40 protein-coding genes and 1 other RNA gene are annotated in these 56,278 nt (G+C 34.7%); 24 read left to right on the forward strand and 17 right to left on the reverse strand.

Annotated features, from left to right (window positions below):
- Positions 1-65: 65 nt before the first annotated feature.
- On the forward strand, positions 66-494 hold the full coding sequence (locus B0A64_RS19960) for a protease complex subunit PrcB family protein (protein ID WP_089481249.1): 429 nt from the start codon (positions 66-68) through the stop codon (positions 492-494).
- A gap of 110 nt (positions 495-604) precedes the next feature.
- Here B0A64_RS19960 and B0A64_RS19965 read toward each other — a convergent pair whose 3' ends face one another.
- Together B0A64_RS19965 and B0A64_RS19970 are read right to left on the reverse strand one after the other, a co-directional pair.
- A complete protein-coding gene (locus B0A64_RS19965) occupies positions 605-1,102 on the reverse strand; it encodes a hypothetical protein (protein WP_089481250.1) in 498 nt (165 codons plus the stop codon).
- Between the two features lie 158 nt (positions 1,103-1,260).
- Positions 1,261-2,085: a UDP-2,3-diacylglucosamine diphosphatase gene (locus B0A64_RS19970; protein ID WP_089481251.1), complete on the reverse strand. Its 825-nt coding sequence runs from the start codon at positions 2,083-2,085 to the stop codon at positions 1,261-1,263.
- Positions 2,086-2,273: 188 nt separating this feature from the next.
- On the opposite strand from B0A64_RS19970, the gene aroC reads away from it, so the two are divergent.
- The 3 genes from aroC to B0A64_RS19985 all read left to right on the forward strand — a co-directional run bounded on the left by aroC (position 2,274) and on the right by B0A64_RS19985 (position 7,001).
- Complete coding sequence (aroC, locus tag B0A64_RS19975) at positions 2,274-3,332, forward strand: chorismate synthase (RefSeq protein WP_041518357.1); 1,059 nt, start codon at positions 2,274-2,276, stop codon at positions 3,330-3,332.
- Positions 3,333-3,384: 52 nt separating this feature from the next.
- Positions 3,385-4,668 carry a dicarboxylate/amino acid:cation symporter gene (locus B0A64_RS19980; RefSeq protein WP_089481252.1) on the forward strand — a complete coding sequence of 428 codons (1,284 nt, stop codon included), beginning with the start codon at positions 3,385-3,387 and terminating at the stop codon, positions 4,666-4,668.
- A 143-nt stretch (positions 4,669-4,811) separates the two neighbouring features.
- Positions 4,812-7,001, forward strand: a complete 2,190-nt coding sequence (locus tag B0A64_RS19985; RefSeq protein WP_244285456.1) for a response regulator — start codon at positions 4,812-4,814, stop codon at positions 6,999-7,001.
- A gap of 96 nt (positions 7,002-7,097) precedes the next feature.
- On the opposite strand, the gene B0A64_RS19990 is transcribed toward B0A64_RS19985, so the two are convergent.
- Positions 7,098-8,354 (reverse strand): DEAD/DEAH box helicase, encoded by a 1,257-nt coding sequence (locus tag B0A64_RS19990; protein WP_089481254.1) that lies wholly within the window; start codon positions 8,352-8,354, stop codon positions 7,098-7,100.
- A 134-nt stretch (positions 8,355-8,488) separates the two neighbouring features.
- Positions 8,489-9,526, reverse strand: a complete 1,038-nt coding sequence (locus tag B0A64_RS19995) for a formimidoylglutamase (protein WP_089481255.1) — start codon at positions 9,524-9,526, stop codon at positions 8,489-8,491.
- Between the two features lie 97 nt (positions 9,527-9,623).
- Between B0A64_RS19995 and B0A64_RS20000 the strand changes: the two genes are divergently transcribed.
- Positions 9,624-10,502 carry a hypothetical protein gene (locus tag B0A64_RS20000; RefSeq protein ID WP_089481256.1) on the forward strand — a complete coding sequence of 293 codons (879 nt, stop codon included), beginning with the start codon at positions 9,624-9,626 and terminating at the stop codon, positions 10,500-10,502.
- An 890-nt stretch (positions 10,503-11,392) separates the two neighbouring features.
- On the opposite strand, the gene hutI is transcribed toward B0A64_RS20000, so the two are convergent.
- Together hutI and B0A64_RS20010 are read right to left on the reverse strand one after the other, a co-directional pair.
- Positions 11,393-12,631: an imidazolonepropionase gene (hutI, locus tag B0A64_RS20005; protein ID WP_089481257.1), complete on the reverse strand. Its 1,239-nt coding sequence runs from the start codon at positions 12,629-12,631 to the stop codon at positions 11,393-11,395.
- A gap of 184 nt (positions 12,632-12,815) precedes the next feature.
- The gene (locus B0A64_RS20010) at positions 12,816-13,868 is read right to left on the reverse strand and encodes a glutaminyl-peptide cyclotransferase (RefSeq protein ID WP_089481258.1); all 1,053 of its coding nucleotides are present in this window, start codon (positions 13,866-13,868) and stop codon (positions 12,816-12,818) included.
- Positions 13,869-13,956: 88 nt separating this feature from the next.
- Between B0A64_RS20010 and ffs the strand changes: the two genes are divergently transcribed.
- Positions 13,957-14,054, forward strand: an RNA gene (gene ffs, locus B0A64_RS20015) — signal recognition particle sRNA small type.
- 179 nt (positions 14,055-14,233) lie between these two features.
- Positions 14,234-15,037: an SDR family oxidoreductase gene (locus B0A64_RS20020; RefSeq protein WP_089481259.1), complete on the forward strand. Its 804-nt coding sequence runs from the start codon at positions 14,234-14,236 to the stop codon at positions 15,035-15,037.
- Between the two features lie 26 nt (positions 15,038-15,063).
- Here B0A64_RS20020 and B0A64_RS20025 read toward each other — a convergent pair whose 3' ends face one another.
- On the reverse strand, positions 15,064-16,371 hold the full coding sequence (locus B0A64_RS20025) for a GAF domain-containing sensor histidine kinase (protein WP_089481260.1): 1,308 nt from the start codon (positions 16,369-16,371) through the stop codon (positions 15,064-15,066).
- A 273-nt stretch (positions 16,372-16,644) separates the two neighbouring features.
- Between B0A64_RS20025 and fsa the strand changes: the two genes are divergently transcribed.
- Both fsa and B0A64_RS20035 read left to right on the forward strand, forming a co-directional pair.
- A complete protein-coding gene (fsa, locus tag B0A64_RS20030; RefSeq protein ID WP_089481261.1) occupies positions 16,645-17,301 on the forward strand; it encodes a fructose-6-phosphate aldolase in 657 nt (218 codons plus the stop codon).
- A 90-nt stretch (positions 17,302-17,391) separates the two neighbouring features.
- On the forward strand, positions 17,392-17,889 hold the full coding sequence (locus B0A64_RS20035) for a hypothetical protein (protein WP_089481283.1): 498 nt from the start codon (positions 17,392-17,394) through the stop codon (positions 17,887-17,889).
- A gap of 150 nt (positions 17,890-18,039) precedes the next feature.
- Here B0A64_RS20035 and B0A64_RS20040 read toward each other — a convergent pair whose 3' ends face one another.
- From B0A64_RS20040 to B0A64_RS20050, 3 genes are all read right to left on the reverse strand, one after another.
- Entirely contained in the window at positions 18,040-19,494 is a 1,455-nt protein-coding gene (locus B0A64_RS20040; RefSeq protein ID WP_089481262.1) for an MFS transporter, read from the reverse strand.
- Between the two features lie 177 nt (positions 19,495-19,671).
- Positions 19,672-20,373, reverse strand: coding sequence for a LytR/AlgR family response regulator transcription factor (locus B0A64_RS20045; protein WP_089481263.1), 702 nt, complete (start codon positions 20,371-20,373; stop codon positions 19,672-19,674).
- The gene (locus B0A64_RS20050) at positions 20,363-21,415 is read right to left on the reverse strand and encodes a sensor histidine kinase (RefSeq protein WP_089481264.1); all 1,053 of its coding nucleotides are present in this window, start codon (positions 21,413-21,415) and stop codon (positions 20,363-20,365) included. Before B0A64_RS20050 ends, B0A64_RS20045 begins: the two co-directional genes overlap by 11 nt.
- A gap of 443 nt (positions 21,416-21,858) precedes the next feature.
- Here B0A64_RS20050 and B0A64_RS20055 point away from each other — a divergent pair, with 443 nt between their 5' ends.
- From B0A64_RS20055 to B0A64_RS20085, 7 genes are all read left to right on the forward strand, one after another.
- Entirely contained in the window at positions 21,859-24,894 is a 3,036-nt protein-coding gene (locus B0A64_RS20055) for a SusC/RagA family TonB-linked outer membrane protein (protein WP_089481265.1), read from the forward strand.
- Positions 24,895-24,906: 12 nt separating this feature from the next.
- A complete protein-coding gene (locus tag B0A64_RS20060) occupies positions 24,907-26,490 on the forward strand; it encodes a RagB/SusD family nutrient uptake outer membrane protein (protein ID WP_089481266.1) in 1,584 nt (527 codons plus the stop codon).
- A 113-nt stretch (positions 26,491-26,603) separates the two neighbouring features.
- On the forward strand, positions 26,604-28,541 hold the full coding sequence (gene nagB, locus B0A64_RS20065; RefSeq protein ID WP_089481267.1) for a glucosamine-6-phosphate deaminase: 1,938 nt from the start codon (positions 26,604-26,606) through the stop codon (positions 28,539-28,541).
- A 155-nt stretch (positions 28,542-28,696) separates the two neighbouring features.
- Positions 28,697-30,763, forward strand: a complete 2,067-nt coding sequence (locus B0A64_RS20070; protein ID WP_089481268.1) for a beta-N-acetylhexosaminidase — start codon at positions 28,697-28,699, stop codon at positions 30,761-30,763.
- A gap of 488 nt (positions 30,764-31,251) precedes the next feature.
- Positions 31,252-35,988: a T9SS-translocated chitinase ChiA gene (chiA, locus tag B0A64_RS20075; RefSeq protein WP_089481269.1), complete on the forward strand. Its 4,737-nt coding sequence runs from the start codon at positions 31,252-31,254 to the stop codon at positions 35,986-35,988.
- Between the two features lie 743 nt (positions 35,989-36,731).
- Positions 36,732-37,505, forward strand: a complete 774-nt coding sequence (locus B0A64_RS20080) for a TlpA family protein disulfide reductase (protein ID WP_089481270.1) — start codon at positions 36,732-36,734, stop codon at positions 37,503-37,505.
- A 236-nt stretch (positions 37,506-37,741) separates the two neighbouring features.
- Entirely contained in the window at positions 37,742-39,361 is a 1,620-nt protein-coding gene (locus tag B0A64_RS20085; protein ID WP_089481271.1) for an ABC-F family ATP-binding cassette domain-containing protein, read from the forward strand.
- 61 nt (positions 39,362-39,422) lie between these two features.
- Here B0A64_RS20085 and B0A64_RS25280 read toward each other — a convergent pair whose 3' ends face one another.
- On the reverse strand, positions 39,423-39,596 hold the full coding sequence (locus tag B0A64_RS25280; protein WP_165606662.1) for a hypothetical protein: 174 nt from the start codon (positions 39,594-39,596) through the stop codon (positions 39,423-39,425).
- An 80-nt stretch (positions 39,597-39,676) separates the two neighbouring features.
- Between B0A64_RS25280 and B0A64_RS25285 the strand changes: the two genes are divergently transcribed.
- Positions 39,677-39,838, forward strand: coding sequence for a hypothetical protein (locus B0A64_RS25285; RefSeq protein WP_165769855.1), 162 nt, complete (start codon positions 39,677-39,679; stop codon positions 39,836-39,838).
- 535 nt (positions 39,839-40,373) lie between these two features.
- On the opposite strand, the gene B0A64_RS20090 is transcribed toward B0A64_RS25285, so the two are convergent.
- Entirely contained in the window at positions 40,374-41,552 is a 1,179-nt protein-coding gene (locus B0A64_RS20090; RefSeq protein WP_089481272.1) for a YCF48-related protein, read from the reverse strand.
- Positions 41,553-41,910: 358 nt separating this feature from the next.
- Here B0A64_RS20090 and pyrR point away from each other — a divergent pair, with 358 nt between their 5' ends.
- The 7 genes from pyrR (at position 41,911) to B0A64_RS20125 (ending at position 47,096) form a co-directional block, all read left to right on the forward strand.
- Positions 41,911-42,450, forward strand: a complete 540-nt coding sequence (pyrR, locus tag B0A64_RS20095) for a bifunctional pyr operon transcriptional regulator/uracil phosphoribosyltransferase PyrR (protein ID WP_078005278.1) — start codon at positions 41,911-41,913, stop codon at positions 42,448-42,450.
- Positions 42,451-42,555: 105 nt separating this feature from the next.
- The gene (locus B0A64_RS20100) at positions 42,556-43,197 is read left to right on the forward strand and encodes a DUF6891 domain-containing protein (protein ID WP_089481273.1); all 642 of its coding nucleotides are present in this window, start codon (positions 42,556-42,558) and stop codon (positions 43,195-43,197) included.
- Between the two features lie 84 nt (positions 43,198-43,281).
- Positions 43,282-44,208: an aspartate carbamoyltransferase catalytic subunit gene (locus B0A64_RS20105; protein WP_065449375.1), complete on the forward strand. Its 927-nt coding sequence runs from the start codon at positions 43,282-43,284 to the stop codon at positions 44,206-44,208.
- Positions 44,209-44,357: 149 nt separating this feature from the next.
- Positions 44,358-44,690 carry a ribonuclease Z gene (locus B0A64_RS20110; protein ID WP_089481274.1) on the forward strand — a complete coding sequence of 111 codons (333 nt, stop codon included), beginning with the start codon at positions 44,358-44,360 and terminating at the stop codon, positions 44,688-44,690.
- Positions 44,691-44,779: 89 nt separating this feature from the next.
- A complete protein-coding gene (locus B0A64_RS20115; protein WP_089481275.1) occupies positions 44,780-45,685 on the forward strand; it encodes a ribonuclease Z in 906 nt (301 codons plus the stop codon).
- Between the two features lie 91 nt (positions 45,686-45,776).
- Entirely contained in the window at positions 45,777-46,421 is a 645-nt protein-coding gene (pdxH, locus tag B0A64_RS20120) for a pyridoxamine 5'-phosphate oxidase (protein WP_089481276.1), read from the forward strand.
- A 171-nt stretch (positions 46,422-46,592) separates the two neighbouring features.
- Positions 46,593-47,096, forward strand: a complete 504-nt coding sequence (locus tag B0A64_RS20125) for a CAP domain-containing protein (protein WP_089481277.1) — start codon at positions 46,593-46,595, stop codon at positions 47,094-47,096.
- Between the two features lie 122 nt (positions 47,097-47,218).
- Here the strand turns inward: B0A64_RS20125 and B0A64_RS20130 are convergent, their stop codons facing one another.
- From B0A64_RS20130 to B0A64_RS20150, 5 genes are all read right to left on the reverse strand, one after another.
- Positions 47,219-49,156, reverse strand: a complete 1,938-nt coding sequence (locus B0A64_RS20130) for an OmpA family protein (RefSeq protein ID WP_089481278.1) — start codon at positions 49,154-49,156, stop codon at positions 47,219-47,221.
- Between the two features lie 12 nt (positions 49,157-49,168).
- A complete protein-coding gene (locus tag B0A64_RS20135; protein WP_089481279.1) occupies positions 49,169-50,086 on the reverse strand; it encodes a PorP/SprF family type IX secretion system membrane protein in 918 nt (305 codons plus the stop codon).
- A 33-nt stretch (positions 50,087-50,119) separates the two neighbouring features.
- A complete protein-coding gene (locus B0A64_RS25810; RefSeq protein WP_455423334.1) occupies positions 50,120-51,241 on the reverse strand; it encodes a gliding motility-associated C-terminal domain-containing protein in 1,122 nt (373 codons plus the stop codon).
- Positions 51,242-52,397: 1,156 nt separating this feature from the next.
- A complete protein-coding gene (locus tag B0A64_RS20145) occupies positions 52,398-55,574 on the reverse strand; it encodes a vWA domain-containing protein (RefSeq protein ID WP_089481281.1) in 3,177 nt (1,058 codons plus the stop codon).
- The gene (locus tag B0A64_RS20150) at positions 55,522-56,073 is read right to left on the reverse strand and encodes a hypothetical protein (protein WP_089481282.1); all 552 of its coding nucleotides are present in this window, start codon (positions 56,071-56,073) and stop codon (positions 55,522-55,524) included. The genes B0A64_RS20145 and B0A64_RS20150 overlap by 53 nt, the downstream gene beginning before the upstream one ends.
- Positions 56,074-56,278 lie beyond the last annotated feature (205 nt).

A 56,278-nucleotide genomic window follows, 5' to 3' on the forward strand; every position in this document is an offset into this window, starting at 1 on the left:
TTCTATGTGTTTATTTTTTTAAATTACATCCAACGGGGTAAAACATAATTTAAAAATACGCGTAAATGAAAAAAGTAATTTCGGTTTTAATAGTTTTTGTTTTGATTTCTTGTGGAGCAAAAAAAACAGCAGATTCAGGTTCTAAAATTTTATATGAAGTTTTGACAGAACAATCTGATGGTGGTGGGAATATTAAATTTTTTGAAATTTTGACGGAACCAAATGAAATCAAAATGTTAGAAAATGACCCTCTTTTGGCGGCCAAAATGAAACACGATGATATTAATAATTCCAATTATATTATCCTGAATATGGGGGAGAAAAATACCGGAGGTTATTCTATTGGAGTTGAAAAAGTAGAAGAAACAGATAAAAATATTATCATTACCGTAAAAGAAAATAATCCTGCTCCGGATGCAATGGTCCTGCAGGTTATTACTTATCCTTATACAGTGGTAAAAATACATTCGAAAAAGGAAATCATAATAAAATAAGGTTTTTGCTATAGCAGTAAGAGGAGTGAAAATCGTATTTGGCTGAACAAAAAAAAATCCTGTCGTTTGAAATGACAGGATTTCTTTTTACAATTATTTTTTACTTTTATTTAGAATCTAAATTTAACTCCTAGACCTACATCGAATCCAAAGTTGTCATCGTCATAGTATCCGGAACCAATTTCTGGTCTTGCATCTAATGATAGTGTAATTGGTGCTTTGTCAAAGGTATACTCGATACCAATATCTCCGGCAGCAAAAACATAAGTTCCGCTATCGTTAAATTTATTATTGTTTGTATAATAATCGTGATCCCATGCAGCGATACCAGCTCCAACACCGGCATACCAGTTAAAACCACCGTCGATGTTCCAAACCCATTGGTAAAGTCCAACTGCTTTTATAGCATCAACGTCACTACTGTTTCTCCATCCTAAATCAAACTCAAGTCTGTTTTTTTGACTTAATCCTCTTTGGTATGAGATTTCTCCACCAAAACCGTTATTGTCGCCTAAGCGTATTCCAAGTGCATTTTTTGCAATTTCTTGTGATTGAGCCGTAAACGCTAATCCTAATAGCATAATGGCAGATAAAATGATTTTTTTCATAAAAGGGGTTATTAATTTTTTTCAAATGTACAGTTACACACAATCTTCAAACGTATATTATTTTTGAAAATTGTTATATAATTCACATTTCATAAATAACCACGGGATATAAAAAGTAAAATTTCCCTTATAATTAGCGCGTTTAGCGATGCTGGAATTTATTTTTTCAGAATAATAGAAGAGATTAATTGAGAACTTAAAATATCTTCCATTTCAAAAAGATTTTCTTCTTCGGTAAAATTACTTTCTGCGTACGAGTATAATTTCCAACGTTTTTTATGGTATTCTAATGCCGTAAGGTTTTCGACCCAATCGCCGGAATTTAAATATAAGGTAGATCCGTGTTTGTTCTCTTTGGTAATAATTTTAGGTTCATGAATATGTCCGCAAATTACATAATCGTAGTTTTTTTCGATAGCTAAATCTGTTGCAGTAGTTTCGAAGTCAGAAATAAACTTAACCGCTTTTTTTACGCTTGCTTTTATTTTTTTAGAAAAAGAATAAGGCTCGCGTCCTAATTTTGCCAGGCACCAATTGACAAAGCGATTCATTAAAATTAAGTAATCATATCCTAATCCGCCTAGTTTTGCGATCCATTTAGAGTGTTGTACAGAAGCATCAAAAACATCTCCGTGAAAAATCCACGCTTTTTTATCGTCTAATTCTAATACTAATTTGTCGACCAAAGAAAAATTCCCCATGTTCATATCACTAAACTTTCGAAGGATTTCATCGTGATTTCCAGTGATATAATACACTTTTGTACCCTTAGAAGCCATTCCTATTACTTTTTGAATGACTCTTAAATGTGCTTTTGGAAAGTATGATTTTCTAAATTGCCAAGCATCAATAATATCACCATTTAAGACTAATGTTTTAGGTTTAATGCTTGATAGATAGTTGTTTAGTTCTTTAGCGTGACTTCCGTAAGTTCCCAAATGGACATCTGAAAGGATGACCAATTCGACATTTCGTTTTTTCAATTTTTCTTTTTTTGAAGTTTAACAAATAAAAGCAACTCTCGTCAGATTTGTTTTATCAAAAGGTTATCAATTTGGGTACAATTTTAATAAATTGTGATTTTTAAACTACTTAACCTTTACTTAATAATACTAATTTTAAATTTTTTAATTTAATTCATAAAACTTACATTTGCTCAAAACAAATTACAATGGCAGGAAATAGCTACGGCACCCTATATAAAGTTACTACATTTGGAGAATCTCATGGTGAAGCTTTGGGCGGAATCATTGATGGTTGTCCATCAGGAATAGAACTTGATCTGGAAGCAATTGAAGTTGAAATGTCTCGCAGAAAACCAGGACAATCAGCAATTGTAACGCAACGTAAAGAACCGGATGCGGTTCAGTTTTTATCCGGAATTTTTGAAGGTAAAACAACTGGAACCCCAATAGGTTTTATTATCCCGAATACGAATCAAAAATCTGACGATTACTCGCATATAAAAGACAATTACAGACCAAGCCATGCTGATTATGTATACGATCAGAAATATGGGTTTCGTGATTATCGCGGTGGAGGAAGAAGTTCTGCGCGTGAAACAGCAAGCAGGGTAGTGGCTGGTGCAATTGCAAAGCAAATGTTACCGGAAATTAAAATTAATGCTTACGTTTCTTCAGTTGGTCCAATACATTTAGATACGCCGTATCAGGATTTGGATTTTTCGAAAATAGAAAGTAATCCTGTTCGTTGCCCTGACGAAAAGTCGGCAGCGATTATGGAAGAATATATCCGCGATATTCGCAAACAGGGTGATACCGTTGGCGGTATTGTTTCCTGTGTAATACAAAACGTTCCCGTAGGTTTAGGAGAACCTGTTTTTGATAAGTTACATGCCGAATTAGGAAAAGCGATGCTTTCTATAAATGCAGTAAAAGGTTTTGAATACGGAAGCGGATTTTCCGGTTCTGAAATGAAAGGAAGCCAACATAATGATTTATACAATCCTGACGGAACAACAAAAACAAATCTTTCAGGAGGAATTCAGGGTGGAATCAGCAACGGAATGGATATCTATTTTAGGGTAGCTTTTAAGCCTGTTGCGACGATCATGCAAACTCAGGATTCATTAGATAATAAAGGAAACATTACACCAATGACCGGAAAAGGACGTCATGATCCCTGTGTTGTTCCGCGTGCTGTGCCTATTGTCGAGGCAATGGCAGCAATAGTTTTGGCTGATTTTTATTTGATCAACAAAACGTACTAATAAAGATTAAGACAGTGAGGGTCTTAGTATTTTAATCTAAAAAAACAAATTAATGCAAGAAGTTACAGAAACTAAAAAAAAATCATTCCTTAAAGGGTTAACAGGGCAAATTGTAATTGCAATGGTGCTTGGAGCAACTCTGGGAATTATTATCCATAATTCGATTTCAGAGGAAGCGGCACTATCGTTTAGCAATAAAATAAAAATGCTTGCGACTATTTTTATCAGATTGGTGCAAATGATTATTGCCCCTTTGGTATTTACTACTCTGGTAGTAGGAATTGCAAAATTAGGAGATATAAAAACGGTGGGCAGAGTAGGAGGAAAAGCTCTTGGATGGTTTTTTACGGCTTCTTTTATTTCTTTATTAATTGGATTGTTTTATGTAAATATTTTACAGCCGGGTGTTGGGTTAAAATTAGACCATGTAGATATGGCTGCTGCATCTGAAGTAACCGCTAAAACAAAAATATTATCTGTTGAGAATTTTGTAGAACATATTGTTCCTAAAAGTATTTTTGAGGCAATGGCTACCAACGAAATTTTACAGATTGTAATATTTTCTATCTTTTTTGGTTTAGCAGCTGCTTCATTAGGCAGTACTGTAAAACCCATTATAAATGCTTTTGACAAAGCTTCGCATATTGTTTTAAAAATGGTAAACTACGTAATGAACTTTGCTCCAATAGGAGTTTTTGGTGCCATTGCAGGTGTATTTGCTATAAGAGATGCAGAAGAATTAATTATAACCTATTTTAAATTTTTCGGATCATTTCTGGTCGGAATCAGTACATTATGGGTAGTCTTGATTGCTGTAGGGTATATTTTCCTGAAAGGAAGAATGACAGAGTTGTTAAAACGTATTGTAGGGCCATTGGCAATCGCTTTTGGAACAACAAGCAGCGAAGCTGTTTTTCCTAAATTAACAGAAGAATTAGAAGATTTTGGGGTAAAAGACAAAATTGTAGCTTTTATGTTGCCGCTTGGTTATTCGTTTAATCTTGACGGAAGTATGATGTACATGACTTTTGCAAGTATTTTTATCGCTCAGTTTTATGGTGTTCATTTAGATTTAGGAACACAAATGGCAATGCTTTTGGTTTTAATGTTAACCAGTAAAGGTATTGCAGGTGTGCCAAGAGCAAGTTTGGTAATTGTTGCCGCTACTTGCGGAATGTTTAAAATTCCCGTAGAAGGAATTGCGTTAATCCTGCCAATAGATCACTTTTGTGATATGTTCAGAAGTGCTACAAATGTTTTAGGAAATGCTTTGGCAACATCGGTTGTAGGAAAATGGGAAGATGATAAAGAGGGAGCAGAAACATCTGTAGAGTAAGTTTAATGTATTTTTTGCTGGAAAATATCTTAAATTTTTAGCAATATCTATATAAATAAAGAAAAGCTGTATTTTTATATGAAATACAGCTTTTTTTTATTTTTAAGTGTATATTTGATAAAACTAGCCGATTCATGCCCCAAATGCGGATTTTTTTATTACTATTATTTTGCCTGAATTGTTATGCCAATTCAGCAATTGCGCAATCTGAAACCATTTCGGAGGATAAGATCGCTTTACTCGTAAAAAAAGCCTGGAAAGATTATAAGGAATCTAATTTCGAAAAGTCACTAATTAATTCCAGAATAGCTTTGAATTATGCTACAGCTGCCAAAAATAATTTTTTGATTGCAAAATCGTATAAAATTATTGCAGGCAATTATAGTGAATTGTCAGAGTTTGATAAAGCAATTTTTTTTTACAACAAAGGATTGTTCTACGCTAATAAAACAGATAACGATTCTATAAAATACAGTCTTCACAATAATTTAGGAAATATCTACTGCTTCGAGAAAAAGCAATTTGATAAAGGAATAAAATTTTATAAAAAATCAATTGCTTACAGTTTAAAGATTAATAGTATGAGCCAGGTTTATTTTACGAACGTAAATATAGCCTGGGCCTATTTTGATGTTGGCGCATACAAAAAAGGATACCCTTATCTGAAATTTGTAAATATCAACAAAAATAAATACGGTTTTGAGTCTACAGAGATTGTTGTTAACATGCTTAACGCAATGTATTTGAGTAACCATAACGAATTTGATGCGGCAAATGCTTTTTTTATTAAAGCGATCGAAGCAGGTAAAAGTGGCTCCGAAAAATCAGATCTCTCCTATACACATTTAGAATACTCGAAATTTTTATCAAAAAATAAAAAGTACAAACAGGCTTACGAAAATCTGGCGGCATACAATAAAATTACCGAAGAACTATACAACCAGGAAAAGCTCAAGAAAGCGTCCAGTGCCGGTTTTAATCTTGAGCTGGATGAGTATAAACGACAAATTGATAAAATCGAGAGCGAAAAAGATTCGCAATATCAAAGTCTTAAAAAATCCAGAATAATTGTCATCTTGTTTGTGCTGATTTCGTTTATTCTTCTTTTGCTGATTATTACTTTGATTAAAAATATCAGATTCAAGAAGAAACACAATTTAGAGCTTCTGGAAGCAAAAGAAATTGCCGAAGATGCCTCATTACTCAAAACGCAATTTATATCGACTATAAGCCACGAATTACGTACTCCGCTGTATGGTGTTGTGGGGATTACAAATATGCTGCTCGAGGAACATAAAGAATTGTCGAGAAGTCAGCATTTAAGTTCTTTAAAATTCTCGGCAAGGTATCTATTATCCCTGGTCAATGATATTCTTCAAATTAATAAAATCGAAGAGAATAAAGTGATTTTAGAAAATCTGACTTTTAATGTTTCGGACGAAATTACGATGATCAAAAATTCTCTTTCTTTTTTATCTCAAAAAAATAACAATAAAATTTCTGTCTCGATCAGTCCCGGGATTCCGGAATATCTAATTGGCGATAAATTAAGGCTGGCTCAGATCCTGATGAATTTGGTTAGTAATGCATTAAAATTTACTAAAGACGGTGAAGTCGAAATTATTGTAAAACTAAACAGAACAGAAGGTAAAATATACTTTCTGGATTTTCTTATAAAAGATAACGGAGTAGGGATTGCGATTGTAGATCAGGGTAAAATTTTCGAAAAGTTTGTTCAGGTTGGCAGAAAAGATGAAGATTATCAGGGAACAGGATTAGGTTTAAGCATCGTTAAGCGATTGTTAGGTCTTTTTGGCAGTACAATTATGCTGGAAAGTACTATTGGCGAAGGAACCTCATTTTCGTTTGTAATTCCTTTTGAGTATGACCCGGAGAAGACCAGAAAAATTATAGATGAAATTGAAGTCGATCTGACTTCGAATGAAGTTTATAAAATTTTAATTGTCGAAGATAATCTCATAAATCAATTGGTTACGAAAAAGATAATCGAAAAAAATAATTATATCTGTAAAGTAGTTGATGATGGTTTTGCTGCTTTGGAAATGTTGGAAAGGGAAGATTTTGATCTTATTTTGATGGATATAAATATGCCGTTGATGAACGGGTTTGAAACTACCAAAAGAATTCGTTTAAAGGATATAAAAACACCTATTGTAGCTCTTACTGCTTTTGATAAAGACGAAATAACAGACGAAGCAATTTCTTCAGGGATAAATGATATAATTATTAAACCCTTTGAACCTGTTAAGTTGTTTAAGATTATAAGTTATTTAATAAATGAAGCAAAAAACGAGAAAAGTGTAAAAGTATAAACACGAATTTCACAAACTAAGTTAAGGATAAAAATCCGTGTCAATTTGTGCAATTCGTGTTTAGTTTTTTATACTATTTGGTTCTATACAGTAGGTTTAGTACCAGCGTTTTTTGTTTTGTTTGGAAGCATTCGATTTTCTCGATTTATGAGCACCACCACTTCGATTTGAGTTTTTAGGTTTTTCTTCTGTTGCTGCTGCTTCAGGGCTTCCTGCATGCCATTGATACGGATGATCTGTAATCGTTTTTACTTCTACTTTGATCAATTTTTGAATGTCTTTCCAGTACCCGTGTTCGTCTTTGCTACAAAATGAGATCGCAATTCCTCCGTTTCCGGCACGACCGGTTCGTCCAATTCTATGCACGTAAGTCTCCGGAATATTAGGCAAATCAAAGTTGATTACAAACGGCAACTGATCTATATCAATACCTCTTGCTGCAATATCTGTAGCAACAAGAACGCCAACTTCTTTATTTTTAAAAGCATCTAAAACGCGTTGTCTTGCATTTTGCGATTTATCACCGTGAATAGCTTCGGCAGGAATATCTTTTTTACGCAATGCTTTTACCACATTATCAGCTCCGTGTTTGGTTCTCGAAAAAACCAATACGTTTGATAATTCTTCGTTTTTTATTAAATGATACAGTAAATTTCTTTTTTCTGTTTTCTCTACAAAATAAACACGTTGTTCTACGTTTTCGGCTGTAGACGAAACTGGCGAAACCTCTACTTTTGCAGGATCTTGCAGGAACATTTCGGCCAATTCGCGAATAGCAATAGGCATCGTTGCAGAAAACAATAAGGTTTGTCTGTTTTTTGGGGTTAGTTTAACGATCTTTTTTACATCGTTTATAAAACCCATATCCAGCATTTGATCTGCTTCATCCAGGACCAAAGTATGTAAATGATCTAAATCAAGAAACCCCTGTTTCTGTAAATCCAATAATCTTCCCGGTGTTGCGACCAAAATGTCAACTCCGTTTTTTAGCGCATCTACTTGTGGATTTTGCGAAACTCCACCAAAAATGGTCAATTGACTCAGGTTCGTATATTTGGCATAAGTATCAAAACTTTGTCCAATCTGAACCGCTAATTCACGTGTTGGGGTAACTATAAGTGCGCGAATTACTTTGGCTTTTTTAGAGGAGCCTACAATTCGGTGTAATTGATGTATGATTGGGATTGCAAATGCAGCCGTTTTTCCTGTACCGGTTTGCGCGCAACCAATTAAATCCCTTCCTGCCAAAACAATCGGAATAGATTGTTCCTGAATAGGAGTAGGGTTTAGGTAGCCTTCTTCAAATACGGCTTTTTGTATACTTTTTGAAAGTGATAAATCTTCGAATAACATATCTTAGGTATTAAGAATTTAGTTTTAAGCACTAAAATTCTGTGCAAAGATAGGTTTATTCAGCCAATCGTTTATTTGAATCTTGTTTTATTTGGCAAATCAACTAATTTTCAGTTGGTAAACTTTCAAATTAATTATTCTTTTTCGTTATTGGCTTTGATAAAATCAGTAACCAGATACCCAATTAATTTGCCAATTAAGTTGTTGTTAGGCGAATCTGCCAAATCCGGAGCACCTTCGCAAATATGCAAATAGGCCGCATTTCGATGTTGTCCGAAAAAAGAAATAAACTGGCGCAATTCTTCTACAGAAAACCCACTGATCGTCATAGCACTACTGGCAATATTAGGAATGGCATCCAGATCAATTTCAATACCAAAAGAGTCTGTTTTTATAAACTCTAAAGCCAAAGCCATTTCCCTGTTAAAATCTTTTTCCTTGCGAATATTAACACTGTCATACGTATTATAGCGAACGCGGTCTTCTAATTTTTTTATAATATCCAGAACACTCTTTGAAGTATAGTTTTCGTGTAAGCCAAAAATGAAGTATTTTTTTAAGAAACCTTCTTCATAAGCATACGAAAAACCGTTTCCGCTATGACGGCCTTCCAGAATTCTAAAATCGGAATGGGCATCAAAATTAATGGCGTTGATTGGTTTTCCATTGGCCAAAGCCGAGCCTTTTATATTTCCGTAAGCATTATTATGTCCTCCCCCAATAATTATAGGAGTTTTCCCTGCTTTTATAATGTTAAAAATAATATGCGAAACTTCTTTATCAATTTTTTCAACAAGCTGGCTCAATTTTGAGCGGTCGTCGATATCATTAAAATCAAGATTTTCGACATCGCGCATTTCTTGTGCAACATTAATTTGCCCCAGAACAATAATCTGGCTTCCTTTAGAAAAACGATTGTGTTGTATGTTGGCAATGCTCTTTATAGCACTTTCCCAGGCAGATGCCGCACCAGGCCTGCCGTAATTGGCACGCACGCCAATATCTTCCGGAATTCCCAGGAGCACATATTTAGCTTCACTTTCTTTTAGAAAATTAATTTTATCAACTCCTTTCGGAATAATAATCATTTTTTCTCCAAACTTTATTTCACCACTTCGATGATTTGTGACTTTTGCTAAATCATTAACGGTAAAAGGAATTAATTTCTCCATGAAAAAATTTTATTTTCCAAAAATAATATAATTGTAGTAACTTACGTTATTACCTTATATTAATTCTTAAATTTGTTTTAAAGAAAATTTTTTAAATATGGAAAACCCAAAGAACAACAACTCAAGTCTAAAAGCGGTAATCGCAGTTTTAGCAGTCCTACTTATTGGTAGCTTAGTGTATATTTTTAAATTATCATCTGATACAGATGTAGTTAAGAGCGAACTTACAACCACCATGACAGAGAAAGAATCTGTTATGAAAGATTTGCAAGAGTTAAAAGCAACTTATGACGCTGCAATTGCTGAAAACACCTCAATGTCTGATGAACTTATTCAGGAAAGAGATAAAGTAGTTGCTCTAATGGATGATTTGAATAAATCAAAAGGAGATGTGTCTAAATTTAGATCTCAGGTTCAGGCAATGCAAGGCAAAATGAAAACTCTTGTAGCTGAAAACGACGAATTGAAAAAACAAAATGGTGTTTTGACAGTTCAGAGAGATAGTACTATTGTAGTTTTAGGAGAGTCTAAAAAATATAATGAAGTATTAGTTGGTCAAAACGAAGAATTGGCTAAAACTGTCGAAAAAGGAGCTAAATTATCAATTTTAAACACAAAAACTTCTGCTTATAAATTAAGAAGTTCTGGAAAACAAATTGAAACAGATAAAGCAAGCCGTGCTGACGTTTTGAAAATTAGTTTTACTATCGCTGAAAACCAAATCGCTAAGTCTGGAGACAAAACGTATTATGTACAGGTTATCGATGCTAAAAACAATGTTTTAGGAGAAAAGAAAACAGAAAATTTTGGTGATAATTCTTTAACATACAGTTTTAAAACTACTGTTAAGTATGAAAACAAAACAGTAAATGTTACAGAAGATTTAGCAGGTAAAGATTTTGAAAAAGGAACTTACTTTATCAATGTATTTGATAATGATGAATTAGTTTCTAAAACTAGTTTTAGTTTAAGATAATTCGCGTCGCTTAGGTAATAATACCACTAAAATATTAAAGGTCTGTGAAGTTTTTCACAGACCTTTTTTTATGGAATAAAGCGTTGTTTATTTTCGCTTTTTAGTTTGTTTTTCTTCTAGCTTTTTTAGAATTTTTTCTTGTTTTTTTGCTTTTATATCAGTTTTAGCTGCTTTTAAAGTGTTTACTTTAGCCATGATCTTAATAGTTTTAATTATAAAAATTGAATAAATCCGGATCCTGTATTTTATCTTTCAGTAAACCCGTTGGGTGTAATTACTTCGTCTGTTCGCTTCGCTTGGGTCAAAAAATATATATTTAACACATAGAAACATAGATTTTTTTAGCTAAAAGGAATGCCAAAAGAAATACATTTCTTTCACATCGCTAGGCTATGTGCATTTTAAACAAGTGAAACGCCTTTTTTAAAGATCCAAAAGCTATGTTTCTATGTGTTAAAATTAATTACACCCAACGGGTTTTTAGTAAATAAAACTTTATAAGCGAGTAGCATTCTCCGTAATTTTTTCGGAGATGAATGGGTAAAGAATAAAGTTATACAGGATTTAATAAGCACACTCGCAGGTGCTTAATAATTCGGGAAGATTTTTAATTTTAAGATAAAAGAACCCTTAATTATACTATTCATTTTAGTATAGAGATTTGCATTGGTTGTAAAAACATTTTGTTTCAAACCAAAGTTGTATAAGCCTAAAGATGTATAGAATAAATACATAAGAAAAAAGCTATAATTAAGAATCGTAAATATAGCCCCTAATTTTGTAATTGACAAATAAAAAGAATGACTTTGTCAGTATTTTAAGTAATTCTTTTTGAGGATTGTAGCTTGCAAAAAAGACTATAAAAAAAGAGGAGCTTAACTCCTCTTTTTTTATGCTAAAATTTCGCCTTCTACAAAAACACTTTCTATAAGGTTACTGCCAAATGCGTATGGAATTTGGTAATAAGAAGAGATTGGTTTGGTAAGAATCAGGTTGGCTTTTTTGCCTTTGGTGATACTTCCGTGGGTTTCTGAAATTCCCATTGCATAAGCACCATTTATTGTTGCTGCATTTATAGCTTCTTCAGGAGTCATTTTCATTTTGATACAAGCTGTTGCAACCACAAAATTCATATTTCCGGATGGAGTAGAACCAGGATTAAAATCTGTCGCTAAGGCAAGCGGAAGTCCTGCTTGTATCATTTCTCTTGCCGGTGTATACGGAATACTTAAAAAATAAGAACAAGATGGTAATGCTACAGGCATCGTTTGGGTATTTTTTAAAGCTTCGATATCTTCTGGTGTCATAATCTCAAGATGATCTACAGAAAGGGCTTTAAATTTAACTCCGGCTTGAATTCCTCCAATCGAATTAAACTGATTGACATGTATTTTGGGTTGTAAACCAAGTTCAATTCCTGCCTGCATGATTTTTTCTGTTTCTTCTACAGAAAAATAACCCGTTTCGCAAAACACATCAATATAATCTGCCAATTTGTTTTGAGCAATTTCAGGTAGCATTTTGGTAATAATTTCATCAATATAACCTGCTTTGTTGTCTTTATAATGTACCGGAAAAGCATGAGCGCCTAAAAAAGTAGCTTTTATAGAGATTGGATAATTCTCGCTCAGTTTTTTAATAACACGAAGCATTTTTAATTCCCCTTCGATTGTTAGCCCGTATCCGGATTTTATTTCTACAGCTCCCGTTCCTAAATGCATAACCTCTTCTAAGCGAATTTTAGACTGCTCATAGATTTCGTCTTCTGTGGTTTCGTTGAGTTTTTTAGCAGAATTTAAAATTCCGCCACCACGATTTGCAATTTCTTCGTATGAAAAGCCATTAATTCGATCTACAAATTCCTGTTCGCGATTGCCGGCGTACACAATATGCGTATGACTATCGCACCACGAAGGCAAAATAATTCGTCCGGTTGCATCAATAACTTTATCCGCCTGTAGTTCAGGAAGATTTTCCATGGATCCAAAATCAGCAATCAGATTGTCTTTTAAAACTAAAAAAGCATTTTTTATAGAAGGAAGAACTGCCATCTCTGCTCCGGAAACTTTAGAAACAGAAGTTTCACGAACCTGAAGCAATTCTTTTATGTTTTTGATAAGAGTGATCATTGTATGGGTTTAGTCTGTTGAAGTGCTTTTAATCTATTAAACTTAATTAATCTTAACACATAGAAACATAGATTTTTAACTCTCAAAAAAGGCGTTTCACTTATAATAATACATATAGCTATGTGTGAGAAATGAGTTTCTTTTGATTTACCTTTTTTCAAAATAAAAAATCTATGTTTCTATGTTATTCTGAAACGGTTATTTCGAACATTTTGCTCCAGTTTTTACCGGTTACAAAAATTGTTTTTGTTTTAGGATTGTAAGCAATTCCGTTTAAAACATCGTCTTTGGTTACGTCAGTCATTAATTTACGCAAACCTGACATGTCAAGAATCCCTTCGACAGCACCAGATGTAGGGTTTACAACTGCAATTGCATCTTTGAACCAAACATTGGTATAAATTTTTCCGTTAATCCATTCCAGCTCATTAATCGCTTTAATTTTTGATGTTCCGGAATAAACATTGATATAATCTACCATTTTTTGAGTTGAAGGATCCATTTTCCAGATTTTCTCCGTTTTATCAGTTTGATAAATGTATTTACCATCATTTGTCATTCCCCAGCCTTCGATATCTTTATCATAAGCAAAAGTTTTCTCCAGTTTTAAGGTGTTTGCATCATAAATAAAACCAGTTTTGTTTTGCCAGGTTAACTGGTATAATTTTCCGTTTATAAAAGTGATTCCTTCTCCAAAATACTTTTTGTCAAGATCAATTTGTTTGTAAACTTTACCGGTTTTATAATCGTATTTTCTAAGGTAAGAAGCGCCTTCTTGTCCGGTACTTTCATATAAAGTATCTTTATAAAACTCTAAACCCTCTGTAAATGATTTTTTATCATGAGCGAAAGTATTTACGATTTTATATTTTAAGGGTTTAGCTTCGATATTAGAAACTAATTCGATTCGTTTGGTAGCATCTGAAGAATCAGATCCAAAATGAACCGACGCTTTTAGGTATTGATATCCCAGTTTTTGATCTTTTAATGCAAATTTAAATTTTTCAGTTCCTTTAGTAGTTCCTACCTTTTTATCATTTATAAAGTAAGTAATGCTATCAATTTCTTTCGAATTTGGGTTCAAAATTCCAATAGAAACTGCTTCTTGTTGCGTAAAATGTGCCGGAAAAGCAGAATCATCAATGTTAAATAAAGAATTTTCAGCTTTATTTTTATCTCCACATCCAATTAATGTGATTCCTAATAAAATGACAGTTAGGAAGTTATATTTTTTCATAGTTTAAAATTTGAATAAGCCAATATACGACGATATTTTTATAGCAACAAAGCTCTTGCAAAAATATAAAAAGATTGTATATTTGCATCGGCAAGTCCTACACGACCAGCTCCTGCAGACTCCCCCAGGATGGGAACATAGCAAGGGTACGTGGTTGAGCGGTGCGATGTAGGTCGCTTGCCATTTTTTTTATTTTTTAGAATTTATACAAAATCAGTCTTCCTTATGGAGGATTTTTTTATTTTTGGACCTTTCGTAAAGTGAGAAGTTATAGGTTAGAGGTAAAATGTTTTTAACTATCGCATTAGATTCTATTTATAATATACATCACATTTAACTTATAACATTTAACATCTAACCAGCAAATGAGCAAAGTCGTTTTAATTACAGGAGGATCCTCAGGGATTGGAAAATCTATTGGAGAATTTTTACAAAAAAAAGGTTTTGTAGTATACGGAACGAGCAGAAATCCTGAAAAAGTGCTTAATTCGGTTTTTCCACTAGTTGCTTTAGATGTTCGCAATGCGGAATCAATTAAGGCTGCGGTGGCAAAAATTATTGCAACTTCAGGCCAATTAGATGTCGTAATTAATAATGCCGGTGTTGGGATAACAGGACCATTAGAAGAAATTCCGACGGAGGAAATCAAGAATAATTTCGAAACCAATTTTTTTGGACCTATTGAAGTTATGAAAGCGGTTTTGCCACAAATGCGCGAACAAAAATCAGGATTGATCATTAATATTACTTCAATTGCTGCTTATATGGGTTTGCCGTATCGTAGTGTTTATTCGGCATCAAAAGGAGCTTTAGAATTGATTACAGAGGCTTTGCGTATGGAAGTAAAATCGTTTGGAATCGAAATTACCAGCGTAGCACCAGGAGATTTTGCAACAAATATTGCTTCAGGTCGTTATCATGCGCCTGTTATACAAGGCTCTGCCTACGAAAAAGTTTACGGAGATACACTTGCAACTATGAATGAACATGTTGATGCAGGAAGTAATCCTAATGAAATGGCAGAAGCGGTTTATAAAATTATGCAGCAAAAAAAGCCAAACGTACATTATAAAGTTGGTGTTTTTATGCAAAAGTTTTCGATTGTTTTAAAACGTGCTCTTCCGGATAAAGTCTACGAGAAGATGTTAATGAACCATTATAAATTATAAAAATTGAAGAGGGGCAAAGTTTGAAATTATTCTACAGGAATAAAGATTTCAAATTTTGCTCCTTCGTTTAATATTCCTTTTGCTTTGATAAAACCTTTGTGGTTTTCTACAATTCGCTTGACTATCGTAAGTCCAATTCCGGTGCTTTTTGATGGTTTTGTGTGCAAAGCCTGAAAAAGTCCGAAGATTTTTTCACTATACAATTGATCAAATCCTACACCATTATCGGCAATGGTTATCTTGTAGTATTTGGTAAGTGGAGAAAGCTTGTCGAATTCTCCATTCGTGATTTTTGCAGATACTGTTATGATTAAATCGCGGTCAGGACTTGCAAATTTCAATGAATTGCTGATAAGATTATACAGTAATTGTCTGAACTGAAATTCGATCACCGATAGTTTTCCTAATTCCTGTATATCAAAAACTACATTTTTGTTTTCAAACTCGTCTGTAAGATCATTAATAACGTCCTGGGCTATATCAGTTATGTTTTTTACTTCAAATTTTCTATCGTCAAATTTGGTTTTAGAATAGAGTAGTAGATCATTAATTAAAGTTTGCATCCTTAAAGCCGAAGTACGGATTTTTTGAAATGCTGCTTTGCCTTTTTCGGATAAATTATTGACTTCCTCACGCTCAATTGTATCTGTAAAAAGCTGAATTTTACGCAAAGGTTCCTGTAGATCGTGACTCGAAATGTAATTAAAAGCTTCCAGTTCGCTGTTCATTCTTTCAAGGGAAATATTTTTCTGAATTAGTTTTTTCTCGATGTCTGAATTTAATTTTTCGATTTCCTTTTTTTCATCTACCGTTTTTTCTAACAATTGACTTTTTTCTTCGAGGACTATTTTATGTTCCGTTTCCTGCTCAATTGCGTTGAGATGAAAAGAAATAAGATCAGCAAATAAATGGAACATTTCGCTGACTTTGAATTCTTTCAGGCTGTTTGGTTTTGGATCAATAGCACATAAGGTTCCAAAAAAAGTTCCGTCCTTCCGTATAATCGGTACAGAGATATAACTCTGGAGTTTATACATTGCCGGAGTATGATGGTTATGGTATTGGGGATCCTCGCTTACATTATCTATAATTACTGCTTTGGGATCTCGTCTTATTTCATCGCAAATGGTAGTTTTTACCTGTAATTCATCTCCTGGTTTTAGGCCAAAATGAACATTGTCCTGAACACTGCACGTGATCCATCTGTCATCCGTAACTCTCGCAACTGCAGCAAAACCCATTCCGGTTGTCTGACAAATTACGTTGAGTAAAGTTGGGATAATTGAAATTTTTTCAATGTTAAGTATGTCTTGTTTAAAATGATCTTCTAGCACTTTTTATGGGAGTATTTTAATTTTTTAAAAATACGAAAATAAAACCAGCTTTTGGTCTGTCGTTTTTATAGAGATTGATTCTAACTATTTAGAATTATTTTTTTAGTTTTTTATCTTATGGAAATTATAAATTGTAATTTTGCAGCGAATTTGCGTTAGGGATAGAAACGATATCCTTTTATTTTTTTCTTTAAAAATATAAAAGATATACGGATAGCCCGTTCGCCGCGGCGAACACGCCCAAAACAGGAACACAATTAAATAGATATAATTATGAAATTTTTTATTGACACAGCAAATTTAGCTCAGATTAAAGAAGCACAAGCTTTAGGTGTTTTAGATGGTGTAACAACTAACCCGTCATTGATGGCAAAAGAAGGTATTACCGGAAAAAACAACATATTGAAGCATTATGTTGATATTTGTAATCTTGTTGAAGGAGATGTTAGTGCTGAAGTAAATGCGCTGGATTATGATGGAATGATCAAAGAAGGTGAAGAATTAGCTGAATTGCACGAGCAAATCGTAGTTAAATTGCCTATGACAAAAGAAGGTGTTATGGCTGCAAAATACTTCTCTGATAAAGGAATTAAAACAAACGTAACACTTGTTTTTTCTGCTGGTCAGGCTTTATTGGCTGCAAAAGCGGGAGCAACTTATGTTTCTCCTTTTATTGGTCGTTTGGATGATGTTTCTACAGATGGTTTGAATCTGATCGAAGAAATTAGATTGATTTTTGATAACTACGGTTATGAAACTCAAATTCTGGCTGCTTCTGTACGCCATACGATGCATATTGTAAACTGTGCAAAAATTGGTGCAGATGTTATGACAGGACCTCTTTCTGCAATTTACGGATTATTGAAACACCCATTGACAGATATTGGATTAGCACAGTTTGTAGCTGATTTTGAAAAGGGAAATAAATAAGAATCAGTTCTTTAGGATTTAAAATCGCCATCTTTTAATAAAAAGATGGCGATTTTTTTTTACATTTATAGGTCCCAAAAAGAAATGGATATGAAAAAAGTAATCTTGATTTTAGTGTTTTCGATCGTTAGTGGTACCGTAAATGCGCAGGCTGCCAAAATTATAAAAGAGGTTAGTGAAGCCGGCGATGTGGCAAGTTTCGAATTAGATTGTTCCGTACAATTTCAGACTCTGGCTAAGGGATTACGTTACAATATAACCCGTCATGAATTTAAAGGCGCAGAGATGAAAAACTCCTACCGATTGCTGTTGGTTATGGATGGTTTTTATTCGAAAACATTGAATAAAACCATGACTATTTCGGCAGTTTTAAGTGACGGAACTATTATAGAAGCTAAAAAGATTATAGAAGATGATGGCTTTTTTGATGGTGCCTGTACCTTAAAAGTTAAAGACCCCAAAGCGCTTTTAGAAGCCAATATAGATAAGGTTATTGTTCATGCAGACAAAGATGTTGTCTATACTTTGTCAGCAAAGAATAAGGAGGTTTTTAAGAAGAACCTGAGCAATATTATAAATGCTAAGTAAGCAATAAAGGTGCAAAGTAATAGCGGTTCAAAGTTGCGAAGTTTGTGTTTTTATTCCTGACTTTATTTGCGAAAATTGATACTGTTTTAAATAAAAAAAAACTCCCATTGGCCGCAGCGAATGGGAGTTTTTATATGTTTTTGTTATTTTCTAGTGACCACCAGAAAGTTTTTTGTCAAAGCTAATACCTTGTTTTTTAAGGATTCCGCTCACGCTCCAGGCATAAAATGCCAGGTAAGCAAAACATAGAACTCCTACTAAGTAACTGCTGTGAATACCAATAAATTCAGAAGCGAAACCTTGTAACCAACTAATTACTCCACCACCCATAATCATCATGATTAAGAAGCTACTTCCCTGACTTGTATTTTTTCCTAATCCGCTTACCGCTAATGTAAAAATACATGGCCAAAGTGTACTACAGAATAAACCAACACTTGTAAAAGCATAAATGCTTACAATACCCTGAGTCGACATTCCGATTGCTAAAGCAACAATTCCAAGTGCAGAAAATATTAATAACATTCTGGCAGGATTTCCTTTGCTCGCAATATCAGCAGCAATTAAGACTAATATAATTAAACCATAGATGTAAAATGGTGTTAAGTCATGTTTTGCAATTGCATTTACAGCCAGGAATACTCCAAAAGCTAAATAAGGTGCAACGAAACGCAATATTTGTTGTAAGCTTGCTTTGTCTGTAAAAGCTTCAATAGCTCCTGTCCAACGACCAATCATTAAACTAGCCCAGTAAAGAGAGATATAAGGAGAGATTTCTTGTAAAGTATATAGAACACCTGTTTTTGCATTGATAAGAGATTCCATGTAAGCAGGTAAGTTACTTGCTGTAGAAACTTCTACTCCAACATAAAGAAAGATTGCGATCATACCCATAACCAATTGAGGGTATTGTAATGCTGATTTTTTGGCTGCTACACCATCTGTTGCGATTTCTTCTTCGATCAAAGCAGGTCTGTCCGGTAAGGAAGAAAATTTTAATAAAATAGCCACTAATAAAAAGGCTAAGCCAAGTATTAAATAAGGAATTTTTACACTTTCGATGCTTAGCGTAGAAGCTCCTGTGCTTGATCCAAAAATTGCAAAAGTTACAATAAGCGGTCCTATAGTTGTTCCTAAATTATTGATTCCTCCAGCCAGTGTTAAACGTTGAGATCCTGTAGCAATAGGGCCTAAAGCAATTGCTAAAGGGTTTGCAACAGTTTGTTGTAGTGAAAAACCTAAGGCAACAATGAATAATCCGGATAACATTAATGGAAATGATCCTGTATTTGCCGCCGGGTAAAACAATAATGTTCCTAGTGCAGAAATTAGTAAGCCTAATGAAAGACCGTTTTTATATCCAATTTTATTTACTAAATCTTCTTTGATCAAAGCCGAAACTCCCATATAGATAAGAGATCCAACTGTGTAAGCAATATAAAATGCTAATGATACTAATTGACTTTCTCCTTGTGATAAATGAAAAGCTGTTTTAAAAACAGGAATTAGGATATCGTTACTTGCGGCCACAAATCCCCAAAAGAAGAATACGATAACAAGAGGAATAAACTGTCCCCACTTGGTTTGTACATTTTCTGAACTCATAATTTTAATAAGGTTAATTTTTTATTTTATTGTTTTTTGAAGACCGTAAATATATTTGTTAAGTGTATCAAAAAAAAATAAAAAGGCACAAATAATGTTAAATTTAAACAAACGGCGTTATTTTTTCAACAAAGTGTTAATTTTTACCGATTTAGAAAATGAATTTAAAGCAGGAAATTATTCCAGAATTTTATTTTTTACTTCTTTGCTGTAATTTCTACCAATAGGAATGGTGTAGGATTGTATCTGAATACGGTTTCCTTCTATAGATTTTACTTTATTTAGGGCAATTACATACGATTTATGAATGCGTAAAAAGCGATCTGCAGGCAACTCTTCAGACAGTGAAGTCAATGATTTATGGGTAATATAGGTTTTATCAGGAGTTACAACTTTTATGTATTCCTTCATTCCTTCGACAAATAAAATTTCTTCAATATTAATTTTCATCATTTTTTTATCGACTTTAATAAAAATATGAGAATCTCCTTTTGTGGTTTCGACTTTAATATTGTTTTTTAAATTGTATTCGGTTGTAATTTTGTTAATGCATTTTATAAAACGTGGTAACGGAATAGGTTTTACTAAATAATCTAAAACATCAAGATCATAACTTTCTGCTGCAAATTCTCGAAAAGCAGTAGTTATAATAACTTTGGTTTTGTTTTCGATCAGACTAATGAGCTCAAAACCTGTCATCATAGGCATGTTAATGTCCAAAAACACGGCATCGACAGTAGTACTGTTTATAAAATCAAGCGCTTCCAAAGAATTATTGAATGTGCCAATTACCTCAAAGTCTGTAAAATTTGTAAAATAATTTTGCAGGACTTTGATAGCCAAGGGCTCATCATCAATCAACACGCATTTAATTTTCATTATCAATAGGTATTTGCAAACGGATTATATAGTAATTTAATTTCGTTGTGTGCTTTAAACTGAAATCATTTTTGTAAATTAGTTTTAATCTTTTTTTGGTATTCACTAAACCAATTCCGCCTTTTAAATTAAGATTTTGTGAATTTACAAAATTATTTAAGATTTCAAAATCTAACATTTTATTATCGATAACCTTACAATTAATCTTAATTTTTAAGTTATTATTGTTTACACCACCATGTTTAAAGGCATTTTCGACAAGTGATATGAAAATTAAAGGTGGCACAACAACATCTTCTATATTCGACTCGAGATTTACGGTAACCTCTACGTTATCAAAGCGTAACTTCTCGATTTCGATGTAATTCTGGATATAATCAATTTCTTTTATGAGTGGAACAAATTTGGTTCCTTTTACATCATATAAAACATATTCCATCAAATTTGATAGTTTTATAATAACATCCGGAACTTTATCTGATGATTCTAATGACAAAGCGTACAGATTGTTTAAAGTATTGAAAAAGAAATGTGGCTGTATTTGATTTTCAAGGTACTTTAATTTAATCTTGAACTGATTTTCTCGTAACGAACGGTTTCTTTCACGTTCTCTCAGCCAGGTCAAAGTAAGATAAACAGACGAAGCCATTGCCAGAACATACAACTCGCCAATACAAACGGCAACGATATGATTGATTTCGAACGGATGGTACTCTCTATTCGCTTCCGGCCAGATATTTTCGGATATGATATAATAAGTCAGAGCAGTTTTTAGTAAATAAATGCAAAACAGACTGACCAATAACGAAAAGGTATAGGTAATATATTTTTGTTTGAGAACATATCTGGGAACCAAAACAAAAAGATTAAAATAAACCAAAGGAATGTGCAAAGAGAACTCAATAAGGTTTGATTTGAACGAATACGGATAATCGTTAAAATAAGCTCCCCATCGTAAAAAATTAAGAGTAAAGTAGCTGCCCCAAAACCAAACATGATTCTTGAGTTTAATGTCAAATTTTAATTTTTGAATTTCAGTCAACTTTAATTTAACGATTTATTGTTAGGGGCTTTCTGCTGGTAAATATTGTGCAACTTTAAACAATTACTGGGTAAAACGCAATTCTTTTGAATAAAATTTTGAAAAAAAAGATATAAAGTATGTTATTTATTTGGGATAACGTTTTCGTAAAACACATTTTTTATTATTTATAATTTACAAAACGCCATTTTATATGCCTAGTTATCAAATAGGTAAAGTGTTAATTGTAATTGGGTATTTGTTGTTTAATTTGTATTTTTTATTAATTATATTCTTTATTAATAGAAAAGTGTTGTAATATTTTTATAGGAAAACGTTTTCGTGTAACGGATTATTGATTGTTTTATGTCGTTGGTTTAAAATTTAAAGTCGTTTGTATAAATTATTTTTTTTAACAATCTCTTAAGAATAAATTTACGCCATAACTAACAAAATAAATAAACATGAAAAAAATTTTCTTAATCTTTATGATTGTTTTTACGGCGCAAGTTTCGCTTGCACAAGTAAAAAGTGTCAAAGGTGTGATTACAGATTCTGATGGGATGCCATTACCAGGGGCATCTGTTGCAGTACAAGGAGGTCAAAAAGGTGCTACTACCGATTTTGATGGTTTGTATACAATTGAAGCACAAAAAGGACAGACTCTAGTTTTTACTTATGTAGGTCTTGAAACACAATCTATAGTTGTAGGCGATGCTGCTACAATTAATGTTAAATTGGTACAAGGGGCATCTAATGCATTAAATGAAGTAGTTGTAACTTCATTAGGTATCAAGAAAACAAGAAAATCATTGACTTATGCGGCTCAGGAACTTAAAGGAGAAGAGCTAACACGTGTAAAAGATGCAAACGTTATAAACACAATTGCCGGTAAAATTGCCGGTGTTGCCGTAACAAAAAGTGCAGGTGGTACTGGTGGATCTACTAAAGTGGTTATTCGTGGTAATTCTTCTATAACAAACAACCAACCTTTATATGTTATTGATGGTATCCCAATGTTGAACTCCGGTTCAGGACAGCCTAATGACACATTTGGTAGTTTGGCAGGAGGTAACCGTGATGGTGGAGATGCAATATCTTTGGTTAATCCTGATGATTACGAAGGAATGACAGTTCTTAAAGGAGCAGCAGCTTCTGTATTATACGGTTCTCAAGGTGCAAATGGAGTAATTTTGCTTTCTTCTAAAAAAGCTAAAGAAGGAAAATCAAGCCTTACAGCTTCGTCTGTTACTACTTTTGAAACAGCAGCTTATTTACCAAAATTTCAAACAGATTATATTGCTAACGCAGGTGAAGATGAATCTTGGGGAAATAAACAAAAAACAAAAGATCACGTAAAAGATTTCTTTAATACAGGAACTACACAAATTACATCTGTAGGATATTCTACAGCAACAGCAAATTCTTCTACCGCATTATCTTATGCAAATACTTCAGGAACAGGAATTATTCCGGGAAATAGTATCAAGAAAAATAACTTTGGGATCCGTCAGACGGCTAAGTTTTTTAATGATAAATTAACAGTTGGTGTAAATGCAAACTATACGACTCAATCAATTGCTAATAAACCGGTTAATGGTCTTTACTTTAACCCGTTAACAGGTGTTTATTTAATGCCAAGAGGAAACGATTTTGATTACTACAAAAATAATTATGAAGTTTTTGATCCAAACAGAAATTTAATGGCTCAAAACTGGATGACAAACAGAGATATTATGCAAAACCCATATTGGGCTATTAACAGAAATAAATCTGAAGACACAAATAATTTCTTTAATGGTGCAATAACAGCTTCTTACAAAGCTAATAATTGGTTAACAATTGCTTCAAGATATAGCTATAACAGAATTGACAGCGAATTTGATAAAAAAATATTTGCTACAACTCAAGGAACACTTTCTAATGCAAACGGTAGATACATTAACGAAAATTCTTTAAGCACACAGCGTTACGGAGATTTGATTGCTACAATCAACACAAAATTTTCTGATGATATATCATTTAATGCTAACGTTGGTACTAGTATAACAAATACACTAACAAATCAAAAAACAATTTTGGATTCTGGAATTGGTGGAGGATTAACACTTACAAACTGGTTTACCCTTCATAATTTTGTAAATAACACAGGAAACTATCAAACAATTGATGCTAAAAGAGAAGTACAATCTGTATTTGCAACGACTACTTTTGGATACAAAGAAATGTTGTATTTGGATTTAGCAGCCAGAAATGACTGGTCTTCTACATTGGTTAATACAGACAGCCCGTCTTACTTTTATCCTTCTGTAGGTTTAACAGGTATACTTAGTGAAATGTTTACTATGCCGGAATTTATAAATTTTGCCAAAGTTCGTGGAACGTATGCTCAGGTAGGTAATGATGTTTCTGCTTTTGTTACAAGTCCAGTAAATTATTTTCTTCCTAATATTCCTGGTACACAACCTCGAGTTGGTGTACAAAGAGGGACTACTTTAAAACCGGAATTAAAATCAGAGTACGAATTTGGTACTGAATGGAGAATGTTTAACAATAGACTAGGATTTGAGGTTTCTTATTATCATTCTATAACTAAAAATCAGTATTTACAGGTTCTTGCACCAGAAGGAAACCCTGAAGGAGTTAAATTTTATGGATTTAATGCAGGAAGTATCGAAAACAAAGGTTTTGAGATCGTAGTAAATGCAGGTATTGTTAAAGGGGATAAATTTTCATGGGATTCATCAATAAACTTCTCTCAAAATAGAAACAAGGTAAAAGAACTTCCTGATTCATTAGGAAAAGTAGTTAACCTTACAGATCCGGGAGTTAATAACTACCAATATTCATTAATCGAAGGAAGACCATTTGGGGCTATTATGGGTAAAACTATTTTAAGAGATGCTCAGGGTCGTATTTTATTAAACGCAGATGGAAATATTCAGAATAACGGAGCAGGTTTTGTTGAAGTAGGAAACTCAAATCCTGATTTTATGTTAGGTTTTTCTAACACTTTTAAATTAGGTGCCTTCTTTGCAAATGTTTTGCTTGACGGACGTTTTGGTGGTGAAGTTATGAGTATGACTCAGGCTCAAAATGATTATTTTGGAGTTTCTCAAGCTACAGGAGATGCAAGAAATGCTGGAGGAGTTGCAATCAATGCAGTTATGCCTGATGGAACACCAGTGACAACAATGGATGCTAAGCAATATTACAAAACAGTTGGAGGAAGAGACGGAATTACTGGCGAATACGTTTACAAAGCTACAAACGTAAGTGTTAGAGAAGTTTCTATAGGATACACATTCAATCCTAAAAAACTGCCTGTTTTTCAAACTGCCAGTATTTCATTAATTGCCAGAAACTTATTCTTTATTTATAAAGACGCTCCTTTTGATCCAAATATTGCATTAAGTACAGGAGAAGGCTTGCAAGGTGTTGATATCTATGGTTTACCATCTACTAGAAGTATCGGTCTTAATTTAAATGTAACGTTCTAAATTCAAAAAAAAATGAAATTTAAAAATATAAAAACAACAGCTGCCTGTATTTCATTACTTGCTGTAGTAGGGTGTACAGATAATTTTGAGGATATCAATACTAATCCCAATGGTTTTAGTCAGGATCAATTAGCTCAGGACTTTAACCATATCAAAGGAGGATTTGCTCCAATGTTTAACAATATTCAGGTATTAGGAAATCAAAGGGAAGATCAATACCAGTTGCAACAAAACTTAAATAGTGATATCTGGTCGGGTTATATGGCCACACCAACTGGTTTTAGAGGAGGAAGTAATAATACTACTTACGATTTAATCGACGGATGGAACGGTGCTATATGGAGTAATGCATATCCTAATGTAATGTTTAATGCATATGATATTGCAAATAAATCAAAAGGAAAATACGATCAGTTTTATGCACTTTCTCTTATTTTAAAAGTAGAAGGAATGCACAGAGTAACAGATATTTTTGGACCAATTATCTATTCTCAATATGGTAAAGAAGCACCAATACTTTACGATTCTCAGGAAGAGGTGTATAACCAAATGTTCTCTGAACTGGATGTTGCGGTTACTGAATTAACAAAAAGAGTAGATGCAGCTGAGCCAACAGCTTTTGCTTCTACAGATTTATCAGGATACAAAGGCGATTATAAACAATGGGTAAAATTTGCCAATACATTACGTTTAAGATTAGCAATGCGTATTGTAAAAGTAAAACCGGACCTTGCAAAAACTCAGGCTGAAAAAGCAATTGCACAAAAATTTGGAGTAATGACTACAAATGCAGATGCTTTTAAAATTGTATCTCCGGATTTTACAAATCCTATTGCTACTATTAGCGGTTCATGGTTGGATATTCGTATGTCTGCAGATATGGAATCAATCTTAAAAGGATATAGTGATCCTAGAATATCGGCTTATTTTGATACATCAGTTCAGTTTCCGGGTCAATACAAAGGGGTTCGTACCGGTATTACTATTGGAGGAAAAGGAGATCACCAGGATTTTTCAGGAATTGGAGCTGTTGTAAAATCAAAAGAAATTTATTTGTTTACAACTGCCGAAGCTTATTTTTTAAGAGCTGAAGGAGCTTTAAGAGGTTGGAATATGGGTAATGATCCTGAATCATTATATAAATTAGGTATTCAGGCATCATTTGATCAAAGAGGTGCTTCAGGAGCTGCTGCCTATATGACAGACAATGTAAAACTACCGGTAGATTATACAGATCCTGGTTTTCCTGTAAACAATGTAGCAGCAGTAAATAATGTAACCATTGCTTGGGATGCTGCTGCAACAAACGAAGTAAAATTGCAAAAAATTATTACTCAAAAATGGATTGCTGGATTTCCGGAAGGTCAGGAAGCATGGTCTGACTACAGAAGAACAGGTTACCCAAAATTATTTCCTGTAGTTGTAAACAATAGTGGAGGCAAAATTTCGACAGCACTTGGTGTAAGAAGAATCAACTTCGTGCAATCTGAGATTGCAAACAATAAAGACGGAGTTGCCAGCGGTGTTGCAAAATTAGGAGGCCCTGATAACGGAGGAACAAGACTTTGGTGGGATACTACCGGAGCTAACTTCTAATAAAACAAAAGGAATCAAAGACTTTAAGTTTGGTTAGTAAATGGTATAAGCAATGTAAGTTGCTTATACCATTTCAAAAACTAAAATTGTAAATACAAAAAAAGAAAAAAGAAATGAAAAGTGCTTTAGAAATAAAACCTGATATCAGCTATAAAAGCGCGGGAAAATTTGAAGAGACCAGATTCGAAAAGATCCACAACGAAATCTTCAAAAATTCAGCAGAAGCTTCTATAATTGTAGCGCAGGAAATCGCGCAATTAATTAGATCTAAACAAGAAAAAAATAAATCTTGTGTATTAGGTTTAGCAACAGGTTCTTCTCCTATAAAAGTTTACGAAGAGTTAGTGAGAATGCACAGAGATGAAGGTCTAAGTTTTGAGAATGTAATCACTTTTAATCTGGATGAATATTATCCAATGACCAGAGAGAACAATCAGAGCTATCATTATTTCATGCATCAGCATCTTTTTAATCATATTGACATCAAACCCGAGAATGTTAATATTCCGGATGGTACAGTTTCTATTGATGAATTAAATCAATATTGTATCGATTATGAAATGAATATTAAAAATGCCGGAGGACTTGATTTTCAATTATTAGGTATTGGTCGTACAGGTCACGTAGGTTTCAACGAACCAGGATCGCACATCAATTCCGGAACCAGAATTATAACACTGGATCACATAACAAGAGTAGATGCTTCATCAGATTTTAATGGTATCGACAACGTTCCTAAAAGAGCGATTACCATGGGAGTTTCGACCATTATGAGATCAAAAAGAATCGTATTAATGGCTTGGGGACAAAACAAAGCCGATATCATCAAGAGAACCATTCAGGGTGATATTAGTTCAGAAGTTCCAGCTACATTTTTACAAAATCATGCCAATGCCACTTTTGTATTAGACCAGTCTGCCGCGTCAGAGTTAACCCGTTTCAAGACGCCTTGGTTAGTAGGAGAATGCATCTGGACACAAGAATTAAAAAGCAAAGCGATTGTTTGGTTGTGCCAAAAAACAAAACAATCTATATTAAAATTAACAGACAGAGATTACAACAACAACGGAATGTCTGATCTTTTGGCACAAGAAGGTTCTGCTTATGATTTGAACATTAATATGTTCAACGTATTGCAGCATACCATAACAGGATGGCCGGGTGGAAAACCAAATACTGACGATTCGCACCGTCCGGAAAGAGCCAATCCTGCAAAAAAACGAGTGATTCTTTTTAGTCCACATCCTGATGATGATGTGATTTCTATGGGAGGAACTTTTTCAAAATTGATAAAACAAGGTCACGATGTACACGTAGTATATCAAACCTCCGGAAATATAGCCGTTACAGACGACGAAGCATTGAAATTTGCCGAAGTATGCAGCGATTTTGTAACAGACGAAAATACAAAAATAAACTTCAAATCAGTCATTGAATTCCTGAATAACAAATCAGAAAATCAAATTGATTCACTCGAAGTACGAAAATTAAAAGGACTAATCCGTCGTAGAGAATCCTATGCAGCAACAAGATATATAGGTCTAAAAGATGAGAATACCCATTTTCTGGATCTTCCGTTTTATGAAACAGGACAAGTAAAGAAAAATCCGTTAGGACCTGATGATATTGCCATTGTAAAAGAAATTATCGCCAGGATAAAACCACATCAGGTATTTGCAGCGGGAGATCTTGCAGATCCGCACGGAACACATGAAGTTTGTCTTAATGCGATCTTTGCAGCAATGAAACAATTGAAGCCTGAAAAATATATGGATGATTGCTGGTTATGGTTGTACAGAGGAGCATGGCACGAATGGGACATTCATGAAATAGACATGGCAGTACCACTCTCACCGTCAGAAGTATTACTAAAACGTCACGCCATTTTATACCACCAATCTCAAAAAGACAGAGTTATGTTTCAAGGAAACGATTCAAGAGAATTCTGGGTCAGAGCCGAAGACCGTAATAAAAATACTGCCGTACTATACGATGATTTAGGATTGGCAGAATATGAAGCGATTGAAGCCTTTAAGCGTTTTGATTATTAGAGTTGTTTTTTAGATTCGGTTTGGAGCGAATCAAATTACAAAATTCAGATTGATTTCATAAGGATAGTGAGGGTTCAATAGAGATCATTCTGAGTTTTGTTTCTTATTTATTTAATACTGTTATCTCACGATAACAACTTTTCAAAAACAGTAAAATGAAATATTTATTAGTACTACTATTAGCAGGTATAACGTCTGGTGCTCAAATTCAAAAAGAGCAACTAAATCTTATGCCCTGGCCACAAAATGTTGTTTTAAACGATGGGAATTTTGCTTTAAACAAAACGTTTAAAGTAAACATTACCGGAAATCCTAATCCCCGAATTTTTGGTGGAGTAACACGTTTTTTGCGCCGCTTAGATGGTAGAACCGGTATTTTTTTCGAACAGGGTTTTATTTCAAAACTAAATGAAGTTCCTACAGCCTCACTTCAGATTAATTGTGATAAAAGCGGAAAAATTGGCTTGTATGAAGACGAAAGTTATCATTTGGACATCAAACAAAATCAAATTACAATAAATGCAACGAGCGATTTAGGCGCACTTCACGGCCTTGAAACCTTACTGCAAATGTTGCAAAATACCAATAACTCGTTTTATTTTCCAAACTCAAAAATCTCAGATTTTCCCAGATTTACCTGGAGAGGTTTGATGATTGATGCAGCAAGGCATTTTCAGCCCGTGGATGTTATCAAAAGAAATATCGATGCATTGGCAGCTATGAAAATGAATGTTTTTCACTGGCATCTGGTTGATGATCAGGGTTGGAGAATTGAAACCAAAAAACATCCAAAACTAATAGAATTAGCTTCGGATGGATTATATTATACACAAGAGGAAATAAGAAATATCGTAAAATATGCTGATGAGCGTGGTATTTTGATCGTTCCTGAAATAGATGTTCCCGGTCATGGATCTGCAATACTTACTGCTTATCCGGAAATAGGAAGCAAAGTAATTACACTAACAGGAGGGACATCTGAAAAAAATATTCAAGGTACAGCAATTGCTACCTATGGAATTGAAAGAAATGCGGGTATTTTTTCGCCAACATTAGATCCTTCAAATCCTAAAACATACCAGTTATTAAGTGAATTATTTGATGAGGTTTGCCCGTTGTTCCCAGGCGCTTATTTTCATATCGGGGGAGATGAAAATGAAGGTAAAGACTGGGACGCAAACCCAAAGATTCAGGAATTTAAAAAGAAAAATAAACTGGCTACAAACCATGAATTGCAAACCTATTTTACCATGCAATTAGTGCCAATGCTTAAAAAACACGGAAAACAATTGATGGGATGGGAAGAGATTTTGACAAAAAATATGTCAAAAGAAGCCATTATTCATTCGTGGAGAGGTCCAAATGAAGGAGTTGTTGCAGGTCAATCCTTAGTAAATGCAGTAAAAAAAGGATACAAAACCGTTTTGTCAAACGGATATTATATCGATTTGATGTATCCCGTTGCCAGTCATTATTTAAATGATCCAATGCCAAAAGGAGCAAATCTAACAGCCGAAGAGAAAGCAAGGATTTTGGGAGGAGAAGCAACAATGTGGTCAGAACTTGCCACCTCTACAACTATAGATTCAAGACTTTGGCCCAGAACAGCAGCAATTGCAGAAAGACTTTGGTCTTCAGAAGATATTACAGATCTTGCCAGTATGCGCAAACGTCTTGAGGTAGTTTCTTTTAGATTAGAAGAACTGGGATTAACCCACATTCGTAATAAAGATGTGATTTTAAGAAATATTTCAAACAATCAAAATATAGTACCGCTAAGCGAATTTTCGAATGTTTGTGAGCCATTAAAAGGATATACCCGTAACAAAGGAGGTACAGAATATCAGACTTATTCTCCGTTTACCCTTTTTGCAGATGCATGTACACCGGATGCAAAAGATTCTTTAGCTTTTGAGGATGCCGTAACACAATATTTAGCCAGTAAAACGCCTGAAAATAAAGCAAAAGTAGCAGCTTTTTTCAACAAATGGATCGCTGTAAATAAAGATTTAATAACGCTTAGTGCCAATGCACCTTTAGTGCAACCAATTTTGCCATTATCTAAAAAATTGAATGACGCATCGCAGGAATTGTTGCTTGTTTTAGATAATAAATCGACCTTAAAAGCAGATGATTTGCAGCATTTAATAGACCAATGCAATTCAAAAGACCATGCTGATGTTGAGCTATCAGTATATACAAGTCTTAAGAAATTAATTTAAAAGTTTGGTTTGAGTTAGTATTTAGTATGTTTTGTTACCAAGATTATTTAGTAATTAATTATCTCTGCTAGAATATTCTAGTAGAGATAATTTTGGTAAACTTCGTATTTATTTAAAAATTTTAACCCTAAAAAACATCAAAAAATAACCATCAAATAAATTATTAACATTTAAAACCAAATAACGAGAATAAAAAACATGACAAATAAGTAAAGTATTAAAATTGATAAACCCCAAATTTATCTTTTTTGTTTAATCTAAATTTTAAAAAAATTAAATAAATATCAATCAATACTATTCACTAATGATTATGGAATCGGTAATAGTAGTATTTATTTTTAGAAGTAATATGAATTAATTTCCAGTGAGTTGCAATGTATTCTATTTGCAAGAAACTGAATCCCAGTTGTTGTATTTACATGCTTTTTAAGTAGGTAAGGTATCGTAATTGGAATATTTATTTTCTATTAACCAATATTAATTTAATTATGAAACATTATTACAGATTGCTTTTTTTGTTACTGTTTCCCTTACTCGCGTTAGCACAACCGGCTCACGGCAAAAAGGTAGTGGGGTATTATGCGCAATGGGCTATTTATGCCCGGGATTTTAATATCCCGAAGATAGATGGAAGTAAATTGACGCATTTGAATTATTCTTTTTATGGGACAACTTTTGATCCTGCCCATCCGGAGAATACCAAATTGTTATGTTTGGACAGCTATGCCGATTTCGAGCATATGGAAGGCGGAATCCCTTGGGATGCTCCGGTCAAAGGAAACTTTTATGACCTTATGAAGCTTAAGGAAAAGTATCCGCATCTTAAAATTTTAATTTCTGTTGGAGGATGGACAAAAGGTCAGGATCTTTCTCCAATTGCTGCAAGTCCTGTAGCAAGAGCTGCTTTGGCTACAGATATGGCAAACTTTATTACCAAATATCCGTTTATCGACGGATTTGATATCGACTGGGAATATCCTCTTTCCGGAGGAACAGACGGTACCGAAGTAATTAACGGAGCTCCTATTCCTCCGCAAAAGTACAGCCCGGATGACAACAAAAATTTAGTGTATTTATTGAAAGCAATGCGTCAGGCAATGCCAAATAAATTAATCACTATTGCAGCCGGAAACAACGTTCGTAAAGTGGGGTCACAATATTTAGGGCCAAACAACAGATCACAATACGGAATGACGGAAGACATTTCGACTTATTGTGATTACATTACTTATTTTGGATATGATTTTGGTGGAAACTGGTATGATAAAACATGCTATAATGCACCTTTGTATGCAAGCGGAAATCCAAATGATCCGCTTTATGGCGCAGCACAATCAGAATCACTTGACGAATTAACCAATCAATATTTGAATGTAGTTGGTTTTCCTGCCAATAAATTAATCATGGGATTGCCTTTCTACGGAAAGAAATTTGATCATGTGGCGACAAATTCAACAAATGGATTATTCGTTTCAGCACCAAGAGATGTTGTTGCAGGATGTACAAATCCGCAAAACCCAACAGGAACCTGGGATGGTCCGGCAGCTTGCGAAAAATCAGGAAGTATCGAAATTTGCGATTTAGTAGGGAATCCGGTAACAAATTCACACGCATATTTAGATCCAAATACCATGTTGGTTACGCCAGCTGCCGCTTCGGCAGGATGGGTACGCTATTTTGATAACACAACAAAAGTTCCTTATTTATACAATGCTACTTTAAAACAGTTTATTTCTTATGAAGATAAACAATCAATGGATTTAAAAGTGCAATATATAAAATCGAAAAATCTTGCAGGAGGTATGGTTTGGGAATTGTCTCAGGATACCAGAGGTGCTGTTCCAAATTCGTTATTAACTCAGGTTGATACATCATTTGGCAGCGTTGTTCCCGGAACAGTAAGTATTGCAGGTTCTGTAAAAAACGGAGCAGCATTGGTACCGGATGTTACAGTAGAATTGCGTAATGCAAGCAATGTAGTATTGCAAACGGTAGCTTCTACAGGAGGTAATTTTACATTCAGTAACTTAACTTCTGGACAAAATTATATACTTACAGCTGCAAAAGCTTCGTATACATTTACTCCAGTAACTTTAACAAACGTTACGGTTAATCAAACCGGAGTTGTTATTAATGGATCACAACCTTTATACACCGTTAGCGGAACCGTTTTGAATGGGGCAACGGCGGTTTCTGGTGTGACAGTTTCAGCAACATCAGGATCTACAGTTTTAACGGCGGTTTCTAATGCAAGCGGAGTTTATAGCGTTGCAGGTTTAACAGCAGGACTTAATTTTACAGTTACGGCTGCAAAAACAGGATTTTCCTATACGCCAACATCTACAGTTTATACTGCAATTGATGCCAACAAAACATTGAATTTTGCTCAGGGTGCAGCAGTTATTAATTATACCGTAAGCGGAACAGTTTTGAATGGAGCAACTGCGGTTTCTGGTGTAACTGTTACGGCAACTTCGTCAGGAGGAACCTTTACTGCAATTACAAATTCAAGTGGAGCATATTCGATTGCTAATTTACCGTCTGGCGGAACATATACTGTGACTGCAGCTTTAGCAGGACAAACATTTACACCCGCTTCAACAGTTTATACTAATTTGATTGCGAACAAAACGCTAAACTTCTCACAGGATGCTGTTGTAGTTCCAACAAGTAAAATTAGCGGAACAGTTAAAAATGGTACAGTAGCAGTAGCGGGTGCAAAAGTAGAATTGGTTTTACCATGGACAGATAACACACACAATTGGAAAAGTGTTATTGCCGTAACAGATGCACAAGGTAAATATAGTTTTGACAATGCAGTTGTAGCAGGATATACAACTGTTACAAGTTTAAAATTAAACAGTTGGGAAAACGGAGAAGTAAGCTACTTCCCAAATAATCTGGCAAACTTTGCAGTTCCTGCAAACCCAACAGTTTACAACTTCAACACAAGTTCTACAGCAAAAACTGCACTAGCAGCTGCAAATTTAATTAGCGGAACCGTTAAAAACGGAACAGTTGCAGTAGCTGGAGCAAAAGTAGAATTAGTTGTGCCCTGGACAGATAATACTCATAACTGGAAAAGTGTTCTGGCAACAACAGATGCATCAGGAAATTATACTTTCGATAATTCAGTTGTAGCAGGTTATACACAAATTTTAAGTTTAAAATTAAATGCATGGGAAAATGGCGATGTAACTTATTATCCAAATAACCTAGCCAACTTTGCAGTTCCAACAACAGCAACAATTTATAATTTTAACAGACAAGCAGTGGTTGCGACTAAGCCAGTGGTTACCATTACAGCCCCAACAGCTTCGGCGATTGCTATAAATTTAGGATCATCAATTAATTTTGTTGCAAGTGTTGGATTAAGTGCTACTGATGCCACTACAATCTCATCTGTTGTATTTAGTTTAGACGGACAAACTTTGAGTGCTACCAATTCTTCAGGAACTTATACATCGATTTGGACACCGGCAGCAAATCAGTTTTCGCTTAGTCATACGCTAACCGTTACGGCTACAGCATCAAACGGAACAACAGATGCAAAAACATATAGTTTTACATTAAATTGTTCAGGTGCAAACTGCCCAAATTCATTACCGGTAATTACTTGGAATTCACCATCGAATACTACAGTAAACCAAAGTACTTTTCAGGTTGTGCCAATTTCAGTTACGGCTGTAGATAGTAACGGATCAGTTTCAGGAGTTACTATTACAATAAATGGAGGAACATTTAACATGACAGCAGGTACAAATAATACGTATACGTATAATTTTACACCAACTGCTTATCAGGATTATCCAGTTGTAATCAAAGCAACCGATAATCAATCTGGTGTAACTACATTAAACAATACAATCAAAATTGCTCCGGTGAGCACAAATAGATTTATCCCGCTACCATCCAAAATTATTTTAGGATACGCACATTCCTGGGAAAATACAGGTGCTCCATTTTTATATTTTTCTCAAATGGTGGGAAGTAAGTTTAACGTAGTTGATTATTCTTTCGTAGAAACCGTTAATCGTGATGGTTATACACCAGTATTAACTACAAATGACACTAGATATTTGACCAATGGAGTTTTCAATAAGCAATTGTTGAAAAATGATATAAAATCCTTAAGAGATAGCGGCGTTCCTGTTATTGTTTCTATTGGAGGTCAAAACGGTCATGTTGTTTTGGACAATGTAACTCAAAAAAATATCTTTGTTAATGGTCTAAAAGCGATTATTGACGAGTATCAATTTGATGGAGTTGATATTGATTTTGAAGGCGGATCGATGAATTTTAGCGCAGGAGGTTTAAGAGATATTTCTTATGCGGGTATTTCTGCTTATCCAAGATTAAAAAACGTAGTAGATGCTTTCAAAGAATTAAAAGCGTACTATGGCCCAGGATTTTTATTAACAGCAGCTCCGGAAACACAATACGTACAAGGAGGATATTCTACCTATACAGATACTTTTGGTTCCTTCCTGCCAATCATTCAAAACTTACGTAACGAACTAGATTTGTTAGCCGTACAATTGTATAATACAGGAGGAGAAAACGGATTAGACGGTCAATATTATGGTTCTGCCAAGAAAGCAAACATGGTCACAGCCCTAACCGATATGGTGATAAAAGGGTATAACATTGCTACAACAGGAATGCATTTTGATGGTTTACCAGCCTCAAAAGTTCTTATTGCATTACCAGCTTGTCCAAGTGCAGCAGGTAGCGGTTATTTGACACCGGCAGAAGGAATAAGTGCTATGAATTATTTAAGAACCGGAACCACTTTTTCAGGAAGAACATACACTATGCAGCCAGGCGGACCATATCCTTCTTTAAGAGGATTAATGACTTGGTCTGTAAACTGGGATGCATCCTCTTGTGGTAATTCATCTGAATTATCTAAAGCCTATGCCGCTTACTTTGCTTCGCAGTCATCAGCAAAAACACTAGCATTAGATAAAATTGAGCCTAATGGTAAAACAATAGCTTACTTTAAAAATGATGCATTATCTGTTGCAAATGACACTGAAGATATCGCTCAGGTAGATGTATTTAATACCATTGGGCAATCAATAGTAAGTCATAAAAATATTCAGAATAGTAAAGAAGTCCTGCTTCAAAACCAAAGTTTCTCAACCAAACAATTGTTTATCGTTGTAGTAACAGACAAAGCAGGAAACAAAAAATCATTTAAAGTGATGAACTTTTTAAACTAAAATGAATTAAAAAATTAGAAATAAAAAAATTAGAACGGTTAAAATTGAGTTTGGTTATTTATTTTTTAATCTGGTTTTTATTTCGAATAAATGCAGCAAATTTAGGTGATTTGTTATTTGGTTTTCACCTGAAGGAGCGCATTATAGACCTGGCAATTTTATTGCCGGGTTTTTTTTGTTTTATGATGAATTGCTACTATTTTTCGGGAGCTGTTTCCTGCTATTCGCTTGTATCTTTTTCTGTCTAAAGAAGCCAGAAAAAGGATACCGCTTCTATCAGGGCTGGGACATTCGGTTTCATAAGAAGTTGCAGTTTAAATTTACATTATTAGTGTACTAAAAAACAAAATAACCACAATATTTCGAACTAGAATGTCGATTATAACCGCGTAGAATGGATTAAAATCAATCCCTACAATATGTTTCGTTTGTCCTGAACTCTTTATAAAATTCCGAAGGAATGATTTATTTTGTAGCGAGGGATTTTAATCCCTTGAAACGTAACGTAACCACAATATTGTCGTTGCGAGGAACGAAGCAACCACACTAACAATTGATTTAGCAAATGAGATCGCTTCGTTCCTCGCAATGACTAAAATGAGCGTAGTAATATAAAATCCTTGCAAATCCGCGTTTTCGCGAAAGCGAATCCGTGTCATCCGCGTGCCATTTCTTCACAATTAAATCCAAATTCCAAACTATTTTAAGTAATTTTGAACTCCAACAATTGTACTAAAAACTTCATGCAAAAAGTAATCAACTTCATAATAGTATTTTTAATTTTTACCACAGGTTTTGCTCAATCCAATCAGAAAGCCCCGGAAGTTGATCCCATTCAAATTCAAAAAACATATAAAGATTGGTCTGCTTATCAAAGCAAAAGCATCATGCTTTCGAGAGATTTTGTAGCATTAGATTCAAATTCTAAAGAAATTTCTAAAGAAACCTTTTTAAACGAACTAACAAACGGAAATTATATCCCAATTCGATTAAAATCTGAAGATTCGATCTACTATTATAAACTCTTTAAAATTCAGCCCAATTCTGATACAAGCATAAAAGCCACTATAAATCAGGAAGCTTTCGATGCCTATAAAAATTTCGAAATGGAAGGGAAACCTTTTCCTAAACTCTCGTTTAAAGATTTAAACGGAAATCTGGTTACAAACGAATCCATGAAAGGGAAAATCATAGTCATAAAATGCTGGTATATTCATTGTACGCCTTGTATAAGAGAATTTCCGCAGGTAAATAAACTAACAGAAGAATATAAAGACCGAAAAGATATTCTCTTCATAAGTTTGGCCGAAGATTCACAGGAACAATTAAAAACATTCTTGGCGAGAAAACCTTTGTCTTATTCGGTTATTCCAGGCATGAAAACATATATGAATGAAGCTTTGGAACTCAACTCATTTCCAACCCATTTTATTCTGAACAAAGAAGGTATGATTGCAAAAGTACTGCCTAATTTCGAGAGTTTAGAAGTAGCGCTGGCGAAAGAAAGTAAATTGTAGTTTAAAATAATTAATTAAACGCATAGTTTGTCATTTCGAGGAACGAGAAATCTTCGTAAGCAGCTCGATAAAGATTGAAAATTAGTTGCGGAGTTTCTCGCGAAGATTTCTCGTTCCTCGAAATGACAAGATTGGGTAATAATTATCTAGGTGATAAAAAAACTTTGGTCCTTTGTACCTTTGCAACTCTGAACCTTTTTCCGTACTTTTGCACCAAATTAATTAAAAAGACATTCATGTTAACAGTCAATAATTTATCAGTTCAATTTGGCAAACGAATTTTGTTTGACGAAGTAAATACCACATTCACACACGGAAATATTTATGGAGTTATTGGAGCCAATGGTGCTGGAAAATCTACTTTTCTAAAAATCATTTCGGGCGACATCGACCCAACTTCTGGACACATTCATTTAGAACCAGGAAAACGTATGTCGGTTTTAACACAAAACCACAACTTGTTCGATGAACATACCGTTTTGGAAACCGTTTTGATGGGAAATAAAGTTTTGTATGCTGTTAAAAAAGAAATGGATGAACTTTATTTAGACTACAACGACAAGAACGCAGACAGAATTGGAGAACTTCAGGTTCAGTTCGAAGAAATGAACGGGTGGAATGCAGATTCTGATGCCGCATCGATGTTGTCTAACTTAGGAATCAACGAAGAGCATCATTATACTTTAATGGGCGATCTTGAAGGAAAAATTAAAGTACGTGTGCTTTTGGCGCAAGCGCTTTTTGGAAACCCGGATTTGCTTATTATGGATGAGCCTACCAACGATTTGGATTTTGAAACCATCACTTGGTTAGAAAATTTCCTGGCAAATTATGAAAATACTGTAATCGTAGTATCTCACGACCGTCACTTTTTAGATTCAGTTTGTACACATATTTCTGATATCGATTTTGGAAAAATAAATCACTATTCAGGAAATTATACCTTCTGGTACGAATCTAGCCAATTGGCAGCAAAACAACGTGCACAACAAAACAAAAAAGCAGAAGAAAAGAAACAGGAATTAGAAGAGTTTATTCGTCGTTTTAGTGCAAACGTTGCAAAATCAAAACAAGCAACATCTCGTAAAAAAATGATCTCTAAATTGAATATTTCAGATATCAAGCCTTCAAGCCGTCGTTATCCTGCAATTATTTTTGATCAGGATCGTGAAGCAGGAGATCAGATTTTGAATGTCGAAAACCTTGAAGCTTCTATAGATGGTGATCTTTTGTTTAAAGGTGTAAATTTGAATATGGCAAAAGGCGATAAAATTGTTCTTTTCTCTAAAGATTCACGTGCTACAACAGCTTTCTACGAAATACTGAACAACCAACAAAAAGCAGATTCTGGAACTTTCGATTGGGGAATTACTACCAATCAGGCTTATTTGCCGGCAGAAAACCATTCATTCTTCGAAAACGATTTGACTTTGGTAGATTGGTTACGTCAATATGCAAAAACAGAAGAAGAGCGTGATGAGGTTTTTATTAGAGGTTTCTTAGGAAAAATGATTTTCTCAGGAGAAGAAGCTTTAAAAACAAGCCGTGTATTATCAGGAGGAGAAAAAGTACGTTGTATGCTTTCAAGAATGATGATGGAACGCGCTAACATCTTAATGCTGGATGAACCAACGAATCACTTAGATTTGGAGTCGATTACCGCTTTCAACAACTCGTTGAAAAACTTTAAAGGTTCTGTAATTTTTACCACACATGACCACGAGTTTGCACAAACAGTTGGTAATAGGGTAGTAGAACTTACACCAAACGGAGCAATCGATCGCTACATGACATTTGATGAATATCTTGATGATGAAAAAGTTCAGGAATTAAGAACAAAAATGTACGCTAAATAAAAATAGCTTTTAGATAAAAAAGAAATCCCGATCGCTGTGGCGATCGGGATTTTTTTATGTCTTATTTTTTACCAAAAAGCTTAGCGAATATAAAGATGATAATCGCGACAATAAAGATTACGATAAAAATCCCGAATCCCATTCCGGCTTTAAAAATGTCTCCAATAACTTCGCAACTTGTAAATGAAAATAGTATTACGAATACCATTAACAAACGTGTAATGTTCTTTTGCATGATTTTGCTGTTTTAATTGTTTTAAAAAGAATTTACTATTCTAATTATCGTAGAATAAAATTACTTCAAACAACAAAAAAATGCGTTATATAATTTGGCTCAAAAGTTCTATGATTTTGATTAGTCATAAAGAATATCAAAGATATTCAAAAAGAGCCATCGGCTCGATCCATATTGTAGGGCTGGATTTTAATCCAGTCTACAAGAATGCAAAAGAAAAGAGAGCCGTAGGTTCGAAATAGGTATATGACGCTTTATTAATATGAATCGTTCCAATGGAACTTTCATCTATTGCGTTAATAGCAGCGGATTAAAATCCGTTGCTACAATATGAAGTATTCCTATGGAATTTAAAATTGCAACAATTAGATCAATCTTATTTTTTTTAAATATTTTTTGTAAAGATTATTTTAAAATAAATCACGGTTGAAATCTTTTATAAATCCAGCCTTTTCACCCTTTTTTAATTCTTTGATCAGTTCTTTTTTTTGATTTTTTTATGTTCAAACATTTTCGATTTTTTTATAATAAAAATCACTAGCTCTTATAAAGAAAAGCTCCAGCGGAGCAAAATATTTATAGCTAATTAATGAATTAGATTGGTAAAAGCTCCAGCGGAGCGATATTTGTTTTTTTTAAAATAGCGATAGATATCACCCCGATGGGGTTTATCAAATGCGATATAAATTTCTACAAATATAACGTCCCGCCGGGACTACCATTTTGATTCTAACGATACAAACTCAATATTAAGATAACATTTCAATCAGCTGAATTTTATTTCTTAATGATTAATTTTTTTCTGGCTGTAAATTGGTCTGCCTTAATTTCGACAATATAAACACCATTACTCAAATCTTTAATATTTACAGTTCGGCTATCCTTTAAAACCTTCGATTTTACTATAATACCATTTGAATTGATGATATTGATGTTAAAAGTCAAATTTTCGTCGTTATGATAATCTATAGAAAAAGTATCTGATGTAGGATTAGGATATACCAAAACAGAAGAATCTTCTTTGATGTTTTCATTAATTCCTAAAGTGGGAACATCTGTAATTATTTCTCCTTGATTCGTTACGGCAATAAATCTATTATTAATGTAAATAATATCATTTATAGCTTTGGCAATACTTACTCCGGAAACTTCAGGTGTCCATGTTACTCCACCATCTATGGTTTTGAACATTTTTCCCTGAGCACCTGCTGCATATCCTGTTAAGGCATCTTTAAAACAAATGCAATACATCCAATCAGTAGTTCCTAAATTTAACGCTGTCCAGGTTTGTCCGCCATTGGTTGTTTTAAGAATTGTTCCCGCCGCTCCGGCTATAAAACCTGTATTTGCGTTTAGAAAGAAGATATCGTATAGGTTTTCAGAAGTTCCACTTGAAATTGTAACCCAGGTTGTGCCACCATTTGTAGTTCTTTTAATTTTACCACTATCACCAATACAGATTCCAGTATTTACATCAAAAAAATGAACTTCTTCTAATCCGGTTGTTAAACCTGAAGTTTGGCTCGTCCATGTTGCTCCGCCATCTGTTGTTTTTCTGATAAGTCCTGCGTCGCCCACCCCATAACCTGTTGTTACAGTAGGAAAACTTACAGACAATATAGCATACGGACTTGCATTTGGATTCTGATTTGTCCAGGTAGCTCCCATATCGGTGGTTTTTGCTACAATATTATTATTGCAGCCATAATATCCAACAGTTGCACTAGGAAACGAGAAACTATTAATCGAAAAATTGGATATCGATTTAGATGTCCAGGTGTTTCCGCCATCAGTAGTTTTTAAAATAGCCGTATTGCCGCCAATGTATCCATTATTTTGATCAAAGAACTTTATTGCCCAAAAATTTCCTGCGTAAGGCGATGTAATTTTACTCCATTGGGCATGGCTGTTTTGTAAAACGATTAAGAACAATACTAAGAGTAATTTTTTTTTCATTTTTATTGGGTCCGTTTTTATCGTGTTGACTCCTCACTTTTTTAAAATATTTAAGTTGAATGATTTATGGTGTATTATGATATGTGTTTATATAAAGTTCTATGACTTTGATGTTCTTTTAATGAATGCCAAATGAGTTGATTTTTGTATTATTTTTCTATGCTAAAATAGAATTTTTAACTTAAGGCTGTATATAAAAAAGTAAGATTTTATTTTTTAAAATATAAATCTATATCCAAATTGTACTTTTAAACTTCGAAATTTGCCACCAATTCAAATAAAAATATTTCAATCCCCAACAGCACAACAAATAAATTCTGATTTTGTATATTTGCCCAACCAAACATTACACTTAATTATGAGTCAAAAAGTATTACTTAATTCTAAAGAAGTTACTATCATACTCCATCGTTTGGCTTGTCAGTTGATCGAAAAACACCTTGATTTCTCTGATACTATTTTAGTGGGAATTCAGCCAAGAGGCGTTTTTTTAGCTGAACGTTTAAAACAAATATTAGAAAACGAATACCAGGTTCCTGAAATTTCTTTGGGATATCTGGACATCACTTTTTTTAGAGATGATTTTCGTCGTACTGATAAACCACTTGAAGCCAACAAAACACAAATAAATTTTATAGTCGAAAACAAGAAAGTCATTTTTATCGATGACGTATTGTTTACGGGGCGAAGTATTCGTTCTGCCCTGACTGCAATTCAATCTTTTGGACGCCCTTCAGAAATCGAATTATTAGTGTTAATCGACAGACGTTTTAGCCGTAACCTGCCTATACAACCCGATTATCGTGGTCGTCAGGTAGATGCTATAAATGATGAAAAAGTAAAAGTAAGCTGGAAAGAAAATGAAGGGGAAGACGCCGTTTACCTGATAACGAATTAGTTTAATCGTCAAATCGGTTAATTGTTTATTCGTTTTTTGCGATTAAACAATTTTAATAAATAGACAAATAAACGGTTAAACAATTAACCGATTAAACAAAAAAATATGACAGAGAACCAAGAATTTATTTATGAGTCAATTTTTAATCAGGTCAGAATGGGATTTCTTTCTCTTGATGAGATTCAGGAAAACATCCTGGAAGAAATCGAAGACAATGAATTTGAAGATGAAATTTCAGAAGAGTGGGCATTTGATAAAATAAGAGAAGAATACCAAAAGTTACTCTCAGAAAGTAAACAATGGAAAAGCCCAACAGATACTGAAAGACTAATAAAAGCGTTTGATGAATTGTGTGACGAGAATATATTGGCCCTTCATAATGCAGGTTATACCACAACAGATGGCGAATATGAAGTTGTTGAGGTAGAAAGAGCCTTACAGGAAAACGAAGTCGAATCTGACGGGTATTGTTTTTATCACGAACAAGATTTGGCGAGAGCCATTGCAATCGAAGATCCCGGTTTGTTTATTGCTTTCCAGAAAGTAGATAACTCTGATGATGCAACAACAATAGAAGTAGGGAAAATAGTTGCCGAAGCTTTAAGAAATAACGGTCTTGAAGTAAACTGGAATGGATCTGCAAGGAGCAAAATAGAAATTCCGGGTTTTAGATGGCAGCATATTTTTGATGAAGACGGCAGAGATCTACAAGATTATAGTGAGGTTGTAGAGCGAATGATACAATAGAGTAGCTGCTTTTAGCAGTAGTATTGAAAGACTGAATGTTTCAGAAATTCAAGAATTTGACAATTAAATATTAAAGAAATAAAAATGAAAGAATTAAGCGTAAATCATTTATTAGGAATCAAATACATCAACGAGAATGATATTAACCTGATTTTTGAAACTGCCGATCATTTTAAAGAAGTCATTAACAGACCCATTAAAAAAGTTCCTTCATTACGAGATATTACCATTGCCAATATTTTCTTTGAGAACAGTACCAGAACAAAACTGTCGTTTGAGTTGGCACAAAAACGATTATCAGCAGATGTCATTAGTTTCTCTGCGGCTCAGTCTTCTGTTAAAAAAGGAGAAACCCTTATTGATACTGTAAATAATATCCTTTCCATGAAAGTTGACATGGTTGTAATGCGCCACTCCAATCCCGGAGCGGCTTATTTTTTATCCAAAAATGTCAAAGCAAGTATTGTAAACGCCGGAGACGGAGCACACGAACATCCAACTCAGGCTTTGTTAGACAGTTATTCGATTAGAGAAAAACTAGGCGATGTAGCCGGAAAAAAAGTAGTTATTGTAGGCGATATTCTGCATTCCAGAGTAGCCTTATCCAATATATATGCTTTGCAAATGCAAGGCGCCGAAGTTAAAGTTTGCGGACCAAAAACATTGATTCCAAGGTATATCGAATCATTAGGAGTTACAGTTGAACCTAATTTGCGAAAAGCGCTCGAATGGTGCGATGTTGCTAATATGCTTCGGGTACAAAACGAACGTATGGATGTGAACTTTTTTCCATCTACACGCGAATATGCACAACAATACGGAGTCGATAAACCCTTATTAGATTCTCTAAATAAAGAAATCGTTATCATGCACCCCGGACCAATAAATAGAGGAGTAGAGATAACCTCTGAAGTGGCAGACTCCGATCATTCTGTGATTTTAAATCAGGTTGAAAATGGTGTAGCGATCAGAATGGCGGTGATTTATTTATTGGCTTCTAAGATTCAATAGTTTAGTTTTTAGTCTGAATGACAGTCTGATAAAATGCAGAGTAAAAACTGAAAACGGAGACCGAGACTAAATACTATAAACGGAGACCGCGACTGAAAACTAAAAAAAACGTACCTTAGCTCTTGAAAACAGCGCCTATAAAATATAAGATGAAAGTAGATCAAAAAGGACATACAACAATAATCAAAGATACTCAGGGAGATTTTAATGGTTTTCTGGAAAAAGTTACGCAGCAGTTTAAAACCTTTGAAAAACAAAATGTTATAATCGATTTATCTGCAAATCCTGTATTGGCAGAGAAAGATCTCAAACTCTTTTTGCCACTTTCGAAGCAACATACAAAGGCCAAAAAGTCATTTGTAATTGTGGTGGCTGATCTTGATTTTAATGCTATTTCTGATAAATTAACTGTGGTTCCTTCCCTTTTAGAAGCTCACGATATTATCGAAATGGAAGAAATTGAAAGAGACTTGGGATTTTAGATTTAGAGTTCAGATTTTAGATTTTTGAATAACTAAATCAATCTTAAATACGACTTCCTCAATCTAAAATCAACAATCTAAAATCTAAAATGAAATTAACCATACTTGGCTGTTATGCCGCAACTCCCAGAACAATTACCAACCCAACTTCGCAGGTATTAGAAATTAAAAACAGATTGTTTTTAATAGATTGTGGCGAAGGAACTCAGGTACAATTGCGAAAAAATAAGATTAAATTCTCAAAGATTAATCACATTTTTATTTCGCATTTGCATGGAGATCACTTTTTTGGGCTAATTGGTACCATATCGACTTTTGCCCTTTTAGGCCGTACAACTGATTTACATATTTACGGGCCAAAAGGAGTCAAAGAAATTATTACTTTGCAATTGAAACTCTCGAATTCCTGGACAACTTATGAGTTATTTTTTCATGAGTTAGAATCTAAAGAAAGTGAAGTTATTTTTGAAGATAACAGAGTCATTGTTACAACAATTCCGCTAAAGCATCGTGTATATACAAATGGATTTTTGTTTCAGGAAAAACCCGGAGACAGAAAGTTAAATGTTGAAGCTGTTGAGCAGTATGATATTCATACCGCTTATTATCAAAAAATAAAAGGCGGCGGAGATGTTACACTGGATGATGGAACGGTGATCGAAAACGAAAAATTATCTTTTGATCCCATTCCGGCGTTGAGTTATGCTTTTTGTTCTGATACCGTTTATCATGAAGATATAATTCCGATAATCAAAGATGTTGATGTTTTATACCACGAATCAACCTTTTTGGAATCAGAAGCTGCTTTGGCTAAAAAAACATTACATTCTACAGCAATCGAAGCCGCAACAATTGCGCTTAAAGCAAATGCAAAACAATTGGTTTTAGGACATTACTCTACACGATATGACGGAATTGAACGTTTTAAAGAAGAAGCAGAAACCGTTTTTCCAAATGTACTTTCGGGAGATGACGGGAGAAGTTTTGAGTTCTAAAAAAAGTTATGAATTATGAGTTATGAGTAGAAACTGCTTATCGTCATAATTTAATCTAAAATCTACCATCTAAAATCTAAAATAATAAGTCATGAACGATTTAAGCAATTATAGAAAATCTTACGAGAAAAGCGAATTATTAGAAACTAATATTCCCGAAGATCCCATTAATCTTTTTAACAGATGGTTTCATGAGGTAGAAGATTTTGGCGCAAGCGGAGAAGTAAATGCCATGACCGTTTCGACTATTGGATTGGATGGTTTTCCGAAATCAAGAGTCGTTTTGTTAAAGAAATTTTCTGAAGAAGGGTTTATCTTTTATACCAATTACGATTCCGAAAAAGGAAAAGCAATTGCCGTAAATCCTAATGTTTGTTTGTCTTTTTTCTGGCAGGAAATGGAACGTCAGGTAATCATAAAAGGAATTGCGCAAAAAACTTCTGAGAATATATCTGACGGCTATTTTGATTCCCGTCCTGATGGAAGCAAACTTGGTGCAATTGTTTCGCATCAAAGCGAAGTGATTCCGTCAAGAACTTTTTTAGAAGAAAATTTAAAAAAATTAGAAGCAGAATTTGAAGGAAAACTAATTCCAAGACCTGATAATTGGGGCGGATTTTTAGTAACTCCTTTAGAGGTAGAATTTTGGCAAGGAAGACCTAACAGGTTGCATGACAGAATACGTTATCAAAGTCAATCTGATTTTTCGTGGAAAATAGAGAGGTTATCTTCTTAGTTTGTAAGATTTTTATATATAATAAAAATAAAATAGTGTATTTCATCGATTAATTTTGTAGTATGGCGATAAATTGAATATGTTTGAAAAATAAAACTAAAACGATTTATTTAAAAATAGAGATTAAGGAATTTGCCCCAACATTTACTTTAATATTAACTGCAATTGATTATGAAAAAGATGATGTATGCCATGATGTTCGTTGTAATATTTATTACAATGAACTCATGCTCTGCAGATAATGCCGAAGCAACTGAAAACAGCTCCACAACTGAAGCTCTGGTAAAAAACTACACCTATAATGACTCTGAAATTGAAACCATGAAACTTATCAACGATTATCGTGTAAGTATTGGTTTGAATGCACTGGAAGCAATAAATCATATTTCGTATAAATGCGAAGAGCATAACATATACATGATTGCAAATAATGTTGTCGATCATAATGATTTTACGGCACGTTCTAACAACATTATTACGCTGTTAGGTGCAAAAAAAGTAGGCGAAAATGTAGCTTACAATTATAAAACTTCTGATGCGGCCGTAAAAGCCTGGTTAGAAAGTCCCGGACACAAAGAAAATATCGTAGGCGATTATACTCATTTTGGTTTGTCAGTAACAATTGATGCTAAAACGGGAAAAAAATATTACACGAATATATTCGTGAAAATTTAAAAATATTATTGGACTGGTTGGTTTTTATTGGTCGTTGTAAATCATAGATTTACAACGACTTTTTTGTATAAAAAGCTGTCTGGACTCAGACAGCTTTTGCAAATAGTACAATTTTTATTAAACTACAAAGCTGTTATAATAAATTCGCTTCGTCTGTTCATTTGATGTTCTTCTTCGGTACATTTTACCCCATCAGAACAACCGTTTACTAGTTGGGTTTCTCCGTAACCTTTTCCCGTTAACCGGTTAGATTTTATACCGTTTTTAATAAGCCATTGTAGGGTAGATTTTGCTCTTCGGTTTGACAAAGCCTCATTATATTCATAAGTAGCTCTACTATCTGTATGCGAACGGATATCAAGTTTCATCGTTGGATTGTTATTTAATACGTCCAGAATTTTCTCCAGATCTAATGCTGCTTCGGTTCGTATATTAGATTTATCCAAATCAAAATAAATCATTTTAATTCCAAAGCATTTTCCAAGATCATCCCCAATAGTAACTTTACAAATCGATTTCTCTAATGCAATAGGAAGACTTGTTTTTCCGGTTAGTTTTTCAATCGTTACACTTAACTCTTTAGTTGTATAGTCTTGTTTTTCGGCCCTTACGTTATACGTTTTTCCGCATTCAACAGCAAAGCTATAAAACCCGCCTGCGTCTGCAATTGTACTGTTTTTTATTGCTGTACCTTCATATAAAGTAACCTTTGTCCCGGGTAAAATAGCGTTCGTTTCAGCATCTGTAATAACTCCGTTTAACTCCTGAATGCATTGTAGTCTTCGGGTTTCCAGAAATTTATAAATATCATCAGATCCCTTGCCGCCGTCTTTATCAGAACTAAAATAACCCCTTCTCGAAACGGGATCTATGATATAGGCAAAATCATCTTTAGGAGAGTTTACATCAGCTCCCAGATTTTGGATACTGCTAATAGTTCCATTATCTTCAATTTTACCCACAAATACATCCAATCCGCCTAATCCGGGATGACCGTCTGAGGCAAAATAAATTTCGTTTTCACTAGTTACATACGGAAAAGTTTCCTTTCCTTCTGTATTAATAGTATTTCCTAAATTTTCGGGTGTCCCGTATGAGCCATCACTATTAATCGATACCTTAAAAATATCCGATTGCCCTAATGTTCCGGGCATATCAGTTGCAAAATAAAGCGTTTTTTCATCCGGACTTAACGCAGGATGCGCCATGCTATAATTGTTGCTGTTAAACGGAAGTTCTGCAACATTGGCCCACTTGCCATTTTCGAGCGTTGCTTTGTATAATTTTATTAAAGTAATTTTATTTTCATCTTTTCCTTTTTTGCCGTTTACATAATTGTTTCGGGTAAAATAAACCGTTTTTCCATCTTTGGTAAAAACCGGAGACGATTCGTGAAATTTGGTATTAAGGACAGTTTTAAATTTCTCAACTTTCGAGCTCTCATTAGTCTCAGGATCAACATGGGCAAAATATAAATTAGTAAAATATTCGTTCGTCCATTTGTGCTTACGTTGCGAAAAGTTTCCGGTGTCTCTTGCCGAGGCAAAATAGATTTTGTTGTCATAAACAAATGATCCATAGTCGGAGTATTTGGAGTTGATTCCTGCATCTTCGATTTTGTAACGTCCTGAATTTGCCTTGATCTCATCGAGATAATTTAGATCGTCTATATATAGTTTTCCTCTATTGTCATTTTTGAATTTTGTATGAAACGCAACCAGCAGTTTATTGGCTTTATCTGTTTGGCCAATTGATTTTAGCGATTGTGCATATCTGTAATAATATTCCGGCTCAACATTGGTAGTCATATCAAATAGTGCTGCATACCATTTGGCAGCACCTTCAAAATCAGAATTAAAGTAATAAGAATTACCCAGTTTCCTGAACATATCTTCAGATTTGTAACCTTTGTTTGCTACACGTTCATAGGTTTTTATAGCATCGATATAAGCGTAGCTCTCATATTTTCTGTCTCCGGCGGCTACCTTAGATTGTTGCGAATAACTGTCAAATGAAAAAACAATTATAAGAGTCAGATAAAGAAATATATAATTTTTCATAATCATTTTATTTTAGAAGAAACGTGGTGTAGTCAATTTACCATTGTTTTTAAAGAATTCATAACGCAGGAATATTTCGTGAGATCCTGAATTATAGTTGTTTAAATTGGTGGTTTCGCGATCATAGCCATAACCTATGTATAAGCCATCTGAGACCTGAAAGCCAACCATTGCACTAAGAGAAGCGCTCCATCTGTAAGCCACGCCCACCACAAATTTGTCGATAAACATAAAGTTAGCCGATACATCTACCTGAAGCGGAGCCCCCTCAACCATTTTGGTTAAAACTGCCGGTTTGAATTTTATGTATTCCAATTTATCAAGATCAAATACATATCCTGCCATTAAATAATAGTTGATTTTATCCTTAAAAATGGCAATATCATTATCATCATACCGATTGGTTTCGATAAAATTAGGTACAGATAATCCAAGGTACGCCTTGTCAGAATGCCAATAAACACCGGCTCCAATGTTGGGTGAGAATTTATTTTTTAGATCCTGAAACTGCGGATCGCCCTGACTTTCCGGATTTAATTTATTGACATCCAGATTGAATAAATTAGCAGTTCCTTTAATCCCAAAAGAAAGTTTAAAATCTGCCGAAGTCTGAACAGTATACGAAAGATCTACCGAAAGATTGTTTTCATTGGTTGGACCAATTTTATCATTAACAAGAGAAACTCCAACTCCAAGGTTACTATTATTAATAGGCGAATTGACAGAAAATGTACTGGTTTTTGGAGCACCATCCAATCCAACCCATTGTGTACGATATAACCCAAAAACACTTAAAACTCCTCGAGATCCTGCATAAGCCGGATTGATATTTATGGTGTTGTACATATATTGCGTAAATTGTGCATCTTGCTGTGCATAACCTCCAATAGCTGCGAACATCAAAACGAAAGAAAATAATTTTGTTCTCATAATAGATATTATTATATTATTACTATCGATTTTTTATTTAGACAGATACAAATACCCATCTTTCTTATTATTTTGAATCACATTGTTGCCATCTAACGATTGATAGTTTATAATGTAGAAATAAGTTCCGGTTGGTAATCCATCAGCTTGTTTAATGGTGGTTCTGCCTCTTGATGTTCCGTCGAATGCATTAGTTTTATTATTATAATTGTTAGTTTCAAATACTAATATTCCCCAACGGTTATAGATTTCTACCGTATTTTCAGGATAACAAGTTGTGTCATCAATATTATCAATTGCAAAAAGATCATTTATTCCGTCTCCATTAGGCGAAAAAGCATTATGAACAACTACATTTCCACAAGCCAGAACTTTACAATCATCATTAATAGAAAGGTTTACAAATAAACTTCTCGGACAAACTTCATCTTTTATTTGATATTCAAATTGGTACATACCAAGCGATAACCCAAACGAGGTAACAATACTGCCTTCTATAGCATGAGAGTTATCAGTATCGATCCAGGTACCTTTGGTAGAGGTGTTTGCTGGGAATAAGTTAAATAAATTCACAGTAGATGTATCTGCATTACAAGCCTGAGCAGCAATTGGTGCCGCTGTCAAATTATTGTGGCTAATGGTTATCGTCTGCACTAATTCCGTTTTATTACCGGCACAGTCAGAGAGCGTGTAGGTTCTGGTTAAGATATACGGGCTGTTTGTACAACCTGTACCCCCATTATTAGAATCACTCACTGTAACATTTACAGTTTGGCTGCAATTATCAGTGGCATCAAGTATAGCGTTAGGATTTGCAACCGGAATATCTGATATGTTTTGTAAGTTGGTACTATCTGCCGGAGCAGTTCCGGTAGGAGCAGTAGTGTCCTTAACTGTAATTATCTGAGTAAAAGAAGCTGTATTACCGGAACAATCACTAGTTGCCCATTTGCGGGTTAAGGTATAATTTGTATCACATTCATTTTCGATAGTACTCTTTGTCTCTGTATAAACTATAGGCACATCTATATTGCAATTATCCTGTGCAGTTATAACAGGTACTTCAGGAACTTTGTCGCATGATACAGTGATGTTGGTCGGTAGTACTCCGTCAAATACCGGTGCGGTTGTATCCTGTATTGTGATAGTTTGCATAAAAGCAGTAGTATTATTTCCGCATTCATCTTTTGCAATCCAGATATTGGTATAAGTTCCAACATTACTGCAAGATGCAGACGCTACAAATTGACCGCTTGTTTTTATATAGCTAATACTTGAACAAGTATCGGTTGCAACAGGGGCTTGGTTTTGCGCAGTTGTTAATCCTGTTGTATCGCTACATTGCAATGTAACATCCAGTGCATTTGCAGCCGTTGTCCAGGTTGGCGCAGTGGTGTCCTGAATAGTAATTACTTGGGTGAAAATTGTCGAAGTATTCAAACACACATCTTTTGCGACCCAGGTATTGGTATATGTTCCGGAATTGGCACAAGAACCTGCGACGAAATTCCCGCTGGTTTTAGTATAGGTTACAGTCCCTCCACAAGTATCGGTTGCAACCGGAGTTTGGTTTTGAGCCGCTGTTAATCCTGCTGCATCACTACATTGCAAAGTAGCATCCAGTGCATTTGTAGCTGTTGTCCATATTGGCGCAGTGGTGTCCTGAATAGTAATTACTTGGGTAAAAATTGTCGAAGTATTCAAACAAACATCTTTTGTGATCCAGGTGTTGGTATACGTTCCGGAATTGGCGCAAGAACCTGCGACGAAATTCCCGCTGGTTTTAGTATAGGTTACTGTTCCGCCACAAGTATCGGTTGCAACCGGAGTTTGGTTTTGAGCCGCTGTTAATCCTGCTGCATCACTACATTGCAAAGTAACATCCAGTGCATTTGCATCCGTTGTCCAGGTTGGCGCAGTGGTATCTTGTATTGTAATCACTTGCGTGAAAGTTGTTGAGGTATTCAAACACACATCTTTTGCGACCCAGGTATTGGTATATGTTCCGGAATTGGCGCAAGAACCTGCGACGAAATTCCCGCTAGTTTTAGTATAGGTTACAGTCCCGCCACAAGTATCGGTTGCAACGGGAGCTTGATTTTGAGCTGCTGTTAATCCTGTTGTATCACTACATTGCAAAGTAACATCCAGTGCATTTGCAGCTGTTGTCCAGGCTGGCGCAGTGGTATCCTGAATTGTAATCACTTGGGTAAAAATTGTCGAGGTATTCAAACACACATCTTTTGCAACCCAGGTATTGGTATATGTTCCGGAATTTGCGCAAGAACCTGCAACGAAATTCCCGCTGGTTTTAGTATAGGTNNGTTGCAACCGGAGTTTGGTTTTGCGCAGCTGTTAATCCTGTTGTATCGCTACATTGCAAAGTAGCATCCAGTGCATTTGTAGCTGTTGTCCATATTGGCGCAGTGGTGTCCTGAATCGTGATTACTTGGGTAAAAATTGTCGAAGTATTCAAACACACATCTTTTGCGATCCAGGTATTGGTATAGGTTCCGGAATTGGCGCAAGAACCTGCGACGAAATTCCCGCTGGTTTTAGTATAGGTTACCGTTCCGCCACAAGTATCGGTTGCAACCGGAGTTTGGTTTTGCGCAGTTGTTAATCCTGTTGCATCACTACATTGCAAAGTAGTATCCAGTGCATTTGCAGCCGTTGTCCATGTTGGTGCAGTGGTGTCCTGAATCGTGATTACTTGCGTGAAAGTTGTTGAGGTATTCAAACACACATCTTTTGCGACCCAGGTATTGGTATATGTTCCGGAATTGGCGCAAGAACCTGCAACGAAATTCCCGCTGGTTTTAGTATAGGTTACTGTTCCGCCACAAGTATCGGTTGCAACCGGAGTTTGGTTTTGAGCCGCTGTTAATCCTGTTGTATCGCTACATTTCAAAGTAGCATCCAGTGCATTTGCAGCCGTTGTCCATGTTGGCGCAGTGGTGTCCTGAATCGTGATTACTTGCGTGAAAGTTGTTGAGGTATTCGAACACACATCTTTTGCAACCCAGGTATTGGTATACGTTCCGGAATTGGCACAAGAACCTGTGACGAAATTCCCGCTGGTTTTGGTGTATGTTACAGTCCCTCCACAAGTATCGGTTGCAACCGGAGTTTGGTTTTGCGCAGCTGTTAATCCTGCTGCATCACTACATTGCAAAGTAGCATCCAGCGTATTTGCAGCCGTTGTCCAGGTTGGCGCAGTGGTGTCCTGAATCGTGATTACTTGTGTGAAAGTTGTTGAGGTATTCAAACACACATCTTTTGCGATCCAAGTGTTGGTATAGGTTCCGGAATTGGCGCAAGAACCTGCGACGAAATTTCCGCTGGTTTTAGTATAGGTTACTGTTCCGCCACAAGTATCGGTTGCAACCGGAGTTTGGTTTTGCGCAGTTGTTAATCCTGTTGTATCGCTACATTGCAAAGTAGCATCCAGTGCATTTGCAGCCGTTGTCCATGTTGGCGCAGTGGTGTCCTGAATCGTGATTACTTGCGTGAAAGTTGTTGAGGTATTCGAACACACATCTTTTGCAACCCAGGTATTGGTATACGTTCCGGAATTGGCACAAGAACCTGCGACGAAATTCCCGCTGGTTTTAGTATAGGTTACAGTCCCTCCACAAGTATCGGTTGCAACCGGAGTTTGGTTTTGAGCCGCTGTTAATCCTGCTGCATCACTACATTGCAATGAAACATTTAGTGTTCCTGCCTGAGTTGTCCAGGTTGGTGCAGTGGTGTCAGTTATTGTGATGGTTTGCACAGCGGTAATAGTACCACAACTTGTTACAACTTTGTACGTACGTGTAACAATTGTTGGGCAAGTACCTGTAGCAACATCAGAATACGATATTGTGTAAGTTCCAATTAAAGCGCTATTTGGTAAAGTACCTCCCGCAGTGGTTAATTGAGCAAGGGTTATAGTAGTACTTGCGGTATTATACTGGAGCCCTGTTATAGCTGCTGTTCCGCATCCTGAAATAGTTGTATTCGCAGGTGCTGTAAGTGCAGCAGCCGGGCTAATCGATACCGTAGAATCTGCTGAGGTTAATTGACAATTTGTAACACCATTTTTGACAACTACTTTATAAACCCCACTTGCTGTTGCCACAAGAGTAGCAGAAGTCTGACCCGATAACACCACATTATCTTTATACCAAACATAAGTTGGAGAAGATGCATTTGTCGAAGCCGTTAAAGTAGTCGATCCACATGCTATCAGAGTTCCTGTAATTACAGGTGCACACGGCACAAAATAAGTTGGACTGCTGATCGCTTTAGAATCATTGGCACAAGCTGAGTTTTGATAATTGAATGTAGAGGTACTTACCGTTTGAGTACCGCAAGCTGTTCCGGTAGGCGTTAACTGGTAATTTAAAGTAATAGTTTCTGAATTTAAAAAATCAGTATTCCATGTAATTACCTGTCCCGCTGTTGAGGTTGTACCTTTTGAAGTAGTAATAGCACTTATTGTAAAACCCGGAATGACAGTTTCTTTTGTGACTAAATTTTGAGCAACCCACGAAATTTGAGTAGCAATCTGATTGTATATTGAGGTTAAGTTCGCACCACTTTGAGTAATATAAGCAGCACTTCCCTGAATACCGTCAAGCGTAAATTTAGCAATATTCTGATCGCTATTGTTCGTATTTATGTTTCCGCTGATACCGCCAAAAAGACCAACAGAAAAAACCTGATTGTTATAAACAACACTTGATTTTGTTGTTGTTTTTGCATTTGTAGCAGCATTTATAGCATCAGTAACACATTGCGATGTTTTGCTAACATTACAATTTGTGTTCCCGCTGGTTCCCGTTACGTTTGTTACACCATCTGTCAATAAAATAATAGCTCTTGCTGTACTGCAATCAAATCTGCCATTCGTTTCTAATTCTGTTTCTGATCGAACAATTCCTGCATAAATGTTGGTCGAATTGGTTGCCTGCAAGGCATTAATCTGAGCAGTTATGGCAGTTACACCCGCGGCATTCAAATAAGTAAGCCCTATTTTTAAACTAGCCGTTGTGCTGTAAGCTACAATTGCAATTCGGTTCAAAGGATTTACTTTAGCTTGTGTTAAATACGCTAATGCAGCATCTTTGGCATAATCCATAGAAGTTTTAAAATCTCCCGGGATTGTATTACCCATACTCCCGGAAACATCAATTGCCAAAATCACATCTGAATTTCGGGTAACAGGATTTGATCCCGTTATATCTACTTTTACATTCACAATGCCACAATTGCCTGGGTTTGCGGTAACCGTTTTATTGGTAGTTATGGTTTGAGCTGAGCCTGAAAAAAAGGACAGAAGAAATAATACAACAACGTATATTTTTTTTATATCTCGTAAATAACTGCTTAGAGAGCGTAATTGTTTTTCCATTTTGAAATATTTTAAGGGAATACCGGATATATTTATTTTAATCATTAACTGGATTAATGACATAAGTATGCAAAACAGTAGCAATAGCATAATTGGTACAGTTTTTTGAGGTAGCGGTGATTTCGTTACAAGACCATTTTTGTATAGAAGTACCTGTTGGTATCGTAATGTGTATATAGAAATTCACAGATTGTCCCGCGTTTAAAGTGATTTCGCTAAGAGAATTTCTTTCAGAATCTATAAAATCAGTATTGATCATTACATTTCCTGCCGTAGAACTGCCATCCGTATTCGCACAAGTAGCATTGATGTTCTTAGCACTCAGGACAAAAGTATCTGTCAGGGAGCTGTTGTTCGTTAGGACCATCGCATAATAAGTTCCGTCGGGAGGAGTGCTTCTGATGTTTCCGTTGTTCTCTACAATCAAAGTAGCATTACAAGATCCGGACTGAGCAAATGAAATTGAAGAGAGTAAAATAAAGAGTAAGACAAATACGTTTTTCTTAAAAATGTTCTTTTTGAAGGAAAAGATAAACTTACAATTGTTAACAAATTTCAATGCTTTTTCAAGAGTAGTTTTAGTTATCATAACTTAAGATTTTTGTTAGTGATATTTATCAAATTTTAACAGAATCAAAGTTATAGAGGGTGAATACTTTTGGTTTTTTTTATCTGTAACTAACCTAAAAAGTCGTTGAAATGTAATTTTTTTGTTAAAAATTACTGAAAAATGTAATTTTAGTACTCTTTTGTGATGATTTAAAATGTAGTATTTTTTTTAATTTTTTATAAAA

It is taken from the genome of Flavobacterium araucananum, from assembly GCF_002222055.1.
Lineage (GTDB): Bacteria > Bacteroidota > Bacteroidia > Flavobacteriales > Flavobacteriaceae > Flavobacterium > Flavobacterium araucananum.

Bases quoted from the DNA above. Each gene is read 5' to 3' on its own strand.
- B0A64_RS19960 (WP_089481249.1), top strand. From the start codon at position 66: ATGAAAAAAGTAATTTCGGTTTTAATAGTTTTTGTTTTGATTTCTTGT.
- B0A64_RS19965 (WP_089481250.1), bottom strand. From the start codon at position 1,102: ATGAAAAAAATCATTTTATCTGCCATTATGCTATTAGGATTAGCGTTT.
- aroC (WP_041518357.1), top strand. From the start codon at position 2,274: ATGGCAGGAAATAGCTACGGCACCCTATATAAAGTTACTACATTTGGA.
- B0A64_RS19980 (WP_089481252.1), top strand. From the start codon at position 3,385: ATGCAAGAAGTTACAGAAACTAAAAAAAAATCATTCCTTAAAGGGTTA.
- B0A64_RS19985 (WP_244285456.1), top strand. From the start codon at position 4,812: ATGCGGATTTTTTTATTACTATTATTTTGCCTGAATTGTTATGCCAAT.
- B0A64_RS19990 (WP_089481254.1), bottom strand. From the start codon at position 8,354: ATGTTATTCGAAGATTTATCACTTTCAAAAAGTATACAAAAAGCCGTA.
- B0A64_RS19995 (WP_089481255.1), bottom strand. From the start codon at position 9,526: ATGGAGAAATTAATTCCTTTTACCGTTAATGATTTAGCAAAAGTCACA.
- B0A64_RS20000 (WP_089481256.1), top strand. From the start codon at position 9,624: ATGGAAAACCCAAAGAACAACAACTCAAGTCTAAAAGCGGTAATCGCA.
- hutI (WP_089481257.1), bottom strand. From the start codon at position 12,631: ATGATCACTCTTATCAAAAACATAAAAGAATTGCTTCAGGTTCGTGAA.
- B0A64_RS20010 (WP_089481258.1), bottom strand. From the start codon at position 13,868: ATGAAAAAATATAACTTCCTAACTGTCATTTTATTAGGAATCACATTA.
- B0A64_RS20020 (WP_089481259.1), top strand. From the start codon at position 14,234: ATGAGCAAAGTCGTTTTAATTACAGGAGGATCCTCAGGGATTGGAAAA.
- fsa (WP_089481261.1), top strand. From the start codon at position 16,645: ATGAAATTTTTTATTGACACAGCAAATTTAGCTCAGATTAAAGAAGCA.
- B0A64_RS20035 (WP_089481283.1), top strand. From the start codon at position 17,392: ATGAAAAAAGTAATCTTGATTTTAGTGTTTTCGATCGTTAGTGGTACC.
- B0A64_RS20040 (WP_089481262.1), bottom strand. From the start codon at position 19,494: ATGAGTTCAGAAAATGTACAAACCAAGTGGGGACAGTTTATTCCTCTT.
- B0A64_RS20045 (WP_089481263.1), bottom strand. From the start codon at position 20,373: ATGAAAATTAAATGCGTGTTGATTGATGATGAGCCCTTGGCTATCAAA.
- B0A64_RS20055 (WP_089481265.1), top strand. From the start codon at position 21,859: ATGAAAAAAATTTTCTTAATCTTTATGATTGTTTTTACGGCGCAAGTT.
- B0A64_RS20060 (WP_089481266.1), top strand. From the start codon at position 24,907: ATGAAATTTAAAAATATAAAAACAACAGCTGCCTGTATTTCATTACTT.
- nagB (WP_089481267.1), top strand. From the start codon at position 26,604: ATGAAAAGTGCTTTAGAAATAAAACCTGATATCAGCTATAAAAGCGCG.
- B0A64_RS20070 (WP_089481268.1), top strand. From the start codon at position 28,697: ATGAAATATTTATTAGTACTACTATTAGCAGGTATAACGTCTGGTGCT.
- chiA (WP_089481269.1), top strand. From the start codon at position 31,252: ATGAAACATTATTACAGATTGCTTTTTTTGTTACTGTTTCCCTTACTC.
- B0A64_RS20080 (WP_089481270.1), top strand. From the start codon at position 36,732: ATGCAAAAAGTAATCAACTTCATAATAGTATTTTTAATTTTTACCACA.
- B0A64_RS20085 (WP_089481271.1), top strand. From the start codon at position 37,742: ATGTTAACAGTCAATAATTTATCAGTTCAATTTGGCAAACGAATTTTG.
- B0A64_RS25280 (WP_165606662.1), bottom strand. From the start codon at position 39,596: ATGCAAAAGAACATTACACGTTTGTTAATGGTATTCGTAATACTATTT.
- B0A64_RS25285 (WP_165769855.1), top strand. From the start codon at position 39,677: ATGCGTTATATAATTTGGCTCAAAAGTTCTATGATTTTGATTAGTCAT.
- B0A64_RS20090 (WP_089481272.1), bottom strand. From the start codon at position 41,552: ATGAAAAAAAAATTACTCTTAGTATTGTTCTTAATCGTTTTACAAAAC.
- pyrR (WP_078005278.1), top strand. From the start codon at position 41,911: ATGAGTCAAAAAGTATTACTTAATTCTAAAGAAGTTACTATCATACTC.
- B0A64_RS20100 (WP_089481273.1), top strand. From the start codon at position 42,556: ATGACAGAGAACCAAGAATTTATTTATGAGTCAATTTTTAATCAGGTC.
- B0A64_RS20105 (WP_065449375.1), top strand. From the start codon at position 43,282: ATGAAAGAATTAAGCGTAAATCATTTATTAGGAATCAAATACATCAAC.
- B0A64_RS20110 (WP_089481274.1), top strand. From the start codon at position 44,358: ATGAAAGTAGATCAAAAAGGACATACAACAATAATCAAAGATACTCAG.
- B0A64_RS20115 (WP_089481275.1), top strand. From the start codon at position 44,780: ATGAAATTAACCATACTTGGCTGTTATGCCGCAACTCCCAGAACAATT.
- pdxH (WP_089481276.1), top strand. From the start codon at position 45,777: ATGAACGATTTAAGCAATTATAGAAAATCTTACGAGAAAAGCGAATTA.
- B0A64_RS20125 (WP_089481277.1), top strand. From the start codon at position 46,593: ATGAAAAAGATGATGTATGCCATGATGTTCGTTGTAATATTTATTACA.
- B0A64_RS20130 (WP_089481278.1), bottom strand. From the start codon at position 49,156: ATGAAAAATTATATATTTCTTTATCTGACTCTTATAATTGTTTTTTCA.
- B0A64_RS20135 (WP_089481279.1), bottom strand. From the start codon at position 50,086: ATGAGAACAAAATTATTTTCTTTCGTTTTGATGTTCGCAGCTATTGGA.
- B0A64_RS25810 (WP_455423334.1), bottom strand. From the start codon at position 51,241: ATGCAAACTATCACAATACAGGATACAACCGCACCGGTATTTGACGGA.
- B0A64_RS20150 (WP_089481282.1), bottom strand. From the start codon at position 56,073: ATGATAACTAAAACTACTCTTGAAAAAGCATTGAAATTTGTTAACAAT.